This is a genomic window from Bacillus sp. P14.5 (assembly GCF_003316765.1).
Classification (GTDB): domain Bacteria; phylum Bacillota; class Bacilli; order Bacillales; family Bacillaceae_B; genus Rossellomorea.
On record NZ_NIJF01000044.1, the window covers coordinates 1 to 57,671 of the forward strand.

The window sequence follows — 57,671 nt, forward strand, 5'->3', positions numbered from 1 at the left end:
GAGAGATATGTACCCAGCCGAGTGTTGTGGGTACATGAGTAGGGGTTCTGAGTGAGACATATGTACCCAGCCGAGCGTTGTGGGTACATGAGTTGGGGTTTTGAGTGATAGATATGTACCCAGTCGAGCGTTGTGGGTACATGAGTAGGGGTTCTGAGCGAGAGATATGTACCCCAGCCGAGCGTTAGTGGGTACATGAGTTGGGGTTTTGAGCGAGAGATATGTACCCAGCCGAGTGTTGTGGGTACATGAGTTGGGGTTCAGAGTGATAGATATGTACCCAGCCGAGCGTTGTGGGTACATGAGTAGGTGTTCTGAACGAGAGATATGTACCCAGCCGAGCTTTGTGGATACATGAGTTGGGGTTCAGAGTGGGAGATATGTATCCAGTCGAGCGTTCTGGATACATGAGTTGAAGTTTAAGAAGTGGATGGAACTTACATAGCGGGATTTTAGAAAATTATCCCTTAAAGGGGGATAGTTTTGTTAAAAAATGGTCAGACTATTATCAGTGATTAAAGAAATGTATCATCTCCGCGGAAACGCGGGCAATAAACTAATAAGTTTGAGGTGATCACGATGACGGTTAAAATTCGAATCGTGTTTATGGTAATGCTTCTGATCGGTGCGTTTTATTTTACTTTCTTTCATGATGATGGAAAGATTGAGAAAGAAGCCGCAGAGAATCCGGCAGCTGCTGAACAGGCAGATGCTGCACCTGAAGCACATACGGTGGACGTCATTCTTGAGCGGGTCTATCTCGATGGCGAGGTAAGTGAAGAAATCAAATCTGAAACAATTTGGTCCATGGAAGACTTCTGGGCAGGCTATGCCGCTTGGGAACTCGTTGATATGACCGAAGAGCAAGTCGTTTTCCGACAGGATGTTGACGATATATCCCCCTTGTTGAAATCGAACGGCTACTTTGGCATTTCAGATGATGGAGTGCTTTCTATCTTTAATGGCAGGCCCGGCCAGTCTGAAATCATTCAGTCTTTTTTTCAAATCGATATACACAAGCTTGAAAGCGGAAAACGTGATGAGCTGGTGAAAGGAATCCCGGTTAAATCGAAGCAAAGCTATGAACAAGTCATTCAAAGCTTTCAACCTTATTCATTGAATGAAGACGCTTCTTTTGAGTAGGATGTTTCCGTATAGCTTTGTTGAGTAAAACCGGCTGATGACTGAGCCGGTTATTTTTGTTGTATGGAAGTTAAATTAGTGCAAGTTATGTCTTTCTCCTGTTTTTTTGGTAAAATAAGAACAGATGTTTCGGGTGGTGATATAGGAATTATCAGAAAGCCCGAAAACGATCATTCTTATGGTACAATGAAGTGATTAAGGGAGAGAAGATATTACATGTATGAATATATAAATGGAACAGTAAAAAGAGTGGGACCGGAATATGTGGTGCTTGAAAATGGCGGTATCGGCTATCAGATTTTCACAAGCAATCCATTCCTGTTTTCAAAGTATGAGAATCAAGAGAAAACCATCTATACATATCAACACGTTAGAGAAGACATTTTGGCGTTGTATGGGTTCTTATCTATGGAGGAAAAGTTGTTGTTCATCAAATTGCTGAATGTTTCCGGTATTGGTCCGAAGGGGGCGCTTGCCATCCTTGCGAGCGGTGCGCCCGAACAGGTCATCACCGCCATCGAAGGCGAAGACGAGCGGTTCTTGACAAAGTTTCCCGGCGTTGGAAAGAAAACAGCGAGGCAGATGATCCTCGATTTGAAAGGCAAACTGCAGGATGTTGTTCCTGATTATTTCCCGAACTTGTTTAATGAAGGGAAGCAGGAGACTGTTTCGAACAATGATGAATTGATCGACGAGGCGGCTCTTGCCTTGAAGGCTCTGGGCTATTCAGAAAGAGAAATTAAAAGAGTCACACCGAAGCTTTCTTCTCAAGGGAAAACCACTGATGAACTTATCAAGGATGCTTTAAAATTATTATTGAAATAGTAATCAAGAAAGGAGGCGGAGCTGTTGGAAGAGAGAGTTGTATCTTCAGAAGCAGAAACAGGCGATCATTCCTTTGAACTTTCTTTAAGGCCCCAGACATTAAATCAATATATTGGACAAGATAAAGTTAAGAATAACCTTGGTATTTTTATCGAAGCCGCCAGGATGAGGCAGGAAACCCTGGATCATGTGCTTCTGTACGGACCTCCAGGACTTGGGAAAACCACACTAGCCGCTGTCATCGCCAATGAAATGGGCGTCAATTTACGGACCACTTCTGGACCCGCCATTGAACGGCCGGGAGATCTTGCGGCTATCCTGACTTCCCTTGAGCCGGGGGATGTCCTTTTCATTGACGAAATTCACAGACTTCCACGGTCAATAGAAGAAGTTCTGTATCCGGCAATGGAAGATTTCTGCCTTGACATCGTCATCGGAAACGGCCCCAGTGCACGATCTGTCCGGCTTGACCTGCCTCCTTTTACATTGGTGGGGGCAACCACGAGAGCAGGTGCCCTTTCCGCTCCGCTGCGAGACCGTTTTGGAGTGTTGTGCAGACTGGAGTATTACAATGAGGAACAGCTCCGTGAAATTGTCATCCGGACGTCCGAAATATTGGATACAGTGATTGACGGTCTGGCCTCGGTGGAGCTGGCAAGAAGGTCAAGGGGAACTCCCCGGATTGCCAACCGCCTCCTGCGAAGGGTCAGGGATTTTGCCCAGGTGCGGGGGAATGGGGAAATCACTGCCGATATGGCAAATCACGCCCTTGAACTGCTTCAGGTAGACAAACTAGGACTGGATCATATTGACCATAAATTACTGAAAGGCATCATCGAAAGGTTCAAAGGCGGACCGGTCGGGCTGGATACAATAGCAGCAAGTATCGGAGAGGAATCTCATACCATTGAAGATGTCTATGAACCGTATCTGCTGCAAATCGGGTTTCTGCAGCGGACACCAAGAGGAAGGACAGTCACCGCTCTTGTTTACGACCATTTTGGACTGGAGGTTCCCAACGCATGACGGGGCTGCCTAAGTTCATGATGATTGCCGGTGCAGTATTGCTTATCCTCGGTTTTCTAATGGCATTTACAAAACTGGGACGGCTGCCAGGAGATATCATCATTAAGAAGGAAAACTCAACATTTTATTTTCCAGTAATGACGTCCATAATCGCCAGTATTGTATTATCGGTGATTTTTTACATCATTGGCAGGTTTAAATAAAGTGCATTAATGGTGGAAAATAACATGTGTTGACTTCTCTAAAGTGAAGGATTTATATTATGCCGAAAGTTACTGCTTTATAGTTAAGAAATGATTCTTCGCTAAGCCTAAGCAGAGATATTCATATTTCTACTTGAGAGAAAAGATTCCCTTCCGGTGAGTTACGGAATGGAGGCATTCATTTTTAGCGGAAATCTATTTCTTTTAAAGCAACCACAATTTTAAGGAATCGCTAGTTCTAAATGTTGTTGTTTAGTCCTATTCCCCCCTCCTTTTTCATAGAGGGATTGGAGCGGAAGACGTACGACCTCCTGCGGGACTAGCGGGACAGGTGAGACCAAGGTTACGTACCCACTGGAACGTAACCCCACAGGCGAAGCCGAGGAGGCTCATCCAGCTCCAGCGGCCAACGACTAGCAGATTTCGTTCTCTCTCCTTGCGATAAGTCATCATCGAATCGCTGACGCTCTTCGTGATTCCTTTATCTCATGCGAGAGCCCTAAAATCTGTACGTCGCTGATCGGCCGCTTCTACTTTTGCTTCACGCCCGCCCCGCGGAGTCGTGGGGCTGGAGCGGAAATCATTTTTTTATTTCATCAAACTTTGTGAAAACAGTCAAACGAAGAAAGCTTCTATTAATTAATATTATAAAAAGTAAGGTGAGAATTTTGAAGGTTGAAGATTTTGATTTCCATCTGCCGGAAGAATTGATTGCACAGACTCCTCTCGAGAAACGTTCAGAGAGCAGACTGATGGCCATCGACCGTAAGAGTGGAGATCTGCAGCATAAAACATTTAAAGAAGTTACAGACTTCCTGAAAGAAGGGGACTGTCTGGTATTGAATGACACTCGTGTCCTTCCCGCCCGATTGTTCGGGGTTAAAGAAGAAACCGGGGCCAAAATCGAGGTGCTTCTTCTGAAACAAGAGGAAGATGATTCTTGGGAAACCCTTATTAAACCAGCTAAAAGAGTAAAAGTCGGAACAAGGATTTCCTTTGGTGAAGGCAAATTGAGTGCCGTGTGTACGGGAGAGAAGGAACAAGGCGGACGAATCCTGGAGTTTCATTACGAAGGGATTTTCTATGAAGTTCTTGATGAACTTGGAGAAATGCCGCTTCCTCCATATATCAGTGAGAAACTTGACGATCAGGATCGGTATCAAACCGTTTTTGCCCGTGAAAGAGGATCAGCCGCTGCACCGACTGCCGGCCTTCATTTTACAGAGGAATTACTGGACAGCATCAGGGCAAAAGGAGTGCATGTCGCATTTATCACTCTGCATGTCGGTCTGGGAACATTCCGCCCTGTGTCGGTTGAAAGCATTGATGAACATGATATGCATTCTGAGTTTTACCAGATTACCGAAGGAACCGCGCGTCTTCTTAATGACGTAAAAGAGAGCGGCGGCCGGATCATCACGGTCGGTACAACTTCCACAAGAACATTGGAAACCATTGCTTCCAAGTATGGAAAGTTCGTGGAAGAGAGCGGCTGGACCGATATTTTTATTTACCCTGGATATGAATTCAAGGCTATTGACGGCCTGATCACCAACTTTCATTTGCCGAAATCAACGTTGATCATGCTTGTCAGTGCTTTTACAAGCAGGGATATAATCTTGAACGCTTATAATACAGCTGTAGAGGAAAAGTACAGATTTTTCAGCTTTGGCGACAGCATGCTGATTCTGTAAAATTGGAAGGAGTTAGACGATTTGACTGCAATTCGTTACGAACATTTTAAAACATGTAAACAAACCGGAGCCCGTCTGGGAAGAGTGCATACTCCCCACGGTTCTTTTGACACGCCGGTATTCATGCCTGTCGGTACACTGGCAACGGTAAAGACAATGTCCCCGGAAGATCTTAAAGCCATGGAAGCAGGGATCATCCTCAGCAACACCTATCATCTTTGGCTGAGACCAGGCCATGAAATCATCAAGGAAGCGGGCGGCCTGCATAAGTTCATGAACTGGGACCGCGCTATCCTGACTGATTCAGGAGGCTTCCAGGTCTTCAGCTTGAGCGAATTCCGCAAAATTGAAGAAGAGGGAGTCCACTTCCGTAACCATCTGAACGGTGACAAACTGTTCCTCAGCCCTGAGAAGGCAATGGAAATCCAGAATGCGCTTGGTTCGGATATCATGATGGCATTTGATGAATGTCCTCCATACCCTGCAGAACACGAATATATGAAGCGCTCGGTCGAGAGGACTTCCAGATGGGCGGAGCGTTGTCTTGAGGCTCACCAGCGTCCACAGGATCAAGGACTGTTCGGGATCATACAAGGAGGGGAATACGAAGACCTTCGCCGCCAAAGCGCAAAGGACCTTGTTTCACTGGACTTCCCTGGGTATGCAGTCGGCGGCCTCTCTGTTGGGGAACCGAAGGATGTCATGAACAAAGTTCTCGAATTTACCACTCCGCTGCTCCCGGATGACAAACCGAGATATTTAATGGGAGTAGGTTCGCCCGATGCCTTGATTGACGGCGCAATCAGAGGGATCGACATGTTCGACTGTGTCCTGCCTACGCGTATTGCCCGAAACGGTACATTGATGACGAGCAAGGGCCGCCTGGTTGTAAAGAATGCTAAATTCGCGCGTGATTTTAATCCAATCGACGAAAATTGTGATTGTTACACATGCAGAAATTACAGCAGAGCTTACATCCGCCACTTGATTAAATCCGACGAATCCTTTGGGATTAGGCTTACGACTTATCATAACCTTCATTTTCTGTTAAAATTAATGGAGCAAGTCAGACAAGCGATCCGTGAAGATCGTCTGGGGGACTTTAGAGAAGAATTTTTTGAAGCGTATGGATATAATCGTCCTGATGCAAAAAACTTCTGATTTTGGGATGTCTTTCATAAGAATTAAACATCCTCACTCGAAAGGAGGTTGAAAAATGGATACGTTTGCTACTTTAATACCTTTATTGCTTATGTTCGTACTGTTCTACTTCTTGTTGATCCGTCCGCAGCAAAAGCGCCAGAAAGCGGTACAGCAAATGCAGAATGACCTGCAAAAAGGGGACAAGATCATCACGATCGGCGGTTTGCACGGAATCATCGATGCAATCGAAGAAGGTGCCATCGTCGTGAAATGTGGAGATGGAAGCCGTCTTACATACGACAGGAACGCTGTACGTGAAGTAATCAAGGCATAATGAAAAGAGCTGCATGAATTCATGCAGCTCTTTTTTAATGGCCTTTTCGTAAACTTTGGTGCTATTTACTATAATTTTCGTAAGCTAATGTCATAGCTCACCGAAAATACCCTGGCATGCGAAAACAGCCTTTTTAATACAGCAAGGCAGGTGCGGCAGGCGACATACATCTTTTAAAACCGGATGAAGCGCTGCATCTACTTCCTGCAGCGCTAATCCTATTGATCAAGATCTTCCCCCGCTGACATTCACCCCTAATATACCGCCCATCATGCACGTGACAATAAAGCAGGCATGATAAACAACCTGTTTAGTCGAAAACAGGGAATCATATCCCAAATACTGAAACAGAAAAACTCCGACCGAAAATAACATTCCAGTAAGCGCCCCAAGCACCAAGCCTTTTTCTTTGCCTTTTCCGCCTGACATAAATCCTCCCACGAATAATGCAAGAAACGAAATGATCGTAACCGCTAAGCTGATCGAGCTTTCTTCCAAGCTGGTGAAACGAAGCATCAGGGCAAAGATTAAACTTGCTGCAGCGGCAATGACCAATATCGTGCCTGTTCCATATAAAATCGCGCTTCCCATTTTCTTGGCTTCTATAGTCTCCCTCTCCTTTCAAACATGAAAATTGCAAGCTTTTCCTAGTACAAGCATATTCATGAAAGAAAAAATAGACTATAATTTTTGCCGGCCAAGCTTCATACAATGTTACAAGCAGGCTGTGCAATCAGAATATATATAGGACCTAAAGGAGAGGGATGTATGTCACCCTTTATCATATTGGCGGTATTCATTGCCGTCTATATCTTATTGATAACAGAAAAATGGAACAGGATCCTCGCAAGCTTAGCCGGAGGGGTTGCTATGCTTTTGATAGGAGCCTTTTCCATAGAAAAAGCACTTTTCACCTATATTGACTGGAAGACGATTACTTTACTGTTTTCCATGATGCTGATTGTCACGGTGACCAGCAAGACGGGTTTCTTTGAATTTCTGGCAATCAGGCTGGCTCAGACCGTCAATGGAAATGGACTGGCCCTTCTCATAGTGTTTTCTCTATTATCCGCGGTCGGTTCAGCTTTTTTGGCAAATGTAACGATCGCCATGCTTTTGGTACCAATCCTGTTTACGTTGACAAAGCAGCTGGACCTGCCGCCGCTTCCCTACTTAGTGATGATGATATTGGCGTGCAATATCGGCGGTACGGCTACGCTGATCGGGGACCCGCCGAATATGATGATCGGACAAGCGGTTAAACACTTTACATTCAATGCATTTCTGCAAAATCTTCTGCCTGTTGCCGCAATGATATTATTAATTACAATTATCATCATCTGTTTAGTGTATAAGGATATCTTGATTGTAAAAGAAGATAAAAAACTATTATTGCGCGGCATAGATGCAAAGTCTTATTTAAAAAGAAATAAAGGCCTGACAGCGGCTATCACTGTTCTGGGATTGGTGCTGGCTGGGTTCTCTTTACATCCGGTCCTCCACCTTGATGTCACTTCAGTTGCCTTAGCGGGAGCTGTGTTGATCATGCTTCTGCTGGAGAAAATCTATGATCCTGAAGAAATCCTTAAAGAAGTGGAGTGGGGAACCCTCTTTTTCTTCATAGGGCTCTTCTTACTGGTAGGCGGGATAGAAGAGGCGGGATTCATTGACGAAATTGCACGGGAAATCATGAAAGTAACCGAGGGGGATATGAAAACAACCGCATTTGTGATCCTATGGGGGACCGGGTTGCTTTCAGCGGTCGTGGACAACATTCCGTTTGTGGCTGCGATGATTCCGGTTATTGAGGAATTCCAGGAGTTCGGTATGGTCAATATGGATCCGCTATGGTGGTCGCTGGCATTGGGTGCCTGCCTCGGCGGCAACGGAACACTGCTTGGATCTTCTTCCAACCTGGTAATCGTCGGTCTTGCTTCAAAAGAAAGCGTGCAAATCAAATTTTATCATTATTTATTAATCGGCATCCCAATCACGTTGATATCCTTGGCTGTATGCACTGTGTATGTTTACATCAAATACATTATCCCGTTTGTAGGACATTGATATGAGGGATAATCCTTAGACTGGCAGCCAGCATGGTGCCGGTCTTTTCTTGGTTTTAAACAGCATGAAAACTCAGGAAGGAGGAAGATGATGCAGTAAAAGGGTGGTGTAAACAGCATGAAAATCTCAAAAGTAAAAAGATGATGCAGTTAAAATGCATTGTAACCAACATCGAATCTCCAGAAACAAAAATCTATGCAGCCAGAGAGCGCCGCAGTCATCATCCAATCTCTAAAAACAAAATAGATGTACCCAGAGAGCGTCGCAGACAGCATCGAATATACAAAATCCAAAATCGATGCAGCCAGAGAGCGCGGCAGACAGCATCAAATCCCAGAAATCCAAAATCGATGCAGCCAGAGAGCGCGGCAGACAGCATCAAATCCCAGAAATCCAAAATCGATGCAGCCATAAAGCATCACAGACACCATCGAAACTCCAAAATCCAAAATCGATGCAGTCAGAAAACGCCGCAGACAGCATCAAATCTTCAATATCCGAAATCGATGCACCCAGAGAGAGCCGCAGGCAACATCGAATTCCTCAAAACCGAAAATCGATGCAGCCAGAGAGCGCCGCAGGCAACATCAAATCTCCAAAATCCGAAATCGATGCACCCAGAGAGAGCCACAGGCAGCATCGAAGCTCCAAAATCCAAAAACCAAAATCGATGCAGCCAGGATGCGCCGCAGGCAACAGCAAATCTCCAAAATCCGAAATCGATGCACCCAGAGAGAGCCACAGACAGCATCGAATCTCCAAAAACAAAAATCGATGCACCCAGAAAGCACCTCAGGCAACAGCAAATCTCCTCTTCACAGAACTCCCGCTAACATAATCAATTCACCCATAGAAAAACTTACCTCTAATCATTTTTATGGGTACGTGCATACTAAAGTGTGCAAAACGTACGTACCTGAAGGAGGAGAGGGACGTGGAGGAGTATCTTGTCATCATTATAAGGACGGTCTTTTTATATGCAGTCATTTTATTTATATTTCGGGTAATGGGCAAAAGGGAAATCGGGGAATTAAGTCTCTTGGATCTTGTGGTTTTCATTATGATAGCGGAAATGGCAGTTCTGGCGATTGAAGAGCCCAAAAGTGAATTAGTGAATACTCTGCTTCCCATGGGGGTACTGATGCTCATTCAGATTATCACTGCCTTTTTATCGATAAAAAGCAAAAAGTTCAGGGAACTGGTCGATGGTAAGCCGACCGTCCTGATCAGTCATGGGAAAATTGATGAGAGAGCTATGAGAAAACAAAGGTACAACTTTGATGACCTTCTCCTTCAGCTGAGGGAGAAGGATATCAGCAATGTGGCCGATGTAGAGTTCGCCATTCTGGAACCTTCTGGTACGCTGTCTGTCATTAAAAAAGATGATAAAAGCGGGAAGGGATCATTAACGCTGCCTTTGATTCTGGACGGCATCATTCAGCAGAATCACTTGGAGTTGATCGGCAAGAATGAATTCTGGCTTCGCAAAAGTTTGAGGGAGAAGGACTACCACAACCTTGAGGAGATTTCCTTTTGCAGTTTTCAGGACGGCCAGTTTTATGTAGACCTTCGGGATAAATAAAAGTCACAAAAAATGAAGCCATTACCTGAACAAGCAGGTAATGGCTTTGTTTATCAATATAGGCTGTTTTCGGAAAAATCCCCAAGAGTATAATTTCCCCCTGGATACTAAGGGTTTTCACTCTAATCGTGGAGAGCAGCTATATTCTTTTCTGATTACCAGGCAGTGAATTGTAGTTGTTTTTTTAGAAGTCTGTCGCAAAGATTGTGGCTGTTTTTAAAAGTAATGGATTTCCACTCCAGGCGCGCGACTCCGCGGGGCGGGCGTTGAGCCTCCTCGGCTTCGCCTGCGGGGTCTCATCTGTCCCGCTGGTCCCGCAGGAGGTCGCGCGCCTTCCGCTCCAATCCTTCTACGTAAGAGGGGAAGTGGGGAGAAATTAGCATTCAAAAGCAACAAACTTTTTGAAAGTTTTTTAAACTAATTATTGTTATTTTTGGAAAAATTATCAAGATGCGACATTCCCCCGGATGCTAATGATTCTCTCTTAAACATGGAGGTAGTAGCTCTTTTCTTTCTTGCTTACCAGGATAGTTCCAATGAATGATGACTTCATCTTACAACATTCATATCAAATAGCAAAAAAGTTTACGAAAAGAGCCTTTTAGAAAGACAGCAACATTTCGAAAAGAGCTTTAATTTAAGACCAGCTTCCCGATTAAGGGAATCCTTTTGATGTCGTCTCTCCTGATGAGTTTTAGGAGGATGGAAAGAATGACATACAATATCGTCGTTAGGATGACTCCTGTCAGCAGGCGGAGTCCAAGCGGCATACCTTGCAAGATACTGGTATAAAGATAATGGCCGCCTAAACCGGTAAAAGCCATTACAACTGCAAACTTTGCATAATCCCTGACATAGATGGTCATGGGAATGGTTTTTAATATGGTTGCAAAATGCAAGAGAGTAACGAGCATCATGCCTGTTACAATTCCCAAAGCCGCACCGTTGATTCCGAAAGCGGGCTGGGAGGCGAGAACAAAGATAATGCCTGTTTTCACAATTGCACCTATCAGGCTGTTAATCATCGCTGCTCTTGCCAGGTCCAGCGCTTGAAGCACGGCTTGAAGAGGTCCTTGATAGTAATAGAATAGAAAAAACGGCGCCATGATCATTATGAACCCGGAGCCGCTGCTGCTGCCATACATGACGGTCATCAACGGCTCGGCGAATATGAATAATAAAACGACAGCTATGCCGCCTGTGATCAGACAGAATCTCAAGGCCTGTGTCAGCCGGTGCTCAATCAGGACAAAATTCTTTTGTTTATTAGCCTCACTGACAGCGGGCACCAGCGATGTAGAAAGTGAAACTGTGATGAAGGACGGCAGGAACAATAACGGGAGGGCGAACCCCGTCAAGGATCCATACTGCTTGGTAGCAAGAGAGGTGGCTACCCCCGCCAAAGCAAGGCTGTGAGCAACTACAATCGGCTCGAAAAACCAGGAGATTGAACCGATCATCCGGCTGCCTGTAGTCGGCAGGGCAACACTCATCAATTCATTTAAAGTGGCACGGCCGGACTTGACCGCTCCGAAGAAATTCCGGCGAACCTTGAATTTTTTCTTTAACTTAAAGGCTGTGAACATATAGAGAAGAGAAGCCAATTCGCCCAGTACAGAAGCTACCATTGCAGCCGCTGCAGCGTATTCAATACCATAAGGAAGAAAAGTCTTCGTCATGACAGCGATCAGTGATATCCGGACGATCTGCTCGATGACCTGGGAAATGGCGGCAGGCTTCATGTTCTGCCTTCCCTGGAAATAGCCCCTGATGACAGAGGAAATAGCGACAATCGGGATAATCGGAGCTATCGCGACTAATGGATAGTAGGTCCTCGGATCTGTAAAGAGTGTTTCCGATAAGTATGGGGCAAGCAAAATCAATGCGGGAGTGAAGATCATAGACAGGGAAACGGTAATGGCCAGTGAAACGGCAAGGATTTTTTTGACCTTTTTTATATCACCCTGAACTTCTGCCTCTGCTACACTCTTCGAAATGGCAACAGGCAGTCCCATTTGTGTAATGGTAATAACGAGAATCAAAGTCGGGAATGCCATCATAAAGAGACCGACGCCTTCTTCACCGATGAACCTGGCCACTACAATTCTATTGATGAATCCGAGAATCCTGGTTATCAAGGCAGCACCCATTAAAATCATCGTGCCTTTCAAAAATTTGGACATTTCATTCCCTGCCTTCTCAAAAATCGTAATATCGTATACAATTATCTATATGCAACAGGGTGGACAAAGCATGACAAGTTGTTGGCAATTAGAAATGGAGCGGGGGAAATATATGAACGTTTTGAAACATCCGTACAGTCACTTTTATGATGATGTAAAGCCTGCACTAATCAGCAAGGTTGAGGAATTTGAAGTACTTGGCTATGGCAAAGCAACTGTTGAAAGCTTATGGACATACCTGTTAAAGAAGAAATGGAAGAAACCGAAAGAGGAAATCAGGATGTTTGAATTAGTAAGTGACATTTTAAGCGTCAAAGCAGGGGAATATATGAGCTTTGAAACTGTGGAGGCCTATCGTTCTCCTAATTGGTTCAGCGACTTGAATGAGGATGAACTGAAAGAACTGCTGAAACCGAATAAGAAATCCTGATTTTTATTGGTAAAATATTGAATTGACAGTAAATTGCTGCTAATTCATAATGGGAATATTGGTACAACTCATAGGCATTTGGACCGTAAAATTTAATATCGAGGGGCACAGCCCTGTACATATGCAAGGAGGACTTATACATAATGGTAAAACGCAGTAGGATTGTCGCCTTTTTCATAATCGTTCTTTTATTGGGAGGATTAATAGGCGGCACAACGAACAACATCTTGAAAGACATAAAGCTGGGACTGGACCTGCAGGGGGGCTTTGAAGTTCTCTACGAGGTTAAATCTTTAAACGGCGATGACGAGGAAATTACGAGTGAAACAGTTGCCAATACAGCTGATGCACTGGATAATCGGATCAACGTCCTCGGGGTGAGCGAACCGAACATCCAGATTGAAGACGGCAACAGAATCCGTGTCCAGCTTGCCGGAGTAGAGGATCAGAATCAGGCGAGGGAAATTTTATCCACCCAGGCTAATCTGACCTTTCGAGATATAAATGATGAAGTGAGGCTGGACGGTTCCGACCTGGTTACAGGCGGAGCTCAGCAGGCGTTTGATGAAAATAATAACCCGATTGTTTCTCTGGAATTGAAAGACCGAAATCAATTTTATGAACTTACCAAAGAACTTTCACAACTGCCTCCTCCTGAAAACAGGCTGGTCATCTGGCTGGATTATGAAGAAGGGGTCGATTCCTATCAGGATGAAATGACAAAAGAAGATCCTAAATTCCTATCAGATCCGCAAGTTGGCGAACCTATCAATTCAAATGAAGTTCAAATCACAGGAAGCTTTACGATTGAAGAAGCACAGGACTTGGCAGCATTGCTTGACGCGGGGGCTCTTCCTGTAGACCTTGAAGAAGTTTATTCTACTTCTGTCGGGGCTAAATTCGGTGAACAGGCAATGGATAAAACCGTGACTGCCGGAATCATCGGGATTGCGATTGTATTCTTGTTCATGCTGATTTTCTACCGATTCCCTGGATTCATTGCCATGATCACCTTGTCAGTATACATTTTCGTTATTCTATGGGTATTTGACATGATGAACGGTGTGCTGACACTGCCTGGTATTGCGGCTTTGATCTTGGGGGTCGGTATGGCTGTAGATGCCAATATCATCACGTACGAACGCATTAAAGAAGAAATGAAGGTCGGAAAAAGTGTCCGCGCCGCATTCCAGGCCGGGAATAAATCTTCCTTCATGACGATCCTGGACGCGAACGTGACTACCATTCTTGCTGGTGCTGTCCTGTTTTATTTTGGGACAAGCTCTGTAAAAGGCTTTGCCACAATGCTGATTGTCAGCATTCTGACAAGCTTCCTGACAGCCGTATGGGGATCCCGCCTGCTCCTTGGATTATGGGTCAACAGCGGTGCATTCAATAAGAAGCCATCATGGCTGGGAGTGAACCCTAAAGATATTAAAGATATCGCTGAAAATTATGATACATTGGATCTGCCTACTGCTTATGACAAATTTGATTTCGCGAAACAACGAAAAAAATTCTTCGCGATTTCTGGAGTCTTGATTACCGCAGGTCTTATCATCCTGGCTGTGTTCAGATTGAACCTGGGGATTGACTTTGCTGCAGGTACCAGAATGGAAATCCTGTCTGAATCCGGTTTGACTGCAGACAGCATAACAGAAGAGCTTGAAGAAGCTGGATACCCATCCGAAGAGATTGTCATCTCCGGTGACAATAACCAGATTGGGGTTATCCGTTACAGCGATGTCTTGAATAAAGATCAAATTGCTGAACTGAAGGATTACTTCACGGAAGCATATGATGCAGAACCAAATATAAGCACTGTTTCGCCGATTATTGGTGAGCAGCTTGCGCAAAACGCAATGCTTGCTGTTGCTATCGCTTCGATTGGGATCATCATCTATGTAACCCTTCGATTTGAGCTTTCCATGGCAATCGGGGCGATTGCGGCCCTTCTGCATGATGCGTTCTTCATCATTGCGTTCTTCAGCTTGACCCGCCTTGAAGTGGATTTAACGTTCATTGCAGCAGTGCTGACCATTGTCGGTTACTCGATTAATGATACGATCGTTACGTTTGACAGGATGAGGGAAAACCTGCAGAAGAAGCGCAGATTGAAAACTGTCGAGGATATAGAAGAAGTCGTGAACAATAGTTTACGCCAGACGCTAACCCGTTCCATCAGCACGGTGATTACTGTGGTGTTTACAGTCGTCGCCTTGATGATCTTCGGAAGTGAGTCTATCACGAACTTCTCAATTGCTTTGCTTGTAGGTTTAATTTCAGGTACCTATTCTTCCGTATTCATAGCTTCTCAATTATGGCTTGTGCTGAAGAAGAGGGAATTGAAGAAAAAAGGGACCATCATCACCTTCAAAGAGAAGAAGAAAATATCAGACGAACCTCAAGTTTGATTCTATTGCTGAAAGGACGAGTATGCCAGGCGGCTGTGCCTGGGATACTCGTCCTTTTAAGCGTTTCAGGAGATAGATTAAAGGTAAATGGGTTACAATAAAGTGGAATAAGGGGGGACAACCATGAGTACAGATGATCGTTTTAAAAAAGCTGAATTTGCTGCGATGGTCGGAGTTGTAGGGAATATACTGCTGGCCGGTATCAAATGGTGGGCTGGTGTTGCTGGAAACAGTAAAGCACTTATAGCGGATGCTGTCCATTCAGCCTCGGATGTCGCAGGCTCATTCGCTGTATACATAGGTCTCCGCGCAGCCAAACAGCCGCCGGACGAGGACCATCCATACGGACATGGCAAGGCAGAATCCATCGCTGCCATCATCGTGGCTGTACTGTTATTTTTAGTCGGAATTGAGATTGGGAAATCTTCTATTGAATCGTTTTTTCAGCCAATCGAACCGCCGACTTCCATTGCGATCTATGCTGTTATCTTTTCTATAGTGGTCAAGGAAATAATGTTTCAGTACAAGTATAGATTGGGTAAAAAACTGAAGAGCGACGCCTTGATTGTCAATGCTTACGAGCATCGGTCGGATGTCTACTCATCCATTGCTGCTCTTGTGGGTATTGGTGCTGCCATGCTGGGTGGAGTTTTTGGCATTGGCTGGCTGGAATATGGAGATCCGGTTGCCGGAGTTTTTGTTTCGCTGCTTGTATTGAGAATGGCGTGGAAACTGGGCGCTGAATCCATCCATAATACTCTGGATCACGTCCTGCACGATGAAGATACGCAGGAGTTGAGACAATTGGTAAGTGAGGTTGAGGGAGTCCTGGCCATCAATGAACTTCATGCCAGGGAGCACGGCCACTATCTTATTGTGGATTTGAAGATCAGTGTGGACCCTCACATCACTGTGGAAGAGGGTCATCGAGTGGGGAAAAAGGTAAAGAAAAGATTGTTGGAGGACCCTGACGTCCAAGATGTTTTCATACACATCAATCCATATAATGCAGAAGGAGAAGACGACAAGAAAGTAGATTTGACGTAAGGGGGGAGAGCGCAGTGAAGATTCAATGGAATTTGATTTTAGGACTTATCTTTGCTCTGATTGTCGCTATCTTCGCAGTTATTAACGTGGATCCAGTAAGAGTAAACTATCTTTTTGGAGAAGCTCAATGGCCACTGATTTTGGTCATCATCGGTTCAGTTCTTATGGGCGGTCTGATTATAGGCTCCGTTGGTTTGTTTCGTATATACGTGATACAACGAAAGCTTAAAGCACTGCAAAAAGAGAACGACAGACTGAAGGGTGTGGCAGGAGATCAAGAAACCCTTGCAGTAAATGACAAAACGCAAGACGGAGTGCAGGATAGCAGAAGCATTCAGGAAGAAAAAGAAACAAGGATGTAACCCAAATGCAGTTAAATTAAAAGCCGCAGTACTAAGAGGACGAAATCGCTTATGATTTCGTCCTCTTCTTCTATGGATAAAACGAGGGACATCAAAAGAAGAAAAAAAGAAATCATGTACTGCGCAGCCGAACCAAAGGACATCAACTCAAGGCGAAACGAAAATGATGCACCCCGCAGCGGAAGCAGAAATCCATTTCTTTTTTGAAGATGTTATTTTTGCGAAAGGAAAATAAAAAGCGTAATACATCACTTTCCATGTTTCTCTGATTGAAAGGCATACCCCCATTTTGTATAATAGGAAAGGCTGAGGGGTGAACGTATGTTGAAATCGAAATCACGTTGGGTAGTTAAAGAACACAATGAAACAGACAGTACTGAACTGCAACAAAAGTTGAATATACCTCCGATTGTCAGTAAGCTGCTGGCAAACAGGGGGATACATGATATAGATGAAGCGAAGGCCTTCTTACATGGCGATGAGCAGCCTTTCCATGATCCTTATTTATTAATGGATATGGACAAAGCGGTAGAACGGGTGAAAAAAGCCATCGAATATGGAGAACCGATTTTAATTTTTGGGGATTATGATGCAGACGGTGTCAGTTCGACTTCCACGATGATGCAGACGCTGCTTGACTTAGGTGCGGAAGCCCACTTTTATATTCCGAACCGCTTCACTGAGGGGTACGGTCCAAACGAAAATGCTTTCCGATGGGCAGCGGAGGAAGGATTTTCTTTGATCATCACAGTGGATACCGGAATAGCGGCCGTGAAAGAGGCTGTGCTGGCCAAAGAACTGGGAATGGATTTGATCATCACTGACCACCATGAACCCGGACCGGAGCTTCCTGAAGCATTAGCGATCCTTCACCCAAAAAGGGAAGGAAGTACATATCCTTTTGCTGATCTTGCCGGTGTCGGCGTGGCGTTTAAGTTTGCTCATGCTCTTTATGGAGAATTCCCTGAACACTTGCTTGATCTCGCGGCAATTGGTACCATTGCTGATCTTGTTCCTTTAAAAGGGGAAAACAGGGCCATTGCCAAAAAAGGCCTTGCGAAACTGCGGACCAGCAAGCGTTCTGGAATTGCCGCCCTTTGTAAAGCGGCCAACACCCAAATGAACGAGATTACCGAAGAAACGGTCGGGTTTGCCATTGCCCCGAGAATCAATGCGATCGGGAGACTGGGGGATGCGGACCCGGCTGTGGATTTAATGCTGTCTCAGGATATGGAAGAATCCATGGCCATAGCGCAGGAAATCGACGGCATCAACAAAGAAAGACAGAATATAGTCAATGAAATGACACAAGAGGCTGTTGAAATGGTTGAAACCGAGTTTCCTCTTTCCAGTAACTCCGTGCTGGTCATTGGAAAAGAAGGCTGGAACTCCGGGGTTGTCGGAATTGTTGCTTCCAGACTTGTTGAAAAATTTTACAGGCCTGTCATTGTTTTAAGCTTCGATAGTGAAAAAGGACAGGCTAAAGGGTCTGCCCGCAGTATTGCCGGATTTGACTTATTTAAAAATCTATCACAATGCCGCGAGCTTCTTCCTCATTTCGGAGGCCACCCTATGGCTGCCGGAATGACACTGGACTTGGAGAATGTAGCTGAATTGCGGAATCGCTTGAATGGGTATGCGAATGAACAGCTGACAGAGGAAGACTTCATTCCCCTGACAGAGCTTGACGCTTCTATCCGTCTCGAGGAAGTGGATATCGAAACGATTGAGTCCCTGCAGATGCTTGCTCCTTTCGGGATGGGAAATCCCAAGCCGAAACTGCTTATTGAAGGGGTTACCATCAATGGAATGAGAAAGATAGGCGGCAATCAGGACCATTTAAAACTTTCCCTGCAGAAAGACGTCTATACCTTGGACAGTATCGGATTTGGCATGGGGGAATTTGCCGATCACATTTCACCGCTTGCAGAACTATCGGTGATTGGAGAGCTTTCTGTTAATGAATGGAATAATATCAGGAAGCCGCAGTTGTTTCTCAAAGATCTTACTGTTGCCCACTGGCAGCTCTTCGATATGAGGGGAATCAAACCATTTAAGAGGTGGTTTGAAAAGGTTCCTGCCCACGACCGGAAGATCATTGCCTTTAATCAGGCTACAATCGACCGTCTGCCGCTTGAAGCTTACAGCGATGACTTGGTATTACTATCATCAAATGAAGAAGCGGCAGAGCTGCTGCAGCCTTCCTCAAGTATTGTGCTGCTGGATCTGCCTCCTGCTGCAGAATGGCTGGAAACAGTGGTTAGCAGGGCGGAACCGGAAAGAATCTATGCTCACTTTGACCATGTGGAAGATCATTTTTTCAGTACAGTACCAAAGCGAGAGCACTTCAAATGGTACTATGGCTTTCTTTTAAAAAGAGGGTCTTTCGATCTCAAGAAGCATGGCGGCCAGCTTGCTCAACATAAAGGCTGGTCAAAAGAAACTGTCGAATTCATGTCAAAGGTGTTTTTTGAACTGGATTTTGTTACAATAAACAATGGATTACTTTCCGTGAATTCTTCCAAAGTTAAGAGAGACTTAGAAGAATCGGTTACTTACCGGCAAAAACAGGAACAATATAATCTAGAGAATGAATTGTTGTATTCATCTTATCAGGAACTTAAGGACTGGTTTGATAAGAAGACTGGAATGGTCTGCAACATATGAGGAGGACTTTTAAGCATGGACTTAAAACAATACGTAACAATCGTCGAAGACTGGCCGAAAGAAGGCATTAGATTTAAAGATATCACTACGTTGATGGATAACGGCGATGCGTATAGATATGCTACTGATAAAATCGTGGAATATGCAAAAGAAATAGAAATCGACCTGGTTGTAGGTCCCGAGGCTAGAGGCTTCATCATCGGATGCCCTGTTGCCTATGCACTTGGAGTAGGTTTCGCGCCTGTCCGAAAGCCGGGCAAGCTGCCTCGTGAAACGGTCAAAGTCGAGTACGGCCTTGAGTATGGCAAAGACGCCCTGACAATCCATAAGGATGCCATCAAACCAGGTCAGCGCGTCCTCATCACAGATGACCTTCTGGCTACCGGCGGAACAATCGAAGCCACAATCAAGCTTGTTGAAGAATTAGGCGGTATTGTCGCAGGTACTGCATTCCTTATCGAACTGACATACCTTGACGGCCGCGATAAGCTGGACGGCTATGACATAATGACACTTATGCAATACTAAGTTTCACAATTTTATATTAAAGCAAAAGGACTGGGCATGCTCAGTCCTTTTGTTATACCAAGAGAATGAGTGACACTGCGAAAATATGGATTACTTTTTTGGTCGTGCTCAACAAGTTTGATTACCGCCGTCTACTACTTGATTCTCCTTTTCCTTGCTATTACAAATCATTTTGTAAATATTTCTTAAAGAGGGCCATTGACTAAAGCGCTAATCAATTACATATAATTCTTCAAAAAAATGGATTGTTAGAAAGCGGGGCTTGTTTACCTTTATTGCAGGAAAAGTATTGTTCATATCAAAATTATCTCATGAGAACATTTGCCTGTCGGGGCTGATATAGGCGCTTCCACTTTTTACGAAAGAAAGCGCTTTATTAAGAAATGGTAAATATTTTTCGACAAAAACAGCCTTTTTTAGGGGTGAAGGCTTTACATATCTTCAATTTTTTTTGATAATAGTATACAATACGCTTTTTTATTGTGAACCTGAGTTCATTTTTCATGTCAGGCCATTAGTAATGAATGGAAAACGCATGAAAAATTGAATTTAATATATTGCAAAGGTGATTTTGCTGATGGCAAAAGATCAGATACTGACCCCTGAAGAGGTCGTAAAACGGACAAGTGAATATTTGACAGAAGAAGATGTCAAGCTGGTAAGAAAGGCATATGAGTTTGCCAAGGAAGCGCATAAAGAGCAATTCCGTAAGTCCGGCGAGCCCTATATCATCCATCCGATCCAGGTGGCAGGTATCCTTGCAGACCTTGAGATGGACCCTTCTACAGTCGCTGCGGGTTTTTTGCATGATGTTGTCGAAGATACCGGCATTACGCTTGAAGAAATGGAAAACAGCTTTGGAAAAGAAGTTGCCATGCTTGTCGACGGTGTGACAAAGCTGGGTAAAATCAAATATAAATCTCAGGAAGAGCAGCAGGCCGAAAATCACAGAAAAATGTTTGTGGCCATGGCACAGGATATCCGGGTCATTTTGATCAAGCTTGCTGACCGCCTTCACAATATGAGGACGCTGAAGCATCTTCCCAGTGAAAAACAAAGAAGGATTTCTAATGAAACCTTGGAAATCTTTGCTCCATTAGCCCACAGGCTCGGTATTTCTAAAATCAAGTGGGAATTGGAAGATACGGCTCTACGTTACTTGAATCCTCAGCAGTACTACCGAATTGTCAATCTTATGAAAAAGAAGAGAGCGGAGCGGGAACAGTATTTAGATGAGGTCATTGATGAAGTGAAAACGAGCATGACTGAAGTGAACATCGAGGCGGATATTTCTGGAAGGCCGAAGCATATTTACAGCATCTACAGAAAGATGGCTCTCCAGAATAAGCAGTTCAATGAGATTTATGATTTGCTCGCGGTACGGATCGTCGTAAACAGTATCAAGGATTGTTACGCTGTCCTGGGCATCATCCATACCTGCTGGAAGCCTATGCCTGGCCGTTTCAAAGATTATATTGCCATGCCTAAACCAAATATGTATCAATCCCTCCATACAACCGTCATAGGCCCTAAAGGCGATCCTCTTGAAGTGCAGATCAGGACTTCCGAGATGCATCAGATCGCTGAATACGGGGTTGCTGCTCACTGGGCTTATAAAGAAGGACAGAATGTCGATGAGAAAGCGACCTTGGAAAAGAAACTCACATGGTTCAGGGAAATTCTTGAGTTTCAGAACGAGTCTGCCAATGCAGAAGAATTCATGGAATCTCTGAAGATCGACCTGTTTTCCGACATGGTCTTTATTTTCACACCTAAAGGCGATGTGATTGAACTGCCGGCTGGTTCCGTGCCGATTGACTTTGCTTACCGTATTCACTCTGAAATCGGAAACAAAACAATCGGGGCAAAAGTGAACGGAAAAATGGTCACGCTTGATTATAAGCTTCACACCGGGGATATTATCGAAATTCTAACATCTAAACATTCCTATGGTCCTAGTAAAGACTGGCTCAAGCTTGCGCAAACGTCACAAGCCAAGAATAAGATCAAAACATTCTTCAAAAAGCAGCAGCGTGAAGAGAACATCGAAAAGGGCAGGGAACTTGTTGAGAAAGAAATCAAAAACCTTGAGTTTGAACTTAAAGAAGTCCTGACACCTGAAAATGTTTCCCGCGTTTCGGAGAAATTCAACTTCTCTAATGAAGAGGACATGTATGCAGCCGTTGGGTACAGCGGTATAACGGCTGCACAAATCGCCAACAGGCTGACAGAAAAGCTTAGAAAGAAACGCGACCAGGAAGAATCACTGCAGGATACCATAACGGAGCTGAAAGCAACACAGCCTGCAAAGCGAAAGCGGGATGCGGGCGTTCAGGTGAAGGGAATCGACAATCTGCTGATCAGGCTTTCCCGATGCTGTAATCCGGTTCCCGGAGACGAAATCATTGGATTCATTACCAAGGGCCGCGGTGTCTCGGTGCATCGATCAGACTGTACAAATGTTTCTGCTGATAATGCGGAGCAGCGATTGATACCTGTTGAGTGGGAAAGTGACTTCCCGAACCGTAAGGAATATAACGTGGATATTGAAATTTCCGGGTTCGACCGCAGAGGCTTGCTGAATGAAGTGCTTCAGGCAGTCAATGAAACGAAGACAAACATCTCAGCAGTAAGCGGGAAATCGGACCGAAATAAAATGGCAACGATTAATATGTCAATCTCTATTCAAAATATCTCCCACTTGCACAGGGTGGTAGAAAGAATCAAGCAGATATCAGATATCTACGCTGTCAGAAGGATCATGAATTAAGGAGTTATAATTGAAATGAAAGTAGTACTTCAACGAAGCCGTGAAGCTTCTGTGACTGCAGAGGGTGAATTGAGCGGTGAAATTAAATCAGGTTTTGTGCTGCTGGTCGGTGTCACCCATGAGGACACCGAAAAGGATGCAGGCTGGCTTGCGGATAAAATTGTAAACCTTCGCGTGTTTGAAGACGATGAAGGAAAGATGAATCGTTCGTTGCTGGATGTGGGAGGAGAAATCCTATCTGTATCTCAATTCACTCTATATGGTGATTGCAGAAAGGGAAGGCGCCCTAACTTTATGGGGGCTGCTAAACCACAGCAGGCAGAGAAGATTTATGACTACTTCAATGAACAATTAACAAGCAAAGGGGTCAAGGTCGAAACAGGTGTCTTTGGCAGCATGATGGATGTCAAGCTGACTAACGACGGCCCTGTAACCTTGATTATTGAGAGTCCTTAAATTACAAAAGGGATGAAGATTAGAAAATCTTCATCCCTTTTTTATGACCCTAGGTAACACCCGGCTATGGGGTTCCAGAGAGCTGATATTGCTTTATGAGATAGGATAAGTGCATTAACCTGGTATTTATTTTGATCCCTGCAGAGGTATGCCTTCTGAAGGACGTGAATAATTCTATCTAAGATTAAGCGGAATTTTTCCGGTTAATCTGTGGGATAGAATCGAATTGCGGGCAAATAAGCGGAAATTTTCCGCTTAAGCACAATAAAATGAACGATTTTCGCTTCTTTTTAGAGAATAAGCGGAATTTCTTCCCTTATTCAAAGTGAGAACGAATTGCTAGAGAAAGCCTTATAGGTCAAGTCCGGCAAAAGAGGCCTCCACCCGCAGAGAAGAGGCTGGGACAAAAGTAGAAAACTAATTGATGCAAGTAGAAATCATCGAAAATAAAACCGCATGAGATCAAGGTTATATACTTGATCTCATGCGGTTCATTTTTGTTATTAGGCTCTTACCTTAAAGATGTTATTTTTTAGATTAGGTTATCCGCCAGTTCCTGATCGTAGGCGGATTGGAGCGGAAGGTGTGCGACCTCCTGCGGGACTAGCGGGACAGGTGAGACCCCGCAGGCATAGCCGAGGAGGCTCAGCGCCCGCCCCGCGGAGTCGTGCACCTGGAGCGGAAATCCTTTCTTTATACTCAGACACATTCTTTTGAAAAGAGCTTTTTATAAGGTTTTGTCCCAGCCTTTTGATTTACTGTTTAAAAAAATTAAAGCCATTTAAACTTTTAAATTTCCCGGCTGAGTATATTACCTTGGTGCTTTCGTAATTCATTTCACTCCGAAAAATAATCATCCAGTCCATAATATATACTTCTTGCGGCCATGTCCTGAAAGCTGTGTGTGCTCGACAGTGCTTCTTCAGAAGGATTGCTGAGGTATCCCAGTTCCAGAAGGACAGCAGGCTGTTTATTTTCCCTTATGACATAATAGTCCCCTTGCTTGAGCCCTCTGTTTCTTGAAGAAAGACTTTTGGCAAGGCTGTCCAGTACTGTCTGAGATAATTCTTTTTGATATTGATGATAATAATAGGCCGTATACCCTTTTACGGATGAATCACTGATGCTGTCATAGTGGATGCTGATGAAAGCATCGCTATCGTGGTAATGTGCCAGGGCAACCCTGGTATTCAGCGAGGAGTACGAATCGTCGTTTCTCGTCAGGATTACATTGGCACCTGCATTCTTCAGTAGATCATAGAGTATTTGAGAGGTGGACAATGTAAGCTCTTTTTCAAATGTGCCTCTATAGCCGATGGTCCCGCTGTCACGGCCTCCATGACCTGGATCAATCAAGATGGTCTTACCTTTAAGTCCACCGCTTTTTGGTTTGTTTGCTGCTTCTTGGCTGCGAGAACCGGAAACGGAGACTATCCAGCCGGCGACAAATCCGGATTGCCCGTTGCTTAGAGAGACCTCATACCACTCTCCAGACTTTTTCTTGATAGGAAAAGTTTCTCCTGAGGAAACCCTGGCAACGATGGCTGAATTAGTAGAGGCTGAGCTTCTTAAGTTCGTTCCGTTATAAAGGATTTGTACCTCTCCTGTTTCAATCCTGCTCTGTTGTTTTTCGGGTTTTTCCCCAACTGTTTTCTCAATATACCATCCTGCAGCCCAACCGGTTTTTCCTCCCTTGAGGGAAAGTTTATACCAGTTGCTCTCCTCTTCAAGGATCTCAAATACCTCACCATGCTTGACTGAGCCGATTACTTCTCCATTCAAATCTGCTTTTTCCCTGATATTCAGGGTATGGATCGTGACTTTTCCGAAGGCTGCCTGATTGGCGGGCGGTTTGCTGGCTGACGATGGTTTCTCTATGTACTGGCTGCTCACCCATCCTTCCGTGTTCCCGAATCCGATACGGAACCAGCCTGATACACTTCCGGTGACCGGAACTTTATCTCCTTTATTCAGTTTTCCGAGAACACTGCCATTTAATCCTGGAGAGTTTCGGACGTTTAAAGAATTATCCGTCGAAACGCCTGTCCAATTTTCATTTTGGATTGTACTTGTGCCTTCCCTGTCTTCTAGTGGGGGATCATCCCCTGTTATGTAATCTTTGTGAACCCAGCCTGAATTCTGTCCTGCGGAGATTTCAAACCAGTTACCATTGTCCCCTGTTATAGTGATTTCCTGGCCTTTTTGCAGAGTTGCAACGACAGGATGGTTTGTTCCTGCGCCTTGTCTGATTCTCAAGCCGTCTTCAGAAACGATTCCTTTCCGGTCATCCGAGCTCTTACTAAGGGTAACCAGCCAGTTTGCGACCCACCCGGTTTGGGAGGCAGTCAACTGGATTTCATACCAGTCCCTCTCCCGAGATACGATTGGGAACTTATCTCCCTTATGGACTTGTTTCGCGACTGAAAAACTCAGACCGGGTCCGTTCCTGACATTCAGAGATTCAGTGTTGATGATGATGCCCTCTCCCTCAGCCACAGCCTTACCGGCGTTAAATACAGGCAATGAGCTCATCAGCAAAAATGAAACAATGAATGAATAAAGAATTTTTTTGATTAAAAACACCACCTAATTTGCGGGATATTTATCCAGTATAGTCTATGAAATAATTCTCCGTAAATAAGAAAAATCCTTTTAGATGAAAGAAATTTCTCTGGTTTGGAAATGATATGTAACAAGATAAGAGGAAAGGGTGGGTCCGGATGAGAGCGAGTGAAAAAGGCATAAGCAGTTTTAATGGGGAGAATCAGCTGTTTGGCGTTAACTTCCATAGTTTTTTGGAAAAAGAGAAGAATGCAGACAGCTATGAATTGGCTTCAGAATTTGGTTTGACCTTGGCAGGGGTCCGTCAATTGAAAAAGAAAATGGAACGATCGTAAATTTTATCAGAATCCCTTGACATCTAAGCAAGCCATCCGTATTATTATAGAAATAAAATAACTATACAAATATTTCTGTTGATGGAGCATAGTAGCTGAAATAACAGGTGTAAAGAGAGGAAATGCCTCGGCTGAAAGCATTTCTGCATACTGGTTCAGTGAATGAACACTCCGGAGGATTCCTGTTGAACGATTCATATCCAAGGCGGGAACGTACCAGGCGTTAACTGGCTAAGTGGAAGCAATTCATTGCTTCAATTAGGGTGGCACCACGGGAATCCAAAGCTCTCGTCCCTTGTATATTTTACAAGGGATGGAGAGCTTTTTTTATTGTTTTTTCCAAACTATGGCAAAAACGACTTTGATAATCAGGGAAGGGGATCCAAGTTATGTCTATTCAAATTCCTCGCGGTACGCAGGATATACTGCCTGCAGATTCAGTCAAATGGCAGTATGTTGAAAAAACAGCAGCCGATATCTGCTCAAACTATCAATATGAAGAAATCCGCACACCAATCTTTGAATCGAGCGAATTATTCTTACGGGGCGTGGGCGATACGACAGACATCGTTCAAAAAGAGATGTATGTATTTGAAGACCAGGGTGGAAGGAGCCTCGCTCTAAGGCCTGAGGGGACAGCTTCGGTTGTGCGTTCCTACGTTCAGAATAAAATGTTTGGCTATGCCGGCCAGCCTGTCAAACTGTTCTACACTGGACCAATGTTCCGTTATGAAAGACCGCAGGCGGGACGCTACCGCCAGTTTGTACAATTTGGCATCGAAGCCTTAGGAAGTGAAGATCCTTCTATTGATGCAGAAGTAATTTCGGTTGCAATGGAGATTTACACTAAACTTGGCTTGAAAGACCTGAAGCTTGTGATTAATACACTGGGAGATAATGAAAGCCGGACAGCGCATCGTGAAGCCCTGATCGCTCACTTTCAGCCCCGGATTGGCGAGTTCTGCAGCGACTGCCAGAACAGGCTCGAGAAGAATCCATTGAGAATTTTAGATTGCAAGAAAGACCGGGATCACGAATTAATGAAAACAGCTCCTTCTATTTTAGATTTTTTGAATGAAGAATCGAAACAATACTTTGAGAAGGTGCAAAAATACTTGGAAGCAATGGAGATTTCTTTTGAAGTCGACCCTACACTCGTGAGGGGGCTGGATTATTATAATCACACTGCCTTTGAAATCATGAGCAAAGCTGAAGGGTTTGGTGCCATCACCACTCTATGCGGAGGCGGGCGTTACAATGGCCTTGTCGAAATGATTGGCGGCCCGGCTACACCGGGTATCGGATTTGCTTTCAGTATCGAACGTCTGTTATCCGCTTTGGAGGCAGAAGGTGTGGAATTGCCGGTTCAACCTGAAATGGACTGCTACATAGTTACAATGGGCGAAGAAGCGAAGGATTATTCAGTGAAACTGCTGCATAAGCTTCGCCAGGCCGGACTATCGGGAGAGAAGGATTATCTTGACCGCAAAGTAAAGGCACAGTTCAAATCTGCGGACAGAATGAATGCTAAGCTTGTAGCCGTGCTTGGCGAGGATGAGTTGAAAGAAAACAAAATCAACCTGAAAGATATGAGCACAGGTGAACAGAAGCTGGTAGATCTGGATGTATTTGTTGAAGAGGTAAAAAACATCGCGGTTAAGGAGGAGTAGCATATGAGAAGAACAGTATATTGCGGAGAAGTGACTGAGAAATTCATCGGTGAAAAAGTGACACTAAAGGGATGGGTGCAAAAACGGAGAGATCTTGGAGGCTTGATTTTCATCGACCTGCGTGACCGAAAAGGAATCGTGCAGATTGTCTTTAATCCTGAAACATCAAGTGAGGCTTTGGCCACAGCTGAAAAAATCAGGAACGAATTCGTCCTCTCTGTAACCGGCCTGGTTTCAGCTAGGGAAAAAGGAACAATCAATGACAATCTTAAGACAGGCAAAATTGAAATCCACGCTGAAGAAGTGGAAATCATCAATGAAGCGAAGACACCTCCATTTGTTATTGAAGATGGAAAAGAGGTTTCCGAGGAACTTCGTTTAAAGTACCGCTACCTGGATTTAAGAAGAAAAGCGATGCTGGACACGTTCCAGATGAGAAGCAATGTAACCAAGTCATTCCGTGACTTCTTAAGTGAAAATGATTTCCTGGATGTCGAAACGCCGATCCTGACTAAGAGCACTCCGGAAGGCGCACGTGATTACCTGGTGCCAAGCAGAGTGCACCCTGGTGAATTTTATGCTTTGCCTCAGTCGCCGCAAATTTTTAAACAGCTGCTGATGGTATCAGGCTTCGACCGCTACTATCAAATTGCCCGGTGCTTCCGCGATGAAGATTTACGTGCTGACCGCCAGCCGGAATTCACTCAAATAGATATCGAAATGAGTTTCATGGATCAAGAGGAAATCATCGCCCTGGTTGAAAAGATGATGCAAAAGCTGATGAAGGACGTCAAAGGAATGAACATCACTGAGGCATTCCCCCGAATGACTTATCAGGATGCCATGAGCCGGTATGGGTCGGATAAACCGGATACCCGTTTCGCCATGGAATTGGTCGATGTGTCAGAGTCTGTGAAAGATTCCGGATTCAAAGTATTCGCAAGCACTGTTGCCAACGGCGGGGAAGTTAAATTGATCAATGTCAAAGGAGGAGCAGATAAGTACTCTCGTAAAGATATTGATGGTTTGACTGAATTCACCAGCCGTTACGGCGCTAAAGGTCTTGCATGGATGAAGGTTGAAGAAGCTGAATTGAAGGGACCAATTTCAAAATTCTTCTCTCCAGGAGAACAATCTTCTTTAAGAGAGTATGCATCTGCTCAACAAGGAGACCTCCTGCTGTTTGTCGCTGACAAAAAGTCAGTCGTGGCAGATGCGCTTGGTGCGTTGAGACTGAAACTGGGAAAAGAACTTGGCCTGATCGACGAAAGCAAGTTCAACTTCCTATGGGTGACGGACTGGCCGCTTCTTGAGTATGATGAAGAAGATGGCCGCTACTACGCTGCCCATCATCCATTCACCATGCCTGTAAGAAGCGAAGTGGACATGCTCGAAACAGAACCGGCCAAAGTCCGTGCACAAGCATACGACCTTGTCCTCAACGGCTACGAGCTCGGTGGAGGATCACTTCGTATTTATGAGCGAGATGTACAAGAGAAAATGTTCCAGGTCCTTGGTTTCTCTAGAGAAGAAGCCCAAGAACAATTCGGATTCTTACTGGAAGCTTTCGAATACGGAACACCTCCTCATGGTGGTATAGCACTGGGATTAGACAGGCTGGTAATGCTGCTCGCCGGCAGAAGCAACCTAAGGGATACCATCGCGTTCCCTAAGACAGCCAGTGCGAGTGACCTTCTGACAGCGGCACCAAGTGAAGTGGACACAGCCCAGTTAGACGAACTCGGATTAAGACTAAAAAATGGTGAATAAGACCTAACCGTTTTAAATTGATATTAATTGATAATTGTGATATTATCTTTACAACACCTTAACAAAGTCCTGATGTGTTCGTTGTTTTACCTATTAGTTTTGACCGAACATTTCTATCTACGGGAGCCTGACGTTTTCAAGCGGCGTTAATGCCTCTGGCTGGAGGACTAACAAAACTTTGGAACAAGGCACCCACCTGCTGAGTGCGGGTTCAAAACGATAGATCCTCAGCGACGGCACGATCGGGACTTTGTTAACTACTATATTGAATATTACTGCCTCTTGCTTCGGCAAGGGGTTTTTTTGTGTTTCCTGAGGGTAAAATGAAGATGTAGTGCAATAGGAATAATGGAATTTTCTTGTTCTGGATTATGGAAATTTGAATTATAACTTATGCTCGGAAGTCTGGCTGTCTTCGGTCGGGAGCGAGTGTATTTTTAAGTTAGATATGTCATCTGACCGAAGCAAGGAGCCCGCACGCCTGCCCTGCGGAGTCGTGCGGCTGGAACGGAAGTCAACTTACCCTTTAAAAAACAACAATAGTCTTTAACAGAGCCATTTGAAAAAATGCATTAGAAACATTATTCCTATAGGATAGGTTGCATTAAAGCGGACCATCGTTTATTCTTAGTCAGTAATCATACATTGAAACTTCTTATAACGGAGATGATCTAATTGTTACACCAGTTTTCGCGAAATGAATTAGCAATTGGCAAGGAAGGTTTGGATATTTTGAAGAACAGCACTGTGGCTGTTCTGGGCATCGGCGGTGTCGGCTCTTTTGCGGCTGAAGCTCTTGCTCGTTCCGGAGTAGGACGGCTTGTGCTGGTCGATAAAGATGATGTGGATATAACGAATATCAACAGGCAGCTTCATGCTTTGCTGTCCACAGTTGGAAAGCCCAAGGCGGACCTTATGAAAGAACGCATAAAGGATATCAATCCTGAGTGTGAAGTGATTTCTTTGAAAATGTTCTACACGGAAGAAACCTATGAGGAATTCTTCAGCTATGGCTTGGATTTCGTTGTAGATGCATCTGACACCATCTCTTATAAAATTCATCTTATAAAAGAGTGTCTTCAGAGGGACATTCCGCTGATTTCGTCTATGGGAGCTGCCAATAAGACGGATCCAACACGTTTCATGATAGAAGATATTTCTAAAACACATACAGATCCGATAGCCAAAGTGATCCGTACACGATTAAGAAAAGAAGGGATCCGCAAAGGCGTAAAAGTTATTTTTTCTGACGAGAGTCCGATTGTCATCAGAGAAGAAATCAGACAGGAAGTTGGTAAAGATGATGCGAAAATCAGGAAGGCGAAAATCCCGCCATCCTCAAATGCATTTGTTCCTTCCGTGGCTGGATTGATTGCCGCCAGCCATGTAATGAGTGAACTTCTTTCGTCCATAGAAATCAAAAGAGTGAATGATTGATGCAAAAAAGCTGCCATTGGCAGCTTTTTTTGTATCTTTTTGTAAACTCTCATATTAATTTTGAAATGAAAGCCTTAATAGAGCGAAAAAAACCTGGTAAGCTGAAAGAAGAGAGTAACTAGCTTGGTATTTAGAGCGTAAACACCATGCTCCAGTCTGAAAAAAGCAAACTAGCATGGTGATTAGAGCAAAAATACTCTGCTCCAGACGAAAAAAAAGCAAACTAGCATGGTGATTAGAGCGAAAACACCCTGCTTCAGACGGAAAAAAAGCAAACAAGCAAGGTGATTAGAGAGTAAACACCCTGCTTCAGCGGAAAAAAAGCAAACAAGCAAGGTGATTAGAGAGTAAACACCCTGCTTCAAGAGGAAAAAAAGCAAACAAGCAAGGTGATTAGACCATAAACACCATGCTTCAGCGGAATTAAAACAAACTAGCCAGGTGATTAGAAAGTAAACACCCTGCTACAGCGGAAAAAAAGCAAACAAGCATGGTGATTAAAGCATAAACATCCTGCTCCAGCGGAAAAAACAAACTAACATGGTATTAGAGCATAAACACCATTTTAAGACTGAAGTGAAGTATCCAGATTATCAATCTGTAACAGCAATTCTTTATACTTTTTTTTCAATGCAACGAACGCAGCCTCTGCTTTGTCCAGCTTCTTCTTAAGTTCCTCCTGCTTTTCCTTCAACATTACATTTTCTACAGCCAATTCTTCATCCTTCGTGAATGTTTCCAAAAAAGAAATACAGTCTGCTAAGGTGGGAAGATTTAACGAGGTCATTTCTTCTCCAGCGGTACCGGAAGCTTTTTTTAATTTATTATTCCACCTGAAACTGCAAGCTCCCGGCGTTCGTCCAATAGTATGAGCAGCCTTTTCAAACGCTTCTCTTTGTGTTTTTCCATCATTAGAGAAGGTAAGGACTATATCGCTTAGAATGCTTTCTTCTTCCTCTGTCCATTTTCTCTTTTTTTCAACACCCTTATCCATAGGAACACCTCCAATACATAAGCGGCTGTTCTTTTAGTATGTGAAATATCTATGGGGCTATCCAATTCGAAGGAATGGACTTCAGCTGATAAAGGAAAAAATATTAAAACTGTTGTTGACTTGCAATAGTGTATCGGTGTACTATCTAACTAGAACACTATTACAGGAGGCGGAAATGAAAGCATTTATAGGATTGCTTCGCAAAGATTACTCGATATCGAGGTTCTGGTTCTTCGGCTGGCTTGCCCTGCTTATATTTTTCTATATAGTCGGAGTCAGTTTTGCAGCTTATTACGACATCTTGGAACTTTCAATAATAATTGTCTTCATGGAAGGACTGTCACATCTTATCTTTATGCCTTTGATTCTTTTGAGTATGCTGATGATTGAAGGGAAAACGCAGCTATGGCTTTACACAGTACAACCAGGATGGAAATTGCTGCTCTCCAAGTTGACCGTTGCCTTGAGCTATTCAGTTTTATCTCTTCTGATGGTCGATCTTCTTGGAGTCATCAGCTTATCTTGGCAGAGCGCTGAAATCTTGTTTTTGCCTTGGAAAGAGAGCATCTTTTTTAATATCGCAGTCACCTCAAGTGCCATTTATTTCTCTTGCTGGGTTTTCTTTTACTGGACTGTGTATTACGGCCTGGGAAAAGCGCCTCTGCTGAAGAAGTTCCGCTGGTTCATCCTTATACTGATTTTTGTTTTGTATCAGGTCATTGCATCATTCGTTTTGACTCTGGATTGGTTCAGGGAGTTTACCAATCTATGGACTGTAAAAGTCAAGGGGCACTTTTTCATTGAAGTGGGGCCGGAAAACTTTACATCTGGAAGCGAATTTATACATCTTCCTTTGATTCCTTTTCTACTGTATGCGATCCTGGCGGCGGTGCTCTTCTTTGCAGCCAGCTGGATACTGGAACGAAAGGTAGAGGTTTAGCCATGACAGAAGAATACAAAGCAGCCAAACCGATTTATATGCAGATTGCAGATAAAATCATCGTAAGTATTGTCAGAAGGGAACTTACTCCCGGTGAGAAACTGCCGTCTGTTCGGGAAATGGCTGTCAAGTCGGGAGTCAACCCGAACACAATTCAAAGAACTTACAGTGAGTTGGAGAGGATGGAAGTCGTGGAAACAAAGCGGGGGCAGGGGACCTTTGTGACGGAACAAGAAGAACTGTTTCAGGAATTGAAGAATAAAGTTCAGCGGGAGATTATGGACAGTTTTATTGACAGTATGCGGCAGCTGGGAATATCGGAGAAAAAAATACTCGAAGATCTTTCCTCTTATATACAGGGAGAAGGAGGGAAGGACTTATGAGTGCGGAATTGAATGATGTAAGCAAGAAGTATGGAAATACCTATGCATTGAAAAATGTCAATTTGTCGTTTGAAACCGGCAGGATTTACGGTTTGCTTGGACCAAACGGCAGCGGGAAGTCCAGCACACTAAAGCTCTTGGCAGGACTTGTATATCCTTCTTCTGGCCATGTGACGATAGACGGTGAGGAAGTGACCAGAAGGGCAGCTTTAAAGGCTGGTTACTTAACTGAACTAGATATGTTTTATGATACTTTCTCGGTTGAAAATATGATTGATTTCTATGAAACCCAATTTCATGATTTTGAGAAAGAAAAGGCGCTCGAACTTCTGGATTACATGGAGCTTCAGCCCAGGATGAAAATCAAGCAGCTCTCAAAAGGAAAGAGAGGGAGGTTGAAGCTCGTCCTCGTTCTCTCCAGGAAGACGGATCTTTTGCTGCTTGATGAGCCTTTCTCTGGTTTGGATCCCATGGTCAGGGATTCGATTGTCAGAAGTCTATTATCCTTTATCGACTTTGAAACCCAGACAGTCATCATAGCGACTCATGAAATCAATGAAATTGAGGCTCTTCTGGATGAAGCTTATATACTGCAGGATGGAATTGTAAAAGGTCACTGCATTGTCGAGGAGTTAAGAGAAGAAAGAGGAATATCGGTAATGGAGTGGCTGAAATCAAATACAATTAGTGAATTTAAGGGGGAAGAAAATTGAAAACAGTATTGGAACTAAAGAACGTTTCCAAGGTGATCAGAGGCAAGACAATCATTGATTCACTATCATTTAGTGTCTTGGAAGGCGAAGTATTTGGATTTCTTGGTCCAAATGGAGCAGGTAAAACGACAACAATCAGAATGATAGTGGGCCTTATGGGAATTACAGAGGGTGACGTCGTTGTAAATGGTGTCAGTGTAAAAAGTAATTACGAAGATGCCATAAGGGATATTGGCGCCATTGTGGAAAACCCTGAGTTGTATAAGTTTCTGTCTGGATATAAGAACCTGAAACATTTTGCCCGGATGCACAAAGGAATTACTGACGAAAGAATAAAAGAAGTGGTGGAGCTTGTGGGGCTCTCAGACCGAATTCACGATAAAGTGAAGACGTATTCTTTAGGAATGAGGCAGAGACTTGGGATCGCCCAATGTCTGCTTCATAATCCTAAATTGCTGATCCTGGATGAGCCAACGAATGGACTTGATCCGGCAGGTATCCGTGAAATCCGTGATTATATCCGCAGACTTGCAAGGGAGACTGGCATGGCGGTCATTGTATCAAGCCACTTGCTCTCTGAAATGGAAATGATGTGTGACCGCATCGGGATCATTCAAAAAGGAAAGCTGGTCGATGTTCAGCAGGTGAAGGATTTTGTACAAGGCAGCGAGCAGGTTTATCAGCTTGAACTAGGTGAAGCAGAGAAAGCTGCGACTGTAATAACTGAGGCCTATCCGGACGTTCAGCATGGACTCAACGAAGGAAAAATCCAAATCGCATTAGCAAAAGAACAAGTACCTGAATTGATCAGCACACTGGTACAGCATAATATTGACATTTATTCCGTAATGGCGGTCAGCAAGACCCTTGAAGACCGCTTCCTGGAAATCACGAACGAAAAGGGGGAAGCCGCAAATGTTTAATTTGATCAAAAATGAATGGATAAAAATATTCAGCCGCCCTGGAACATATGTAATGATCGGGCTTTTGGTTTTGTTGGTCATCGGTGCCGGATCCGTCATGAAGTTTGTGGGAGGAACTGATACACCGGAAGGAGACTGGAAGCAGCAAACTCAAGTAGAAGTTGAAAGAGATAAGCAAATACTTGAAGACAGCGAGAATATGCCTTCGTTTAATCAGCAGATGACGGAAGAAAGAATTGCCATCAATGAATACAGGCTCGATAACGATCTGGAGCCTGCCAGCGGTGAAAATATGTGGTCTTTCGTCAACTTCAATGCTAATTTCATTGAAATAGTCGGTTTATTTGCCATTATTGTAGCTGCCGGGATTGTTGCCGGTGAGTTCACATGGGGAACGATCAAGCTCTTACTAATCAGGCCGATTTCCAGAACTAAGATCCTTCTTTCCAAATATATAACAGTCCTGCTTTTCGGGATTACATTGTTAACAACTCTATTTGTTCTCTCCACTATTTTAGGTGCAATATTCTTTGGGGCAGGAGACAGCCAGCCTCATCTCGTTTATGTTGATGGAAACGTGGAAGAACAGAGCATGCTGCTATACTCTATTAAAAACTATCTGTTAAGTACGATAAGTATTACTATGATGGCGACAATGGCCTTCATGATTTCCGCTGTATTTAGAAACAGTTCTCTTGCCATCGGTATCTCATTGTTCCTTTTGTTCATGGGAAGCACTGCAACAGGCTTCATTGCTATGAAATACGATTGGGCAAAATACAGCCTTTTTGCGAACACTGATTTAAGAATGTATACCGGGGCAATGCCTAAACTGGTGGAAGACATGACATTAGGGTTTTCTATTACAGTCTTACTCATTTACTTTGTCATTTTCCACCTTCTCGCTTTTATCGTATTTAAGAAGCGTGACGTGGCGGCATAAGGTATTCATCCTTTTTAAGAAGCATGAATGGGAATGCTTAACCGATCATTTTCGGAGTATGTAACCTTTAAATGACATCAGAACGTCCTGTGATTTGCCGCAGGGCGTTTTGTTTTTACCTCAAATCCTACTCATGTTTAGGTGGATAATTAACAAGTATTTCTCTATGAAACAACAGGTGTTGAATTTAAGACTAGTGGATTTTTTAGAAAGGAGAGTTTCTATGTCATTTTGGACTTGGACAGCAATAGCTATTGCTTTAATTAGTGGTGCAGCCGCTGGGTTTTCTAAAAAGAAAAAACGGAAAAGAAACATATTGTCGCACTTATCTGGTTTATCGCAGCAGTTATTTTATTTTTCGTTTGGTGGTTTACCCGATAACCTTCAAAGCAAAAAAAGAGAGGGCTGCGTGCACCCTCTCCAATCATTATTGTCCCATGATCTTTTTGTACACCTGAGAAATGGCCGACTCGAATTTCCCTGTGTCCTTCGGTTCGTAATAGCGTGCATTTTTCAATACATCAGGAAGATACTGCTGCTTCACCCAGCCTGACGGATAATCATGCGGAAATTTATATTCAATCCCTCTTCCAAGCTCTTTGGCACCTGAATAATGGGCATCTTTTAAGTGAGCGGGCACCTCTCCATTACGGCCGCTCCGGATATCTTTTAAAGCAGCATCAATAGCACTGATGGCAGAATTCGATTTTGGTGACAGGCATAGTTCGATGACGGCGTTGGCAAGTGGAATCCTTGCTTCTGGAAACCCAATTTTTTCAGCAGTTTCTACAGCCGCCAACGTGCGCTGTCCTGCCTGTGGACTTGCGAGCCCGATATCCTCATAGGCGATGACCAGAAGTCTCCTTGAAATGCTCGGCAGGTCTCCAGCTTCAACCAGCCTGCCCAAATAGTGGAGGGCCGCATTCACATCACTGCCCCTGATGGATTTCTGAAAACCACTTAGGACATCATAGTGCGCGTCGCCGTCTTTATCGTGGGAAAAGCTCTTTTTCTGCAAGCATTCTTCCGCTACCTGAACTGTTACTTCAATTCGTCCATCCTCAGAAGGCTGGGTTGAAAGGACAGCCAATTCAAGGGCGTTTAAGGAGCTTCTTACATCTCCGTTGCTGGCTTGTGCCAAATGAGCAAGAGCTTCCTCTCCGACATAAACATTCTGCTTGCCAAGCCCGCGCTCTTCATCCTGGATCGCATTTTTCAACGCAGCTTTCATGTCATCGACAGAGAGGGGCTTCAATTCGAAGATCTGACAGCGTGAACGGATTGCCGGATTAATGGCGTGATAAGGGTTGCTGGTTGTTGCTCCAATAAGGGTGATCATCCCGTTTTCCAGGTAAGGCAGAAGGAAGTCTTGTTTCGCTTTATCCAGACGATGGACCTCATCTAATAAAAGAATGACTTTTCCTGACATTTTAGCTTCTTCAGCAACCACGGCTATATCCTTTTTATTATTAGTCACGGCATTTAGTGTTCGGAAGGCATAATTGGTGCTGCCTGCTATGGCACTGGCTATTGAAGTCTTTCCGATTCCTGGAGGGCCATAGAGGATCATGGAAGAAAGCTGCCTGGCCTTCACCATTCGGTCAATGATCTTCCCTTCGCCAACGAGATGCTGCTGGCCGATGACTTCGCTGATTGTACGGGGCCTCATCCGGTAGGCCAACGGTTTGATACTCATATCCATCTCTCCAAACTGGCGTTCTCATTATTGTACTAATTTATCATACTGCCGGCTTTTTTTGAAATGAAGGCTCTTTTATGGATTCTGTATATGAATAGATTGTTGCGTCGAAAAAGCCTAAGAGCGGATTTTCCCCCTTGCTTAGCGGAATATTTCCTTTGAATTAAGATGTTAACTCCGGAACTAATATTAACAGCAAACTTTGAAAAGAGACTTAAAGGAAAACGATTTTTAACAGCAACCGTTGATTATGCTATAATGACAAAAGTTACTAAGGGAAAATGATATAACTTAATAAATGAAAGACTGATTGTTCTTTAAGTTCTTTTCTAATAGGATTTTGGTTTTTCACTATTTCAACTCTGTTTCTCTTTTTTAACGATGATTGAAGCGGAGTCGTGAACCTGGAGTGAAATCAACTACTTTTTAAAATTGCAATAAATCTTGGTATTTTACGTAAAAAAGCATTGTATAAAGATAGATTGAGGGGCGAAAACTATGAAGATTTCTACCAAGGGACGCTATGGTTTAACAATTATGATAGAGCTGGCAAAGCGCCATGGAGAGGGACCAACTTCCCTGAAGTCGATTGCTAAGGCTCAAAACTTATCTGAACACTACCTTGAACAACTTGTGGCACCATTACGAAATGCAGGTTTGGTCAAAAGCATCAGGGGCGCTTACGGAGGGTATGTGCTTGGGCATGAGCCTTCCGAAATAACTGCAGGGGATATCATCAGGATCCTCGAAGGCCCGATTTCCCCTGTCGAAGGAATAGAAGATGAAGAACCGGCAAAGCGTGAACTCTGGATGCGGATTAGGGACGCTGTAAAAGAAGTATTGGATAATACAACAATTGAAGATCTGGCAGGATATACGGACGAAGGCGAGTCAGACGCCTATATGTTTTATATTTAATGGGAGGAATGACAATGAAGACGATTTATCTCGATAATGCGGCAACCTCCCCAATGGATCCCCGTGTTATCGAAGTAATGACAGAAGCAATGAGAGGGACGTTCGGCAATCCATCCAGCATTCATGCTTCAGGAAGAGATGCCAGACATAAACTCGACAGCGCACGAATGGCAGCGGCAAAAAGCATCGGTGCCGGTTTCAATGAAATTATCTTCACCAGCGGAGGAACCGAGGCAGACAACCTGGCTCTTTCCGGTACTGCCCATGCTCTTAAAGAAAAAGGAAGGCATATCATCACTTCTTCGATAGAGCACCATGCCGTTCTCCATACCTGCGCACAGCTGGAAAAGGAAGGGTTCGAGGTAACTTACCTGCCTGTGGATGAACAAGGGCGTGTTTCTGTTGCGGATGTGGAGTCCGCTTTAAGAGAAGACACCATCCTGGTCAGCATCATGTACGGTAACAATGAGGTAGGGACCGTCCAGCCAATCTCTGAAATCGGGGAGTTGGTCAGAAGCCGCGGGAGTTTACTTCACACAGACGCAGTTCAGGCTTTTGGAATGAAAAAATAGATGTGATGAAAGAAAACATAGACCTTCTTTCCATCTCCGCCCACAAAATCAATGGTCCTAAAGGTGTCGGATTTCTTTATGTAAGAAAAGATGTCCCTCTTGAAGCCAAGACTTTTGGCGGGGAACAAGAGAGAAAAAGACGGGCAGGGACAGAAAATCTGCCATCATTAGTCGGAATGGCTGAAGCGATCAGGCTTTCTCAGGAAGAGATGGATAAAAAGGCAGAAGAATATATAGGGTTTAAACATATCCTTATTGATATCCTGAAAGAAGATGGAATTGAATTTCACCTGAATGGAAGCCTGGAACATGCGCTTCCCCATGTGCTCAACCTCAGCTTCCCAGGCACCGACGTGGAATCGATGCTGGTGAATCTGGACTTGGCAGGAATTGCCGTATCAAGCGGCTCCGCGTGTACGGCAGGCTCGATTGAACCTTCCCATGTCCTGCTCGCCATGTTCGGCAAGGATTCCGAGCGCTTGCGGAATTCCATCCGCTTCAGTTTTGGGATTAACAACACCGAGGAAGATATCATCCATGCTGGAAGGGAAGTCAGCAAGATAGTCAACCGCCTGAGAAAATAAGGCAGAGTTCAATCTCTTGTCTAACTGTCTTCTTTGTATTAAAATCTTTCTATTGTTTTGAATGGCTTATTTTGAGACTTGTTGGCTTTACTAAGAATTAACTAAAATTAAGGCCAAGCTGATCTTGGTCACGTTAGAGTAAAATCTGCTTTGTTTTGTAGGTTCTATTCTTATAAAATGTTGTTTCTAACCATTTCACATCTTCTAGTTATTTATCCAAGCGGATTGGAGCGGAAGGTGTACGACCTCCTGCGGGATTAGCGGGACAGGTGAGACCCCACAGGCAAAGCCGAGGAGGCTCACCGCCCGCCCCGCGGAGTCGTGCACCTGTAGTGGAAATCAACTAATTTTACCAACAATGCCTGGAGAAACATTTGCAATTCAATTCGAAGTCATTAGAAACAGCTAAAGGCTTTTTCGGCTTAATAATAGATAATAGATAAAGGAGGTGCCTTTTGTGAAGAAGGAACCTAAAGATACAAGAGTGGTCGTCGGCATGTCAGGAGGCGTGGATTCCTCCGTTGCAGCTCTTTTACTGAAAGAGCAGGGATATGATGTGATCGGCATTTTCATGAAGAACTGGGATGACACCGATGAAAACGGCGTCTGTACTGCGACTGAAGATTATGAAGATGTGATCAGGGTCTGCAACCAGATCGGCATTCCTTACTATGCCGTCAACTTCGAAAAGCAATATTGGGACAAGGTATTTACCTACTTCCTGGATGAATATAAAGCAGGGCGCACTCCGAATCCTGATGTTATGTGTAATAAAGAAATCAAGTTCAAAGCATTCCTTGAGCATGCATTGAAGCTGGGAGCCGACTACCTGGCTACCGGGCACTACGCCCAGGTTGAGTACCGCGATGGAGAATACAAAATGCTTCGCGGCAAGGACTCTAATAAAGACCAAACCTATTTCCTTAATCAATTGGGACAGGAACAATTGGAGAAAGTAATGTTCCCGATCGGTTCGATTGATAAAAAAGAAGTAAGGGAAATCGCCAAGAAAGCAGGGCTGGCCACTGCAGCCAAAAAAGACAGTACAGGCATCTGCTTTATCGGCGAACGTAATTTCAAAGAATTCCTAAGCAACTACCTGCCGGCACAGCCTGGAATTATGGAAACTTTGAACGGTGAAGTAAAAGGGAAGCATGACGGCCTGATGTATTATACGATCGGTCAAAGGCAGGGTCTTGGAATCGGCGGAGCTGGAGACCCTTGGTTTGTCATCGGAAAGGATCTTGACCGTAACATCCTCTTCGTTGAGCAAGGTTTTGATCACCCAGCTCTCTATTCGGACAGCATTCAAGCGGTGGATATCAGCTGGACATCCGATACTGCAAAGATGGATGAGTTCGAATGCACAGCCAAGTTCCGTTACCGTCAGGAGGACCATGCTGTCAAAGTACAGATCCTGCAAGACGGAAATACCAAGGTTATTTTCAAGGAACCTGTAAGAGCTGTAACCCCTGGACAAGCAGTCGTTTTCTACAATGGGGACGAATGCCTGGGCGGCGGCACAATTGATGAAATATTCAAGGACGGAAAAAAACTTGAATTCGTAGGCTGACATACAAAGGTTAATCAGAATTTTTATCTGGTTAGCCTTTTGTTTTTTAGCACAGTGCGATTCTTAATGAAGTCAGTGGTTATGATATACTAGGGACATACACAAGTAAAAAATAATCCAAACCAGAGGTGTTTACATATGGATAAAAATCTTAAAGGAATCGAGCTGCTTCAGGAAGGGAAAATCGAAGAGGCAGTAACGTTTTTTACAGAGGCAATTGAAGAAAATCCTACAGACCCCGTTGCATACATAAACTTTGGCAATGTCCTGCTTTCAGTAGGAGAAAATGAGAAGGCTGAGAAATTTTTAAAGAGAGCAATATCTCTTGATGGGAATGCCGCATCCGCTTATTACTCTCTTGGCAACCTTTATTTCAATGGTGAAAATTTTGACGCAGCCAAAGAGGCTTTTGAGACAGCGGTTCAGAAAGGACTTGAAAATGAAGACGTCTTTTTCATGCTTGGCCTCAGCCTTGTAAATCTTGAACAGCCGAGACTTGCCCTTCCTTACCTTATGAGAAGTGTCGAACTTAACGGCCAAGATACAGAAGCCCGTTTCCAATACGGCCTATGCCTGGCCAAAACGGAAGCCTATAAAGAAGCCATCGATCAGCTTGAAACTGTGGTTGAGCAGGACCCGGAGCATGCAGATGCTTATTATAATCTGGGAGTAGCCCATGCCGGCTATTCGGATGACGCTGAAAAAGCAAGAAGCTGCTTCGAGAAAGCTCTTGAAGTCCAGCCGGATCACATGCTTGCAGGCTACGGTTTAAAAATGATCGATCAGCTTAATAATTAAGTATTAACTTGGAAACAAGGGGGTTTCTAAATGAGCAGGCAAGACTCCTTAGAACTTTTCGATGAAAATGAAATCTATGTTAAAGGCAAGCATCTTGTCACCATCTTCCACAATGAAAGCAATCTCTATTCAGTCATAAGGATCAGGGTGGAATCCACGAATGCCCAATATGAAGACAAGGAAGCGGTCATCACCGGCCATTTCCCTAAAATTCATGAACAGGAAACCTATGTGTTCCATGGAGCATTCAAAGACCACCCCAAGTTTGGTATGCAATTTTTAGCACAGCGTTTCAAAAAAGAAATCCCCCAGACGAAGCAGGGCATTGTTGACTACCTGTCCGGTGAATTATTCAAAGGCATAGGAAAGAAAACAGCTGAAAAAATTGTGGATCAGCTGGGTGAAAATGCAATCAGCAAAATATTGGAAAGTCCATCCCTTCTCGATGATATTCCAAAACTCCCTCCTGAAAAGGCCAAGTCCCTTTATGATTCCCTCGTTGAACATCAAGGGCTGGAAAGAGTGTTGATCAGCCTGAATGCATATGGTTTCGGACCCCAGATTTCCATGAAGATTTATCAGGCATACAAAGAACAGACTCTTGAAATTCTGCAGAAGAATCCTTATAAATTGGTCGAGGATATTGAGGGGATCGGGTTTGGGCGTGCGGATGAACTCGGAAGCAAGCTGGGTCTCACCGGCAGCCATCCTGACCGTATCAAAGCGGGCTGCCTCTATACTCTGGAGCAGAACTGCCTGCAGGATGGACATGTGTATCTCGAAGCGGAAACCCTGTTGACCAATGTCAAAGCTCTACTCGAAAAGAGTCAAAATGAGAGAATCAGCTTTGACGATATCTCGGCTGAAGTGATCAAACTGGAAGAAGAGGGAAAAATTAAAGGCGAAGAACAAAGGGTGTATCTTCCTTCCCTTTATTTTGCGGAAAAAGGGTTGGTCACCAACATCGAAAAGGTGCTCTCCCAGGACCAATATACTGATCAATTCCCTCAGTCGGAGTTCCTGATGGCGCTTGGCGGGTTGGAAGAGAGATTGAACGTCCAGTATGCACCGACCCAAAAAGAAGCGATCGAGAAGGCTTTGATGTCCCCGATGATGCTTTTGACAGGAGGTCCCGGAACAGGAAAAACCACGGTCATTAAAGGAATCGTCGAGTTGTATGCAGAACTTCACGGCTGTTCGCTTGATCCCAAAGCATACAAAGACGAACCATTTCCTGTCCTGCTGGCCGCCCCTACAGGAAGGGCTGCCAAACGAATGACAGAGTCAACCGGTCTCCCTGCGGGCACGATTCACAGGCTGCTGGGCTGGAATGGTACCGACAGTTTTGATTTTGATGAAGAACGGACGATCAAGGGGAAATTACTGATTGTCGATGAAATGTCCATGGTTGATACATGGCTTGCCAATCAGCTGTTCAAGGCCCTTCCCGACGATATCCAGGTCATTCTGGTTGGCGATGAAGATCAGCTGCCTTCCGTCGGGCCCGGCCAGGTTTTAAAAGACCTCCTGAAGTCAGAGGTTATCCCGACTGTCCGTTTGAAAGACATTTACCGCCAGGAAGAAGGCTCTTCCATCATCGAGATGGCACATGAGATGAAAGAGGGAAGGCTGCCTGCCAATCTGCTGCAGCCTCAAAAGGACCGCTCGTTTATCAAGTGTACGACTGGCCAGATTGCAGAAGTGGTGGAAAAGGTTGTGACTAACGCCAAGGCTAAAGGGTACAGTGCGAAGGATATCCAAGTGCTTGCCCCTATGTACAGAGGTCCTGCAGGAATCGACAACCTTAATATCATGCTTCAGGAAATCTTCAACAGTAATGACGGCACCCGGAAGGAAATTACATTTGGAGATACCAAATACCGGATTGGAGATAAAGTCCTGCAGCTCGTCAATCAGCCGGAAAGCAACGTGTTTAACGGTGATATAGGTGAAGTGATTTCCATTTTCTATGCGAAAGAGAATACGGAAAAACAGGACATGGTACTCGTTTCTTTCGAAGGAAATGAAGTCACCTACACCCGCCAGGAATTGAATCAAATCACCCTGGCTTACTGCTGTTCCATTCACAAATCTCAGGGAAGCGAGTTTCCGATTGTGATCCTGCCTGTGGTGAAAAGCTACTTCAGGATGCTTCGCCGGAATCTCTTGTACACAGCCATCACAAGAAGCCGGAACGCCCTGATTCTCTGCGGTGAGGAACACGCTTTGAAAATGGGAGTGGAAAGAGAAGAAGACGTTAAAAGATTGACAACCCTTTACCAGAAGCTGAAAGCGACAGAGTTTGAAGCGGACGAAGAGTTGGAGACTGATGAGGAACAGCCAAGAAACATGCTTGAAGAAATGCTTCAAGCCGACCCGATGATCGGAATGGAAAACGTTACACCTTATGATTTCCTTTAAGAAGGCGAACTATATAAGTATCCGGGATGACAGATTCCCGGTGCATTTGAGAAAAATGGCGCCGTTCTTCCTCGTTTGTAAGGAAATTGAATAAGTTTTGAGCAATTTGGACATAATGGCTACTGGAAAATAGGGCAAAAAACTACTTTAATTCAGTTTTTTTAAAAGTCTGAAAAGCAGTTTCTGCCACGGATTTGAAGGGGTGGCCTAATGATGAAATGTCCAAATTGTCAAAGCAAGGATATAGGCAAAATTGGCATTAACCAGTATTATTGCTGGAAGTGTTTTATTGAGCTTACAGTCACGAAGGGTGTCATACACACTCACCAGGTGGAGGAAGATGGAACATTGAGTTCTTTAGATGATTTGTTTGATGAGGAAGACCGCCAATTAAGTTAAAGGAAGAGGTGGGCACCTTGAACAAAACAATGGCCTCAATGATCGGATTCGGAGCGGGAATAGCTGCGACAATGTTCTCTCGCCGTTCTGACATGATGAACGGAAAAAGTATGAAAAAAATGCGTAAACAAATGAAAAAGATGTTTTAAGAGCAGAGGGGGGGTTCTTCCCTCTGTTTTTTTGTATTGAGGCTTTGTGCAGGGAGGGAATATAAAATATTTGTAAATGATTATTCCTCGTTTTTATGCCAGGTATTGATTTGATGACAGTGATTATGAGTCTCTCATCACGTTCTAGCGATCGGAGGCGAGCAAATATCACCGCTGATGGATCTCTAAGCTTGCCCAAGAGACCCGAGCAGAGCAAAAATCAACGCCAACGGGTCTCTAAGCGTGTTCTAGAGACCCGAGCCGAGCAAATATCACCGCTAACGGGTCTCTAAGCTTGCCTAAGAGACCCGAGCCGAGCAAAAATCACCTCCAACGGGTCTCTAAGCGTGTTCTAGAGGCCCGAGCCGAGCAAAAATCACCTCCAACGGGTCTCTAAGCGTGTTCTAGAGACCCGAGCCGAGCTAATTTCACCGCCAACGGGTCTCTAAGCGTGTCCTAAAGACCCGATCCGAGCCAATATCACCGCCAACGGGTCTCTAAACGTGTCCAAGCGACCCGAGCCCAGCATATTTCTGATTTGATGTATTTCAAATCCGCAGCGACGTACAATACCAGCACTCATTTTCCCCTCGATAAATAGCCAATCCTATTCCTCGTATGGTTTCCCTGTTTTTGCCCACATTAAGTAATAGCAAAGACAAGAGAAGGGAGGAGAGAGGAGAAATGAATAACCGCCCATATGCCAGATGGCTTTACAGGCTGGCAATCACACTTTTGGCAGTGATTACGCTGTATGTCTTCTATCTGCTGCAGCCGGTCTGGAAGCCTGTACTAAGTGTAGTGGTGATTGCATTGATTCCCTTCTTGCTTGGAGGCTTTATAACCTATCTCCTCCATCCGGTGGTCGAAAAGCTGTTTAAGGCAGGAATTCACAGGGGAGTAGCCATCCTGCTGATTTACATTCTCTTTTTTGGCGGACTGGGCTATGCTGTCTACAGAGGAATTCCTGTCATTCTCCATCAACTCAAGGACTTGGCGGAGAATGCCCCTCTCTATACAGATCAGTATCAGCGCTGGCTGGAATACGTGCAGAACAAAACCTCCACTTGGCCGGATGGTATCCAGCATGAACTGGAATCCAGGATTGAAAGGTTTGAAGCGTGGCTTAATGGGATTGTCGCATTGCTGTTGTCAGGAATCTTAAAGATCATGAACAGTCTGCTGCTGTTTGCCATTGTCCCGTTTATTTCTTTTTACCTATTGAAAGACTTCCCTAAAGTGAAGAGCGCTGCTACTAGTCTGACTCCTCAAAAGTGGAGGCGGAGCGCTGGGGAATTCCTTAAGGATTTGGATGAGTCGCTTGGAGGGTACATAAGAGGGCAATTGTTAGTGTGCTTTCTGATAGGGGCGCTTGCCACGCTTTCTTTCTGGTTATTCGGCATGAAATATCCCCTGCTGCTTGGGATCATAGTGGGAATCACCAATGTCATCCCCTACTTCGGTCCGGTTATCGGGGCAGTTCCTGCAGCGATTGTGGCCAGTACAATTTCGACTGATATGGTCCTCAAGGTGGTTGTTGTAGTGTTAGTCCTGCAGTTCCTGGAAGGAAATGTCCTATCACCGCTGATCGTTGGAAAAAGCTTGCACATGCATCCCTTATTCATAATGGGAGCGCTGATAATAGGGGGAGAAATAGGCGGGGTGCTGGGGCTGATCGTTGCAGTCCCTCTCTTGGCAATGCTGAGAGTGGCCGTCATACATGCACGCACGCATTTTTCAGTGAAAGAAAGTTCGTGAACAATAAATTTTTTATTTTTCTCTTAGTTAGATTGACAAATGACTGTGATATTTCTATAATTCGACTTATACAATAAAACACTAACCAAATCGACGAAAGATCGAGTATGTTATAGCCCATCTGAGTGCTGCGAGCACGCAAGAGAGGAATTTCCCCGGCTGAAAGAAATTCCAGATGAAGGATAACAGAACGCTAATCCAGAGTGCAGCAAACCTGCCGTTCGCCGCGTTAAGGCTCCAGAGTGATGAATTCAATACTTGAGTTCATAACCAGGGTGGTACCGCGAGCAAGCTCTCGTCCCTGACCAGGGATGGGGGCTTTTTTGTATGCTTTTTTGACTAAAATGGAAAAAATGAAGGAGGAAATTCACTTGAAATCATTAACAGGTGCTGAAATCAGACAGAAATTTCTAGATTTTTTTAAAGAAAAAGGCCATAGGGTTGAGCCAAGTGCATCCCTCGTTCCCCATGAAGATCCGTCCCTGCTGTGGATCAACAGCGGTGTAGCAACATTGAAAAAGTACTTTGACGGCCGTGTAATTCCGGAAAATCCGCGTATTGTCAACGCACAGAAGTCCATCAGAACCAATGACATTGAAAATGTCGGGAAAACGGCCCGCCACCACACGTTCTTTGAAATGCTGGGCAACTTTTCCATTGGCGATTATTTTAAAGTGGAATCAATGGAATGGGCATGGGAATTCCTGACGGATGAAAAATGGATAGGGTTCGACCCCGAGAAGCTGTCAGTTACAATTCATCCTGAAGATGAAGAAGCGTTTGAAATCTGGAGAGATAAAATCGGCGTTCCTGAGGAAAGAATCATTCGCATCGAGGGCAACTTTTGGGATATCGGAGAGGGGCCAAGCGGACCGAACACAGAAATCTTTTATGACCGCGGACCCGAGTATGGAGATGACCCGAAGGATCCTGAATTATATCCGGGCGGAGAAAATGACCGTTACCTTGAAGTGTGGAACCTGGTGTTCTCTGAATTCAACCACAACCCTGATAACACCTACACTCCGCTGCCTAAGAAGAATATTGATACCGGGATGGGACTTGAGAGGATGGCTTGTGTCGCTCAAGGAGTTCCGACTAACTTCGATACAGACCTGTTCATGCCGATCATGAGGGCTGTTGAAAAGGCTTCTGGCGAAAAATATCGTACAGACGAACTGAAAGATGTTGCATTCAAAGTGATTGCCGACCATATCAGAACTGTTTCGTTCGCTGTCGGGGATGGCGCCCTTCCATCGAATGAGGGCCGCGGCTATGTCCTCAGAAGACTTTTGCGCCGTGCAGTAAGGTTCGCAAAGCAAATCAACATTAACCGTCCATTTATGTTTGAATTGGTTCCGGTAGTCGCAGAAATCATGGTGGACTTCTACCCGGAAGTGAAAGAGAAAACAGAATTCATCCAGAAAGTGGTTAAAAACGAGGAAGAACGTTTCCATGAAACCCTGAATGAAGGTCTTTCCATTCTCTCTTCTGTGATTAAAAAGGAAAAGGATGCAGGAAACACAGTTGTTTCCGGAAAAGATGTCTTCCGCCTTTATGACACCTACGGATTTCCTGTTGAGTTGACTGAAGAGTACGCAGAGGAAGAAGGCATGACGATCGACCAGGAAGGCTTTGAAAAAGAGATGGAGCTTCAGCGCGACCGTGCCCGTTCTGCCCGCCATGATACAGGTTCTATGCAAGTACAAGGCGGCGTATTGGGAGACATCAAGGTTGGAAGCGAATTTGTTGGCTATGATGACCTTCAAGCGGACGCTAAGGTTGAAGTGATTGTCTTGAACAATGAACAGGTTGAAAAAGCTGAAAAAGGCGCCGAAATCCAGTTTATCCTTGATAAAACTCCATTTTATGCTGAAAGCGGCGGACAAATCGGTGATAAAGGCGTGCTGCTTGCAGACGGGGTGAAAGTTTCGGTCAAGGATGTCAAGAAAGCTCCCAATGGACAGAATCTCCACAGTGCTGTTGTGGAAGAAGGTACCCTGGAGCAAGGCCAGGCAGTAAAAGCGTCTGTCAATGAGATTACCCGGAGTAAAGTCATCAAGAACCATACGGCTACTCACTTACTGCATCAAGCTCTTAAAGACGTACTCGGCGGACATGTGAACCAGGCTGGGTCACTGGTGGAGCCGGACCGCCTCCGCTTCGATTTCTCTCACTTCGGAAGTGTCAGTGCAGAGGAAATGGAAAAAATAGAAGCTATCGTCAATGAACAGGTTTGGAACAGCATTGCGGTAGGCACGAATTATAAATCGCTGAAAGAAGCAAAAGAAATGGGCGCAATGGCTTTATTTGGAGAGAAATATGGGGATACTGTCCGTATAGTCTCTATCGGAGATTTCAGTCTTGAGCTTTGCGGCGGCTGCCATGTCAGCAATACTTCTGCAATCGGGCTGTTCAAAATCGTTTCAGAAAGCGGTATTGGTGCAGGGACACGGAGGATTGAAGCTGTGACTGGTGAAGGTGCCTATAACCTTCTCAATGAGCAGGTAGGCCTTCTAAAACAGGCAGCTGAAAAGATTAAATCCAAACCGAAGGATATTGTTTCCCGAATCGACAGCCTTCTTGCTGAAATGAAGGATTTGCAGCGTGAAAATGAATCACTATCCAGCAAATTGTCCAACATAGAAGCTGGCAGTCTGACAGACCAGGTGAAAACAATCGAAGGTGTCAATGTCCTTTCGGCAAAAATTGCAGGCGGAGATATGAATACCCTGAGAAACATGGTTGACGATCTCAAGCAAAAACTGGGATCGGCTGTAGTGGTCCTGGGCTCTGCGCAAGATGACAAAGTCAGCATCAGCGCAGGAGTTACAAAAGACCTGATTGAAAAAGGTTACCATGCAGGAAAGCTGGTAAAAGAAGTTGCGGGAATCTGCGGCGGAGGCGGCGGAGGCCGTCCGGATATGGCTCAGGCTGGCGGAAAAAACCCCGAAAAACTGGATGAAGCCCTGAAGTTTGTAGAAGAATGGATCAAATCCGTTTAAATCGACACTAAAGTGGTGTACAATGAAGGTAATAAGACAGGTTTGCCAGAATACACCAAGCCTAAAGAGAGGTGCGAATTATGAGCTCTTTTGATAAAACAATGCGATTTAATTTTTCGGAGGAACCATTTGAACAGGATGTAAACGAGGTCTTGCTCCAGGTTCATAATGCTTTGCAGGAAAAAGGATATAATCCAATCAATCAAATTGTAGGTTATCTGTTATCTGGAGATCCTGCGTACATTCCCAGACATCAGGATGCACGTAACATCATCCGCCGATTAGAGCGTGATGAGATCATTGAAGTGCTGGTGAAATCTTATTTAAAGCAGCACAAAGAGGGGTAAAACATGCGCGTTATGGGACTTGACGTCGGCTCGAAAACAGTCGGCGTAGCAGTAAGCGATGCGATGGGCTGGACGGCTCAAGGCGTCGAAACGATAGCCATCAATGAAAACCAATCAGAATTCGGCCTGAAGCGGGTGGAAGAGCTGATCAAGGAATATGAGGTAGACAGGGTGGTAATCGGTTTCCCGAAAAATATGAACAATACTGTCGGTCCACGTGGAGAGGCATCACAAAAGTATGCCAGACTCCTGGAGGACAAGCTCGGTGTTGCTACAATTTTGTGGGATGAACGTTTAACGACAATGGCTGCAGAAAGAATTTTACTGGAAGCAGACGTGAGCAGGAAGAAACGTAAAAAAGTAATCGATAAAATGGCTGCCGCCTTTATCCTGCAAGGGTACTTGGACAGCCAAAAATAAGAGGTGTATAAAAATGGAACATGGTGAAAAGCAGATTACAATTATTGATGAAGAAGGAAATGAACAGCTTTGTGAGGTATTGTTCACTTTTGAATCAGATCAATTCAATAAATCATACGTTCTTTACTATCCGCTGGGTGCCGAGGAGACAGAAGAGGAAGAAATCGAAATCCATGCTTCTGCATTCTCCCCTGGAGATGAAGGTGAAGAAGGAGAATTGAAGCCGATCGAAACAGAAGAAGAGTGGGACATGATCGAAGAGATGCTTGAAACATTCCTTGATGAGGAAGAAGAAGAATAAGACAGTATCCATACCAGAGGGCATTCTGCAAAAGGGAAGAAGATTCCTTTTTTTGCAGAATGCCCTCTTTTTTTGGTTGAAAAATGTAGTATAATAAAAAAGATGCATGTCGAATTTTAAGGGGGAACCCCGTTTTTGCTCGAGAGGGGGAAATATAAAATGACCGAGAATAAAAAATCAAAAAGAGAAATTCTCTTATCAAAATTAATAGAGCGAAAAGAAGAAGCTAAAGTAATACGGAAAATAGTAGGAATCATTGTCATCGCCCTGTTTATCATCATTGGAGGGACAGCGGTCGGAGGCTATCTATACATTAAATCAGCTCTGAAGCCGGTAGACGAAGATAATAATAAGTCAGTCAATGTGGAGATCCCGATTGGTTCAGGGGTGACATCCATCGGAAGTATATTGGAAGATAACGGTATTATCAAAAACTCACATGTCTTTAAATATTATGTCAAATTTAATAATGAGTCAGGATTCCAGGCGGGAAGCTACGATCTCACGCCCGCGATGACTCTGGATGAAATCATCAACAGTTTGAAGACAGGGAAAGTGATGATGGAGGCGGAATTCACCATTACCGTCCCTGAAGGCTATCAACTAGAGCAGATTGCCGAAAAAATTGCCGAAAAAACACCATATGAAACGGAAGAAATCGTAAAAAAGCTGGATGAGGATGGTTTCGTCAAGGAGCTTATCGGCCGTTATCCTGATCTGTTGAAGGAAGAGGATATACTAGCCGAAAACGTCAAACATCCGCTCGAGGGATACCTGTATCCTTCCACCTATCCTTTCTATGAAGAGGAACCGGAACTGGAAACCATCATTGATAAGATGATCTCCCAGACCCAGGACGTTCTGACTCAATATGAATCTTCCAGAGCGGACCGGGGATTTTCCGTCCATCAATTGCTGACTCTATCTTCACTCGTCGAGGAAGAAGCAACCGAGAAGGCTGACCGCGGAAAAATCGCCAGTGTCTTCTTTAACCGCCTGGAAAAGGAAATGCCGCTGCAGACCGATCCAACCGTCCTTTATGCTCTGGGCGAACACAAGTCAAGAACACTCTATGAGGATCTGGAAGTGGATTCTCCTTATAATACCTATCAGAATACAGGGCTTCCTCCGGGACCGATTGCCAATGCGGGATTGACATCCATTGAAGCTGCACTTCAGCCGGATAGCACAGAATACCTTTACTTCCTGGCATCTCAGGAAGGAACGGTTTATTATTCTGAAACCCTGGATGAACATAATGAGAAAAAGGCTGAATATATTACATCAGAGTAATAGAACTAAAGAGGAAAGTTATTCGCTTTCCTCTTTTTTATGTGATAAAATAGTACAAGTGTTTTTTAGATAGACGTACACAAATAGAATGAATATTTCAGGTAGAAAGCTTGCGGGCTTTCTACTTTTATGTAGGCTTCTGGCCGGCTTGTAAACGTGTCTACTTGCCTCCTGAAGCAGGAAAGTGAGTGAATAACTTGGATAATGCCGTTAATGGTTATATTGAGTCATTAATAAAGGACCGCAGTGATCTGTTAAGTGAGATGGAAACTTTTGCAGAATCAGAAGGTGTGCCCATCATGGAGCTTGCAGGCATTGAAACCCTTCTGCAGCTTTTGAGAATTCAAAGACCGAAGAAGATCCTTGAAGTGGGAACGGCGATAGGATACTCCGGACTAAGAATGGCGGAAGCTCTTCCAGATGCTGAGATTGTGACGATCGAAAGAGATGAGGTCCGTTACAGACAGGCATTGGATTTCACTGGGCGGTCTCCGCAAAAGGAACAGCTCGATATTATCTTCGGTGATGCATTGGAAAAGGCACAAGAGGCTGAAGAAAAGGGGCCGTTTGATGCACTGTTCATTGATGCAGCAAAAGGACAATATCAGAAGTTCTTTGATCTGTATTCACCTTTCCTGGCAGAGGGCGGTGTCATATACTCTGACAATGTTTTGTTTAAAGGAATGGTTGCAGAGGAAAATGTAGAGAATAAGCGAATCCGCAACATGGTCAAAAAGCTGAGAAGTTATAACGATTGGCTGATGAATCATCCTGACTATCATACGGTCATCATCCCCGTGGGTGACGGACTGGCTGTCAGCAGGAAAAAATAAAGATAAATACTATAATCTTACGCCAATGATTGACCCGCAGGCTTCTGGCGGGTCTGCAGCACGAAGATGAAAGGAGTTCCACTAATCAATGAAACACAAGCCAATTGTTATCGGTGTAGCCGGAGGGTCGGGTTCAGGAAAGACAAGTGTAACCCGCTCTATATACGAATCATTTCAAGAACACTCCATCCTGATGATCCAGCAGGACTATTACTATAAAGATCAAAGCCATCTGCCTTTCGAGGAGAGACTGAAGACGAATTATGACCATCCATTAGCATTCGATAATGAGCTTTTGATCAAGCATCTCATGAGGCTGCTGAAAAACGAAAGCATTGAAAAACCGCTTTATGATTATAAAATGCACACCCGTTCAGAAGATACTCTGCTGGTTGAACCGAAGGATGTAATAATTTTAGAGGGAATTCTGGTATTAGAAGATGAAAGATTGCGTAACTTAATGGATATCAAGCTTTATGTCGATACGGATGCGGACCTGAGAATCATCCGCCGTATGCTGCGTGATATCAAAGAGCGGGGACGTTCCATTGATTCAGTCATTGACCAATACATTAATGTTGTCCGCCCGATGCATAATCAGTTCATTGAGCCGACGAAGCGTTATGCCGATGTCATCATACCTGAAGGCGGACATAACCATGTGGCTATCGACTTAATGGTAACAAAAATTCAAACAATTCTTGAACAAAAATCATTTTTGTAATACGATAGCATAGATAAAAACATACAGCGATTTTCAGAAATGTTTATTATCCCCAAGGAATCAATCTCAATTGAATATTCTTTCTAAGGGAATGGACAAAAGGTGCCAGGAGCAACACCCGCCTTTCATGTCCATTCCCTGAATTGCAATAGAAGAATAAGCTGAGGCGGAATTCCATAGCACAAGGTACACGCTTATGTACATAAAGGACCGGTGGGAGGTTCTTATATTTCTTATAAGGAGTGAAGTATTTTGGCAGCAGAAAAAGTATTTCCAATGACAACAGAAGGTAAAGAAAAGTTAGAAAAAGAATTAGAGCACTTGAAATCCGTTAAACGTAAAGAAGTGGTGGAAAGAATCAAGATTGCCCGCAGCTTTGGCGACTTATCCGAGAACTCTGAATACGATGCAGCAAAAGACGAGCAGGCATTCGTTGAAGGCCGGATTTCGACTCTTGAAAATATGATCCGCAACGCGAAAATCATCCAAGAAGATGAAATGAACTCCGACACTGTGACACTTGGTAAAACGGTTACATTCATTGAACTTCCAGATGGTGACGAAGAAACTTACACTATTGTCGGTAGTGCGGAAGCAGACCCATTTGAAGGAAAGATCTCAAATGACTCTCCAATTGCCAAAAGCCTGCTTGGCCATAAGGTCGGCAGTAAAGTAAATGTTCAAACTCCAGGTGGGGATATGAGCGTTAAGATTACAGCTGTTAACTAATTCAAAGTGATGGGGGCATGTTTGCCTTCATCGCTTTTTTTATTGAAGTTTTTGAGGAAATCTCAATGAGGGATAGCCCAATGTTGGCGTCTCCTGGTATTGGATATTCTTTAATGGATCAATCGGCCGGGAAACGTGGTACATCAAACCGAAGAAAACAAAAGATAATCTCCCTCGGCGGGAAAGCGCGGTAAATCAAATTGAAGAAAACGAAAGGTGATGTCCCTCGGTCGGGAAGCGCGGTACACTAAACCGGAAAAACAAAAGATGATGTCCCTCGCTTCAGGTGGGACTCTGTCTCATCCTCAAACATAAAGGGAAGGATGAAGTTGCAGAAACACTCTTGAGTCTCTTTCAGCTCATGTTCAGACACTCATGGCCTTGTGAAAGCCAGCGAAACTCTGAAGGGACCTGTTAATAAAAAGAAGCCCCTATACAAAAAATAACGGATTTACTTGTGAGGTGCAAAACGGGAAATCACAGACAAAATCACTTATCAATTCACACCAATTTCACAACTGTATTCACAATACAAAAAGGCTTAGGGAGATTTTCATCCCTAAGCCTTTTTTCATTTTATCTTATTGTGCTAAAGCACCCTTTAATTTAAGAGTATTTGCTTACCCTTCATTGTTTGTTTCTTTGAAAATATCTCTGTATGTAGCTAGGAGTATGGTGAAAATGAATAACAGAGGTAAAAACATTTCATAACTATTAGTATAAGCACCTTCTTCCAAAAAAACGCCAATGGCCATACTTATTATTATCAATCCAGAGGACCAATAAAATACGTTTTTTGTTATTGATCCTCTATATAGGTTAATAATTATGTCTCCAATTGCTGCCAATAAAGCGACAACCCTTGTTATGAAATACGGCTCATAAACAAACAGACTGGCGAATAATAAAATTGCAGCAATCAAACTTACTATTCCAGATTTAAGCGTTGTAAAATTCAAATAAATCCCCCTCCAGCTTCTGTGTGTCCCCCTCTTTAACTGAACTGCTCCGTTAGTTTTAGTACATTATTTCATAAAGTCTCGATAGTCTCATTATAATTTTAACATAAATCTCAAAAAGCCTTGATAAGTACCTTGCATTCCACTTACCAAATCACATCAATATCAAATACCCTCCAAAAATTATGTCCGCCATTGAGAAATGACGTGTGAATTTAAATTAAAATATCAAAAACCATTGATATAACAGGAAAAATCGCACGGTGAATTCGAATGTGAAAACCTGTGAGATTTGCCTAGTTATTTACTTGTTTGCACCTCTGAAGTAAACCCGTTATACAAAAAATCCTGCTGGTTTTAACCAGCAAGATTTTTCATCAATTTTGCTTGCAAATTCTAAACAGCAACCTCTTTATACTTCATTAAGGAGACAATTCGATGGAAGGTGACGCACCCTCACCAGATCCATTATAAAATTCCGGCACTTTCCCTGGAATAAATAAATCGCCAACTTTAATTTTATTTTTAATGACAATGGTTTCGGTCCGCCTTGGAATAATGACATTCATCTCAACAGAAATGTTGATGTAGACTTCCATGTAGGTATTATTTATTCCCAGTTCTCTTGCGGCTGTGGCGACACTGGATTGGACATCACCAATGATTTCAAATTGCACCGGGACTTGGGGACCCAGATTTGAAAGCAATGTATTATTTGTTGCTAACCCCAGGGGAATATAATAAACAATCCCTTTCTTCTCCTTGCTTTCTTCATAATCAATATCAATTCCAGATTTAAATGATTGCAGCTTTTCAAATTCTCCACTTTCTACATAATCCAAATATTGCTGAACTCTTTCTGTGGATTCCGCAATGACCCTGTTATATATAGCAGGATCAAAGCTATAAGCAGTTCCATCATTGGCTTCATGTTTGACAATCAACTTATTAATATCTATTCCTTCAGCAATCTTCTTTGAAATAGCATCATTGATAGCTTGAGCCGCAATTTGACGGGTCCGTGTTTCAGCAATTTCTATTAAGGCGGGTTCTATTCCTTTATTAATGATGAACAAACTTTGTGAAGTCAAAAAATAAATATAACTATAGATATTAGGAATACATATCTAAGCGGCAGAGGAGCGGCACCTTTTCTCTTTATTTTTTTGTACAACTTGAACACCTCTCTTCATACAAAACATATGCTGCAAGTTCTAAATTATTTCTCTATAAGACAAAAAGTAAAAAGCTCGTTTCTTTGTACTCAGGTTCTATCTTCATACGCTCTTTTTCGCATAGATTGTGGTTCTTTAAAAGTAGTGGATTTCCGCTCCAGCCGCACGACTCCGCGGGGCGGGCGTTGAGCCTCCTCGGCTTCGCCTGCGGGGTTACGTTCCAGTGGGTACGTAACCTTGGTCTCGCCTGTCCCGCTAGTCCCGCAGGAGATCGCACGCCTTCCGCTCCAATCCTCCTTCGGAAAAGGGGGATTGATAAATAGCATTTTAAAGCTACAATCTTTTAGAAAAGAGCCTTTATTAAAGAATATAGTTATTGAAAATAAACGATCTTCGCTCCCTGCGAACGATTCTGCATATGACCGCTATTCCCGGGGATGCCTGCCAACCCTCCCCTCTGCGTAGATGGCAACATGGGAAAGGTACAAGTTTATGAACAGCTCCCGGCTTTTAACCTGGCAACCCAATGAATGAAAACTGAAGTACTCTCTATACACAGAAGTATGTTTCTCCTCAAAACGTCAAGAATGGTTATGAGGTGTTCTACATGAAGAGGAAACGAATATACTTTTTCAGTGTTATGGTTCTGCTAGGAATGGCGGGGCTTCTGCTGAGGCTCGTCCAAATTCAATTATTGGAAGCAGAGTCGTTCTCACAAAAACAAATAAATTTAATTGAAAATAGTGTAAATCAAAGAACTCAACAGCTGACAATTGATGAAGGCAGGGGGTCTTTTCTTGACAAGAATGGGGAATCCATCAATTATGAAAACAAGAATGTGCTCGTTTTGTTTCCTTTTCTGGGAAAGATAGATTGGGATGCGGATAAGATCGCACGTATCCTGGGGATATCAAAAGGAAAGCTCCAAAAAGATATCGAAGAGGCGAAAGAGCCATTTGTATATGGCGGCAAAAACCCTTACATATTGAACGAAAGCCAGATGAAGGAGATTAATGACTTAGAGCTTAAAGGGGTGTTTGCCTTGAAGCGCAAATACCCAAAAGACGAAATCCTTGCAGAGCAGTTAATAGGATTGACTGGTGAAAACGAAGAAAGGTTTCATGCCAGATATCCAGATCGAGTAAAAGGAGCGACGCAGAAGATAGGAATTTCCGGTCTGGAGAAATCCTTTGACGAATGGCTGATAGCCGAGCAGGAATCAAAGTTGATTTATCACGTAGATGCAAGGGGAGGTCCGTTGTTCGGTGTCGATGTAAAGTACTTGGCGCCAGCCAATCCCTTTTATCCTTTAGACATTGAGACAACGATAGATTCTCAATTACAAAAGCAGATGGAAGAGTTGATAGACCGGCACTCTATTAAAAAAGGCGGAGCCGTCCTACTGGACATAGAGACGGGAGATATATTGGCGAGCGTCTCCAGGCCAAAGGTTCAGAAGGGAACGCCTTTTCA

Annotated in this window: 51 protein-coding genes, 1 other RNA gene, 1 pseudogene and 1 other annotated feature (1 of these 54 running past the window's edge); of the genes and pseudogenes, 46 read left to right on the forward strand and 7 right to left on the reverse strand. The window is 44.0% G+C overall.

Going from position 1 to position 57,671, the window contains the following annotated elements:
- Positions 1–579: 579 nt before the first annotated feature.
- The 7 genes from B9Z54_RS05145 to yajC all read left to right on the forward strand — a co-directional run bounded on the left by B9Z54_RS05145 (position 580) and on the right by yajC (position 6,368).
- A complete protein-coding gene (locus tag B9Z54_RS05145; RefSeq protein ID WP_113927416.1) occupies positions 580–1,143 on the forward strand; it encodes an intercompartmental signaling factor BofC in 564 nt (187 codons plus the stop codon).
- A 216-nt stretch (positions 1,144–1,359) separates the two neighbouring features.
- Positions 1,360–1,968, forward strand: a complete 609-nt coding sequence (gene ruvA / locus B9Z54_RS05150) for a Holliday junction branch migration protein RuvA (protein WP_113927417.1) — start codon at positions 1,360–1,362, stop codon at positions 1,966–1,968.
- Between the two features lie 24 nt (positions 1,969–1,992).
- Complete coding sequence (gene ruvB, locus B9Z54_RS05155; protein ID WP_113927418.1) at positions 1,993–2,994, forward strand: Holliday junction branch migration DNA helicase RuvB; 1,002 nt, start codon at positions 1,993–1,995, stop codon at positions 2,992–2,994.
- Positions 2,991–3,197: a DUF2905 domain-containing protein gene (locus tag B9Z54_RS05160; RefSeq protein ID WP_113927419.1), complete on the forward strand. Its 207-nt coding sequence runs from the start codon at positions 2,991–2,993 to the stop codon at positions 3,195–3,197. The genes ruvB and B9Z54_RS05160 overlap by 4 nt, the downstream gene beginning before the upstream one ends.
- A 668-nt stretch (positions 3,198–3,865) precedes the next feature.
- A complete protein-coding gene (gene queA, locus B9Z54_RS05170) occupies positions 3,866–4,891 on the forward strand; it encodes a tRNA preQ1(34) S-adenosylmethionine ribosyltransferase-isomerase QueA (protein ID WP_113927420.1) in 1,026 nt (341 codons plus the stop codon).
- A 21-nt stretch (positions 4,892–4,912) separates the two neighbouring features.
- On the forward strand, positions 4,913–6,052 hold the full coding sequence (tgt, locus tag B9Z54_RS05175; protein WP_113927421.1) for a tRNA guanosine(34) transglycosylase Tgt: 1,140 nt from the start codon (positions 4,913–4,915) through the stop codon (positions 6,050–6,052).
- Positions 6,053–6,107: 55 nt separating this feature from the next.
- On the forward strand, positions 6,108–6,368 hold the full coding sequence (gene yajC / locus B9Z54_RS05180; RefSeq protein WP_113927422.1) for a preprotein translocase subunit YajC: 261 nt from the start codon (positions 6,108–6,110) through the stop codon (positions 6,366–6,368).
- Between the two features lie 225 nt (positions 6,369–6,593).
- Here the strand turns inward: yajC and B9Z54_RS05185 are convergent, their stop codons facing one another.
- Positions 6,594–6,959 carry a TIGR04086 family membrane protein gene (locus B9Z54_RS05185; protein WP_113927423.1) on the reverse strand — a complete coding sequence of 122 codons (366 nt, stop codon included), beginning with the start codon at positions 6,957–6,959 and terminating at the stop codon, positions 6,594–6,596.
- 177 nt (positions 6,960–7,136) lie between these two features.
- Between B9Z54_RS05185 and B9Z54_RS05190 the strand changes: the two genes are divergently transcribed.
- The 3 genes from B9Z54_RS05190 to B9Z54_RS05200 all read left to right on the forward strand — a co-directional run bounded on the left by B9Z54_RS05190 (position 7,137) and on the right by B9Z54_RS05200 (position 10,014).
- Entirely contained in the window at positions 7,137–8,432 is a 1,296-nt protein-coding gene (locus B9Z54_RS05190; RefSeq protein WP_113927424.1) for an ArsB/NhaD family transporter, read from the forward strand.
- Between the two features lie 140 nt (positions 8,433–8,572).
- Positions 8,573–9,265, forward strand: coding sequence for a hypothetical protein (locus tag B9Z54_RS05195; RefSeq protein WP_162785100.1), 693 nt, complete (start codon positions 8,573–8,575; stop codon positions 9,263–9,265).
- Positions 9,266–9,366: 101 nt separating this feature from the next.
- Complete coding sequence (locus B9Z54_RS05200) at positions 9,367–10,014, forward strand: DUF421 domain-containing protein (RefSeq protein ID WP_205207674.1); 648 nt, start codon at positions 9,367–9,369, stop codon at positions 10,012–10,014.
- A gap of 632 nt (positions 10,015–10,646) precedes the next feature.
- Here the strand turns inward: B9Z54_RS05200 and spoVB are convergent.
- Positions 10,647–12,197: a stage V sporulation protein B gene (spoVB, locus tag B9Z54_RS05205; protein ID WP_113927427.1), complete on the reverse strand. Its 1,551-nt coding sequence runs from the start codon at positions 12,195–12,197 to the stop codon at positions 10,647–10,649.
- Positions 12,198–12,267: 70 nt separating this feature from the next.
- On the opposite strand from spoVB, the gene B9Z54_RS05210 reads away from it, so the two are divergent.
- The 9 genes from B9Z54_RS05210 (at position 12,268) to dtd (ending at position 22,871) form a co-directional block, all read left to right on the forward strand.
- Positions 12,268–12,627 (forward strand): post-transcriptional regulator, encoded by a 360-nt coding sequence (locus B9Z54_RS05210; RefSeq protein ID WP_240189811.1) that lies wholly within the window; start codon positions 12,268–12,270, stop codon positions 12,625–12,627.
- A gap of 143 nt (positions 12,628–12,770) precedes the next feature.
- Complete coding sequence (secDF, locus tag B9Z54_RS05215) at positions 12,771–15,041, forward strand: protein translocase subunit SecDF (protein WP_113927428.1); 2,271 nt, start codon at positions 12,771–12,773, stop codon at positions 15,039–15,041.
- A gap of 123 nt (positions 15,042–15,164) precedes the next feature.
- Positions 15,165–16,088, forward strand: coding sequence for a cation diffusion facilitator family transporter (locus tag B9Z54_RS05220; protein WP_113927429.1), 924 nt, complete (start codon positions 15,165–15,167; stop codon positions 16,086–16,088).
- 14 nt (positions 16,089–16,102) lie between these two features.
- A complete protein-coding gene (locus B9Z54_RS05225) occupies positions 16,103–16,450 on the forward strand; it encodes a LapA family protein (protein WP_113927430.1) in 348 nt (115 codons plus the stop codon).
- 72 nt (positions 16,451–16,522) lie between these two features.
- Positions 16,523–16,657, forward strand: coding sequence for a hypothetical protein (locus B9Z54_RS26105; RefSeq protein ID WP_275887784.1), 135 nt, complete (start codon positions 16,523–16,525; stop codon positions 16,655–16,657).
- 114 nt (positions 16,658–16,771) lie between these two features.
- Positions 16,772–19,117 (forward strand): single-stranded-DNA-specific exonuclease RecJ, encoded by a 2,346-nt coding sequence (gene recJ, locus B9Z54_RS05230; protein ID WP_113927431.1) that lies wholly within the window; start codon positions 16,772–16,774, stop codon positions 19,115–19,117.
- Between the two features lie 15 nt (positions 19,118–19,132).
- A complete protein-coding gene (locus tag B9Z54_RS05235) occupies positions 19,133–19,645 on the forward strand; it encodes an adenine phosphoribosyltransferase (RefSeq protein WP_113927432.1) in 513 nt (170 codons plus the stop codon).
- Between the two features lie 577 nt (positions 19,646–20,222).
- A complete protein-coding gene (locus tag B9Z54_RS05240; protein WP_113927433.1) occupies positions 20,223–22,415 on the forward strand; it encodes a RelA/SpoT family protein in 2,193 nt (730 codons plus the stop codon).
- 15 nt (positions 22,416–22,430) lie between these two features.
- Positions 22,431–22,871, forward strand: coding sequence for a D-aminoacyl-tRNA deacylase (dtd, locus tag B9Z54_RS05245; RefSeq protein WP_113927434.1), 441 nt, complete (start codon positions 22,431–22,433; stop codon positions 22,869–22,871).
- Between the two features lie 837 nt (positions 22,872–23,708).
- Here dtd and B9Z54_RS05250 read toward each other — a convergent pair.
- Positions 23,709–25,403 carry an N-acetylmuramoyl-L-alanine amidase family protein gene (locus B9Z54_RS05250; RefSeq protein ID WP_162785101.1) on the reverse strand — a complete coding sequence of 565 codons (1,695 nt, stop codon included), beginning with the start codon at positions 25,401–25,403 and terminating at the stop codon, positions 23,709–23,711.
- 188 nt (positions 25,404–25,591) lie between these two features.
- Here B9Z54_RS05250 and B9Z54_RS05255 point away from each other — a divergent pair, with 188 nt between their 5' ends.
- The 5 genes from B9Z54_RS05255 to B9Z54_RS05275 all read left to right on the forward strand — a co-directional run bounded on the left by B9Z54_RS05255 (position 25,592) and on the right by B9Z54_RS05275 (position 30,645).
- Positions 25,592–25,768 (forward strand): RNA polymerase subunit sigma-70, encoded by a 177-nt coding sequence (locus B9Z54_RS05255; RefSeq protein WP_113927436.1) that lies wholly within the window; start codon positions 25,592–25,594, stop codon positions 25,766–25,768.
- Positions 25,769–25,837: 69 nt separating this feature from the next.
- Positions 25,838–26,067: a binding site (T-box leader), on the forward strand.
- A 90-nt stretch (positions 26,068–26,157) separates the two neighbouring features.
- Entirely contained in the window at positions 26,158–27,438 is a 1,281-nt protein-coding gene (gene hisS, locus B9Z54_RS05260; protein WP_113927437.1) for a histidine--tRNA ligase, read from the forward strand.
- A 3-nt stretch (positions 27,439–27,441) separates the two neighbouring features.
- Positions 27,442–29,208: an aspartate--tRNA ligase gene (aspS, locus tag B9Z54_RS05265; protein WP_113927438.1), complete on the forward strand. Its 1,767-nt coding sequence runs from the start codon at positions 27,442–27,444 to the stop codon at positions 29,206–29,208.
- 63 nt (positions 29,209–29,271) lie between these two features.
- Positions 29,272–29,461: non-coding RNA, 6S RNA (gene ssrS / locus B9Z54_RS05270), on the forward strand.
- Between the two features lie 422 nt (positions 29,462–29,883).
- Positions 29,884–30,645, forward strand: a complete 762-nt coding sequence (locus B9Z54_RS05275; RefSeq protein ID WP_113927439.1) for a tRNA threonylcarbamoyladenosine dehydratase — start codon at positions 29,884–29,886, stop codon at positions 30,643–30,645.
- A 565-nt stretch (positions 30,646–31,210) separates the two neighbouring features.
- Here B9Z54_RS05275 and B9Z54_RS05280 read toward each other — a convergent pair.
- Entirely contained in the window at positions 31,211–31,639 is a 429-nt protein-coding gene (locus tag B9Z54_RS05280; protein WP_113927440.1) for an SANT/Myb-like DNA-binding domain-containing protein, read from the reverse strand.
- Positions 31,640–31,814: 175 nt separating this feature from the next.
- Between B9Z54_RS05280 and B9Z54_RS05285 the strand changes: the two genes are divergently transcribed.
- From B9Z54_RS05285 to B9Z54_RS05305, 5 genes are read left to right on the forward strand one after another with little or no spacing between them, the layout of a single operon-like run.
- Complete coding sequence (locus B9Z54_RS05285) at positions 31,815–32,579, forward strand: hypothetical protein (protein ID WP_113927441.1); 765 nt, start codon at positions 31,815–31,817, stop codon at positions 32,577–32,579.
- 2 nt (positions 32,580–32,581) lie between these two features.
- Positions 32,582–32,962, forward strand: coding sequence for a GntR family transcriptional regulator (locus tag B9Z54_RS05290; protein WP_113927442.1), 381 nt, complete (start codon positions 32,582–32,584; stop codon positions 32,960–32,962).
- Positions 32,959–33,675, forward strand: coding sequence for an ABC transporter ATP-binding protein (locus tag B9Z54_RS05295; protein ID WP_113927443.1), 717 nt, complete (start codon positions 32,959–32,961; stop codon positions 33,673–33,675). The genes B9Z54_RS05290 and B9Z54_RS05295 overlap by 4 nt, the downstream gene beginning before the upstream one ends.
- Positions 33,672–34,598, forward strand: a complete 927-nt coding sequence (locus B9Z54_RS05300) for an ABC transporter ATP-binding protein (RefSeq protein ID WP_113927444.1) — start codon at positions 33,672–33,674, stop codon at positions 34,596–34,598. The genes B9Z54_RS05295 and B9Z54_RS05300 overlap by 4 nt, the downstream gene beginning before the upstream one ends.
- The gene (locus B9Z54_RS05305) at positions 34,591–35,541 is read left to right on the forward strand and encodes an ABC transporter permease (RefSeq protein WP_113927445.1); all 951 of its coding nucleotides are present in this window, start codon (positions 34,591–34,593) and stop codon (positions 35,539–35,541) included. The genes B9Z54_RS05300 and B9Z54_RS05305 overlap by 8 nt, the downstream gene beginning before the upstream one ends.
- Positions 35,542–35,968: 427 nt before the next feature.
- Here the strand turns inward: B9Z54_RS05305 and B9Z54_RS05310 are convergent, their stop codons facing one another.
- Entirely contained in the window at positions 35,969–37,231 is a 1,263-nt protein-coding gene (locus tag B9Z54_RS05310; protein ID WP_162785107.1) for a replication-associated recombination protein A, read from the reverse strand.
- 507 nt (positions 37,232–37,738) lie between these two features.
- Between B9Z54_RS05310 and cymR the strand changes: the two genes are divergently transcribed.
- The 16 genes and pseudogenes from cymR to greA all read left to right on the forward strand — a co-directional run bounded on the left by cymR (position 37,739) and on the right by greA (position 54,064).
- Positions 37,739–38,158: a cysteine metabolism transcriptional regulator CymR gene (gene cymR / locus B9Z54_RS05315; protein WP_113927447.1), complete on the forward strand. Its 420-nt coding sequence runs from the start codon at positions 37,739–37,741 to the stop codon at positions 38,156–38,158.
- 14 nt (positions 38,159–38,172) lie between these two features.
- Positions 38,173–39,314 (forward strand): annotated as a pseudogene (locus tag B9Z54_RS05320) (cysteine desulfurase family protein).
- Between the two features lie 457 nt (positions 39,315–39,771).
- On the forward strand, positions 39,772–40,887 hold the full coding sequence (mnmA, locus tag B9Z54_RS05325; protein ID WP_113927448.1) for a tRNA 2-thiouridine(34) synthase MnmA: 1,116 nt from the start codon (positions 39,772–39,774) through the stop codon (positions 40,885–40,887).
- 138 nt (positions 40,888–41,025) lie between these two features.
- Complete coding sequence (locus tag B9Z54_RS05330) at positions 41,026–41,685, forward strand: tetratricopeptide repeat protein (protein WP_113927449.1); 660 nt, start codon at positions 41,026–41,028, stop codon at positions 41,683–41,685.
- A 30-nt stretch (positions 41,686–41,715) separates the two neighbouring features.
- A complete protein-coding gene (gene recD2, locus B9Z54_RS05335) occupies positions 41,716–44,106 on the forward strand; it encodes an SF1B family DNA helicase RecD2 (RefSeq protein WP_113927450.1) in 2,391 nt (796 codons plus the stop codon).
- Between the two features lie 210 nt (positions 44,107–44,316).
- Positions 44,317–44,505 carry a hypothetical protein gene (locus tag B9Z54_RS05340; protein ID WP_113927451.1) on the forward strand — a complete coding sequence of 63 codons (189 nt, stop codon included), beginning with the start codon at positions 44,317–44,319 and terminating at the stop codon, positions 44,503–44,505.
- Between the two features lie 29 nt (positions 44,506–44,534).
- Positions 44,535–44,654 (forward strand): DUF3918 family protein, encoded by a 120-nt coding sequence (locus tag B9Z54_RS05345; RefSeq protein ID WP_275887788.1) that lies wholly within the window; start codon positions 44,535–44,537, stop codon positions 44,652–44,654.
- 684 nt (positions 44,655–45,338) lie between these two features.
- Positions 45,339–46,412 (forward strand): AI-2E family transporter, encoded by a 1,074-nt coding sequence (locus B9Z54_RS05350; protein ID WP_113927453.1) that lies wholly within the window; start codon positions 45,339–45,341, stop codon positions 46,410–46,412.
- Positions 46,413–46,783: 371 nt separating this feature from the next.
- Positions 46,784–49,417, forward strand: a complete 2,634-nt coding sequence (gene alaS, locus B9Z54_RS05355) for an alanine--tRNA ligase (protein ID WP_113927559.1) — start codon at positions 46,784–46,786, stop codon at positions 49,415–49,417.
- Positions 49,418–49,497: 80 nt separating this feature from the next.
- On the forward strand, positions 49,498–49,764 hold the full coding sequence (locus B9Z54_RS05360; protein WP_113927454.1) for an IreB family regulatory phosphoprotein: 267 nt from the start codon (positions 49,498–49,500) through the stop codon (positions 49,762–49,764).
- A gap of 3 nt (positions 49,765–49,767) precedes the next feature.
- Positions 49,768–50,184: a Holliday junction resolvase RuvX gene (gene ruvX / locus B9Z54_RS05365; RefSeq protein WP_113927455.1), complete on the forward strand. Its 417-nt coding sequence runs from the start codon at positions 49,768–49,770 to the stop codon at positions 50,182–50,184.
- Between the two features lie 13 nt (positions 50,185–50,197).
- Entirely contained in the window at positions 50,198–50,485 is a 288-nt protein-coding gene (locus B9Z54_RS05370; protein ID WP_113927456.1) for a DUF1292 domain-containing protein, read from the forward strand.
- A 159-nt stretch (positions 50,486–50,644) separates the two neighbouring features.
- Entirely contained in the window at positions 50,645–51,778 is a 1,134-nt protein-coding gene (gene mltG / locus B9Z54_RS05375; protein ID WP_113927457.1) for an endolytic transglycosylase MltG, read from the forward strand.
- Between the two features lie 197 nt (positions 51,779–51,975).
- Entirely contained in the window at positions 51,976–52,611 is a 636-nt protein-coding gene (locus B9Z54_RS05380; RefSeq protein WP_113927560.1) for an O-methyltransferase, read from the forward strand.
- Positions 52,612–52,699: 88 nt separating this feature from the next.
- On the forward strand, positions 52,700–53,335 hold the full coding sequence (udk, locus tag B9Z54_RS05385; RefSeq protein ID WP_113927458.1) for a uridine kinase: 636 nt from the start codon (positions 52,700–52,702) through the stop codon (positions 53,333–53,335).
- Between the two features lie 252 nt (positions 53,336–53,587).
- Positions 53,588–54,064 carry a transcription elongation factor GreA gene (gene greA, locus B9Z54_RS05390; protein WP_113927459.1) on the forward strand — a complete coding sequence of 159 codons (477 nt, stop codon included), beginning with the start codon at positions 53,588–53,590 and terminating at the stop codon, positions 54,062–54,064.
- 620 nt (positions 54,065–54,684) lie between these two features.
- Here greA and B9Z54_RS05395 read toward each other — a convergent pair.
- Together B9Z54_RS05395 and yunB are read right to left on the reverse strand one after the other, a co-directional pair.
- Complete coding sequence (locus tag B9Z54_RS05395; protein ID WP_113927460.1) at positions 54,685–55,023, reverse strand: hypothetical protein; 339 nt, start codon at positions 55,021–55,023, stop codon at positions 54,685–54,687.
- 422 nt (positions 55,024–55,445) lie between these two features.
- Positions 55,446–56,114, reverse strand: a complete 669-nt coding sequence (yunB, locus tag B9Z54_RS05400) for a sporulation protein YunB (RefSeq protein WP_162785102.1) — start codon at positions 56,112–56,114, stop codon at positions 55,446–55,448.
- A gap of 724 nt (positions 56,115–56,838) precedes the next feature.
- Between yunB and B9Z54_RS05410 the strand changes: the two genes are divergently transcribed.
- On the forward strand, positions 56,839–57,671 hold the 5' end (the start) of the coding sequence (locus B9Z54_RS05410; RefSeq protein ID WP_345840691.1) for a peptidoglycan D,D-transpeptidase FtsI family protein. It continues 892 nt past the right edge of the window; only the first 833 of its 1,725 coding nucleotides appear in the window; it begins with the start codon at positions 56,839–56,841; the stop codon falls past the right edge of the window.

Excerpts from the sequence above, each read along its gene's own strand:
- B9Z54_RS05145 (WP_113927416.1), top strand. The coding sequence starts at position 580 with ATGACGGTTAAAATTCGAATCGTGTTTATGGTAATGCTTCTGATCGGT.
- ruvA (WP_113927417.1), top strand. The coding sequence starts at position 1,360 with ATGTATGAATATATAAATGGAACAGTAAAAAGAGTGGGACCGGAATAT.
- B9Z54_RS05160 (WP_113927419.1), top strand. The coding sequence starts at position 2,991 with ATGACGGGGCTGCCTAAGTTCATGATGATTGCCGGTGCAGTATTGCTT.
- yajC (WP_113927422.1), top strand. The coding sequence starts at position 6,108 with ATGGATACGTTTGCTACTTTAATACCTTTATTGCTTATGTTCGTACTG.
- B9Z54_RS05185 (WP_113927423.1), bottom strand. The coding sequence starts at position 6,959 with ATGGGAAGCGCGATTTTATATGGAACAGGCACGATATTGGTCATTGCC.
- B9Z54_RS05190 (WP_113927424.1), top strand. The coding sequence starts at position 7,137 with ATGTCACCCTTTATCATATTGGCGGTATTCATTGCCGTCTATATCTTA.
- B9Z54_RS05195 (WP_162785100.1), top strand. The coding sequence starts at position 8,573 with ATGATGCAGTTAAAATGCATTGTAACCAACATCGAATCTCCAGAAACA.
- spoVB (WP_113927427.1), bottom strand. The coding sequence starts at position 12,197 with ATGTCCAAATTTTTGAAAGGCACGATGATTTTAATGGGTGCTGCCTTG.
- B9Z54_RS05210 (WP_240189811.1), top strand. The coding sequence starts at position 12,268 with ATGACAAGTTGTTGGCAATTAGAAATGGAGCGGGGGAAATATATGAAC.
- secDF (WP_113927428.1), top strand. The coding sequence starts at position 12,771 with ATGGTAAAACGCAGTAGGATTGTCGCCTTTTTCATAATCGTTCTTTTA.
- B9Z54_RS05220 (WP_113927429.1), top strand. The coding sequence starts at position 15,165 with ATGAGTACAGATGATCGTTTTAAAAAAGCTGAATTTGCTGCGATGGTC.
- B9Z54_RS26105 (WP_275887784.1), top strand. The coding sequence starts at position 16,523 with ATGGATAAAACGAGGGACATCAAAAGAAGAAAAAAAGAAATCATGTAC.
- recJ (WP_113927431.1), top strand. The coding sequence starts at position 16,772 with ATGTTGAAATCGAAATCACGTTGGGTAGTTAAAGAACACAATGAAACA.
- B9Z54_RS05235 (WP_113927432.1), top strand. The coding sequence starts at position 19,133 with ATGGACTTAAAACAATACGTAACAATCGTCGAAGACTGGCCGAAAGAA.
- B9Z54_RS05240 (WP_113927433.1), top strand. The coding sequence starts at position 20,223 with ATGGCAAAAGATCAGATACTGACCCCTGAAGAGGTCGTAAAACGGACA.
- dtd (WP_113927434.1), top strand. The coding sequence starts at position 22,431 with ATGAAAGTAGTACTTCAACGAAGCCGTGAAGCTTCTGTGACTGCAGAG.
- B9Z54_RS05250 (WP_162785101.1), bottom strand. The coding sequence starts at position 25,403 with ATGAGCTCATTGCCTGTATTTAACGCCGGTAAGGCTGTGGCTGAGGGA.
- B9Z54_RS05255 (WP_113927436.1), top strand. The coding sequence starts at position 25,592 with ATGAGAGCGAGTGAAAAAGGCATAAGCAGTTTTAATGGGGAGAATCAG.
- hisS (WP_113927437.1), top strand. The coding sequence starts at position 26,158 with ATGTCTATTCAAATTCCTCGCGGTACGCAGGATATACTGCCTGCAGAT.
- aspS (WP_113927438.1), top strand. The coding sequence starts at position 27,442 with ATGAGAAGAACAGTATATTGCGGAGAAGTGACTGAGAAATTCATCGGT.
- B9Z54_RS05280 (WP_113927440.1), bottom strand. The coding sequence starts at position 31,639 with ATGGATAAGGGTGTTGAAAAAAAGAGAAAATGGACAGAGGAAGAAGAA.
- B9Z54_RS05285 (WP_113927441.1), top strand. The coding sequence starts at position 31,815 with ATGAAAGCATTTATAGGATTGCTTCGCAAAGATTACTCGATATCGAGG.
- B9Z54_RS05290 (WP_113927442.1), top strand. The coding sequence starts at position 32,582 with ATGACAGAAGAATACAAAGCAGCCAAACCGATTTATATGCAGATTGCA.
- B9Z54_RS05295 (WP_113927443.1), top strand. The coding sequence starts at position 32,959 with ATGAGTGCGGAATTGAATGATGTAAGCAAGAAGTATGGAAATACCTAT.
- B9Z54_RS05305 (WP_113927445.1), top strand. The coding sequence starts at position 34,591 with ATGTTTAATTTGATCAAAAATGAATGGATAAAAATATTCAGCCGCCCT.
- cymR (WP_113927447.1), top strand. The coding sequence starts at position 37,739 with ATGAAGATTTCTACCAAGGGACGCTATGGTTTAACAATTATGATAGAG.
- B9Z54_RS05330 (WP_113927449.1), top strand. The coding sequence starts at position 41,026 with ATGGATAAAAATCTTAAAGGAATCGAGCTGCTTCAGGAAGGGAAAATC.
- recD2 (WP_113927450.1), top strand. The coding sequence starts at position 41,716 with ATGAGCAGGCAAGACTCCTTAGAACTTTTCGATGAAAATGAAATCTAT.
- B9Z54_RS05340 (WP_113927451.1), top strand. The coding sequence starts at position 44,317 with ATGATGAAATGTCCAAATTGTCAAAGCAAGGATATAGGCAAAATTGGC.
- B9Z54_RS05345 (WP_275887788.1), top strand. The coding sequence starts at position 44,535 with ATGGCCTCAATGATCGGATTCGGAGCGGGAATAGCTGCGACAATGTTC.
- B9Z54_RS05350 (WP_113927453.1), top strand. The coding sequence starts at position 45,339 with ATGAATAACCGCCCATATGCCAGATGGCTTTACAGGCTGGCAATCACA.
- B9Z54_RS05360 (WP_113927454.1), top strand. The coding sequence starts at position 49,498 with ATGAGCTCTTTTGATAAAACAATGCGATTTAATTTTTCGGAGGAACCA.
- ruvX (WP_113927455.1), top strand. The coding sequence starts at position 49,768 with ATGCGCGTTATGGGACTTGACGTCGGCTCGAAAACAGTCGGCGTAGCA.
- B9Z54_RS05370 (WP_113927456.1), top strand. The coding sequence starts at position 50,198 with ATGGAACATGGTGAAAAGCAGATTACAATTATTGATGAAGAAGGAAAT.
- mltG (WP_113927457.1), top strand. The coding sequence starts at position 50,645 with ATGACCGAGAATAAAAAATCAAAAAGAGAAATTCTCTTATCAAAATTA.
- udk (WP_113927458.1), top strand. The coding sequence starts at position 52,700 with ATGAAACACAAGCCAATTGTTATCGGTGTAGCCGGAGGGTCGGGTTCA.